At 57.2% G+C, this 57,671-nt stretch carries 48 protein-coding genes and 1 pseudogene (2 of these 49 running past the window's edge); 38 read left to right on the top strand and 11 right to left on the bottom strand.

What is annotated here, in order from left to right:
* The 24 genes from pheA to A462_RS07655 all read left to right on the top strand — a co-directional run.
* Window positions 1-949 carry the 3' portion of a prephenate dehydratase gene (pheA, locus tag A462_RS07760; RefSeq protein ID WP_003218812.1) on the top strand. Its footprint begins 146 nt before the window's first position, so 949 of the gene's 1,095 nt are visible here — the last part of the coding sequence; the start codon falls outside the window, past its left edge; its stop codon occupies window positions 947-949.
* A 9-nt stretch (window positions 950-958) separates the two neighbouring features.
* Window positions 959-2,071, top strand: a complete 1,113-nt coding sequence (gene hisC / locus A462_RS07755; RefSeq protein WP_008437685.1) for a histidinol-phosphate transaminase — start codon at window positions 959-961, stop codon at window positions 2,069-2,071.
* A gap of 28 nt (window positions 2,072-2,099) precedes the next feature.
* The gene (locus tag A462_RS07750) at window positions 2,100-4,310 is read left to right on the top strand and encodes a bifunctional prephenate dehydrogenase/3-phosphoshikimate 1-carboxyvinyltransferase (RefSeq protein ID WP_008437686.1); all 2,211 of its coding nucleotides are present in this window, start codon (window positions 2,100-2,102) and stop codon (window positions 4,308-4,310) included.
* Window positions 4,307-4,996 carry a (d)CMP kinase gene (gene cmk, locus A462_RS07745; protein WP_003172653.1) on the top strand — a complete coding sequence of 230 codons (690 nt, stop codon included), beginning with the start codon at window positions 4,307-4,309 and terminating at the stop codon, window positions 4,994-4,996. The genes A462_RS07750 and cmk overlap by 4 nt, the downstream gene beginning before the upstream one ends.
* Before the next feature lie 119 nt (window positions 4,997-5,115).
* Window positions 5,116-6,810, top strand: a complete 1,695-nt coding sequence (rpsA, locus tag A462_RS07740) for a 30S ribosomal protein S1 (RefSeq protein ID WP_003218806.1) — start codon at window positions 5,116-5,118, stop codon at window positions 6,808-6,810.
* A 339-nt stretch (window positions 6,811-7,149) separates the two neighbouring features.
* Window positions 7,150-7,446 (top strand): integration host factor subunit beta, encoded by a 297-nt coding sequence (gene ihfB, locus A462_RS07735; RefSeq protein WP_008437689.1) that lies wholly within the window; start codon window positions 7,150-7,152, stop codon window positions 7,444-7,446.
* A gap of 24 nt (window positions 7,447-7,470) precedes the next feature.
* Window positions 7,471-7,716, top strand: a complete 246-nt coding sequence (locus A462_RS07730; RefSeq protein ID WP_008437692.1) for a lipopolysaccharide assembly protein LapA domain-containing protein — start codon at window positions 7,471-7,473, stop codon at window positions 7,714-7,716.
* Between the two features lie 387 nt (window positions 7,717-8,103).
* Complete coding sequence (locus A462_RS07725) at window positions 8,104-9,474, top strand: Wzz/FepE/Etk N-terminal domain-containing protein (protein ID WP_174717776.1); 1,371 nt, start codon at window positions 8,104-8,106, stop codon at window positions 9,472-9,474.
* Between the two features lie 785 nt (window positions 9,475-10,259).
* Window positions 10,260-11,390, top strand: a complete 1,131-nt coding sequence (wecB, locus tag A462_RS07720) for a non-hydrolyzing UDP-N-acetylglucosamine 2-epimerase (protein WP_008437695.1) — start codon at window positions 10,260-10,262, stop codon at window positions 11,388-11,390.
* A gap of 9 nt (window positions 11,391-11,399) precedes the next feature.
* Window positions 11,400-12,665 (top strand): UDP-N-acetyl-D-mannosamine dehydrogenase, encoded by a 1,266-nt coding sequence (wecC, locus tag A462_RS07715; RefSeq protein ID WP_008437696.1) that lies wholly within the window; start codon window positions 11,400-11,402, stop codon window positions 12,663-12,665.
* Window positions 12,662-14,110, top strand: coding sequence for a mannose-1-phosphate guanylyltransferase/mannose-6-phosphate isomerase (locus A462_RS07710; RefSeq protein WP_008437697.1), 1,449 nt, complete (start codon window positions 12,662-12,664; stop codon window positions 14,108-14,110). Before wecC ends, A462_RS07710 begins: the two co-directional genes overlap by 4 nt.
* 26 nt (window positions 14,111-14,136) lie before the next feature.
* On the top strand, window positions 14,137-15,174 hold the full coding sequence (gmd, locus tag A462_RS07705; RefSeq protein WP_008437698.1) for a GDP-mannose 4,6-dehydratase: 1,038 nt from the start codon (window positions 14,137-14,139) through the stop codon (window positions 15,172-15,174).
* Window positions 15,158-16,072, top strand: coding sequence for a GDP-mannose 4,6-dehydratase (locus A462_RS07700; RefSeq protein WP_008437699.1), 915 nt, complete (start codon window positions 15,158-15,160; stop codon window positions 16,070-16,072). Before gmd ends, A462_RS07700 begins: the two co-directional genes overlap by 17 nt.
* Before the next feature lie 81 nt (window positions 16,073-16,153).
* Window positions 16,154-17,134 (top strand): glycosyltransferase, encoded by a 981-nt coding sequence (locus A462_RS34960; RefSeq protein WP_238544257.1) that lies wholly within the window; start codon window positions 16,154-16,156, stop codon window positions 17,132-17,134.
* 47 nt (window positions 17,135-17,181) lie between these two features.
* Window positions 17,182-18,429, top strand: a complete 1,248-nt coding sequence (locus tag A462_RS07695; protein ID WP_008437701.1) for a lipopolysaccharide biosynthesis protein — start codon at window positions 17,182-17,184, stop codon at window positions 18,427-18,429.
* Window positions 18,430-18,437: 8 nt separating this feature from the next.
* Window positions 18,438-19,757 (top strand): oligosaccharide repeat unit polymerase, encoded by a 1,320-nt coding sequence (locus tag A462_RS07690; protein ID WP_238544258.1) that lies wholly within the window; start codon window positions 18,438-18,440, stop codon window positions 19,755-19,757.
* A 10-nt stretch (window positions 19,758-19,767) separates the two neighbouring features.
* Window positions 19,768-21,696 (top strand): asparagine synthase (glutamine-hydrolyzing), encoded by a 1,929-nt coding sequence (gene asnB / locus A462_RS07685; RefSeq protein ID WP_008437710.1) that lies wholly within the window; start codon window positions 19,768-19,770, stop codon window positions 21,694-21,696.
* Between the two features lie 99 nt (window positions 21,697-21,795).
* A complete protein-coding gene (locus tag A462_RS07680; protein WP_032899671.1) occupies window positions 21,796-23,940 on the top strand; it encodes a bi-domain-containing oxidoreductase in 2,145 nt (714 codons plus the stop codon).
* A 281-nt stretch (window positions 23,941-24,221) separates the two neighbouring features.
* Window positions 24,222-25,766, top strand: coding sequence for a heparinase II/III family protein (locus tag A462_RS07675; protein ID WP_238544259.1), 1,545 nt, complete (start codon window positions 24,222-24,224; stop codon window positions 25,764-25,766).
* A gap of 2 nt (window positions 25,767-25,768) precedes the next feature.
* A complete protein-coding gene (locus tag A462_RS07670; RefSeq protein ID WP_008437716.1) occupies window positions 25,769-26,986 on the top strand; it encodes a glycosyltransferase family 4 protein in 1,218 nt (405 codons plus the stop codon).
* A complete protein-coding gene (locus A462_RS0132670; RefSeq protein WP_032899673.1) occupies window positions 26,983-27,579 on the top strand; it encodes a sugar transferase in 597 nt (198 codons plus the stop codon). Before A462_RS07670 ends, A462_RS0132670 begins: the two co-directional genes overlap by 4 nt.
* Window positions 27,580-27,703: 124 nt before the next feature.
* Window positions 27,704-28,882 carry a DegT/DnrJ/EryC1/StrS family aminotransferase gene (locus A462_RS07665; protein WP_008437721.1) on the top strand — a complete coding sequence of 393 codons (1,179 nt, stop codon included), beginning with the start codon at window positions 27,704-27,706 and terminating at the stop codon, window positions 28,880-28,882.
* Window positions 28,883-29,046: 164 nt separating this feature from the next.
* The gene (locus A462_RS07660; RefSeq protein ID WP_008437723.1) at window positions 29,047-31,041 is read left to right on the top strand and encodes a polysaccharide biosynthesis protein; all 1,995 of its coding nucleotides are present in this window, start codon (window positions 29,047-29,049) and stop codon (window positions 31,039-31,041) included.
* 111 nt (window positions 31,042-31,152) lie between these two features.
* A complete protein-coding gene (locus A462_RS07655; RefSeq protein WP_008437725.1) occupies window positions 31,153-31,485 on the top strand; it encodes a ComEA family DNA-binding protein in 333 nt (110 codons plus the stop codon).
* A 28-nt stretch (window positions 31,486-31,513) separates the two neighbouring features.
* Here the strand turns inward: A462_RS07655 and A462_RS07650 are convergent, their stop codons facing one another.
* The 3 genes from A462_RS07650 to eat all read right to left on the bottom strand — a co-directional run bounded on the left by A462_RS07650 (window position 31,514) and on the right by eat (window position 33,834).
* Window positions 31,514-32,092 (bottom strand): TetR/AcrR family transcriptional regulator, encoded by a 579-nt coding sequence (locus A462_RS07650; RefSeq protein ID WP_008437726.1) that lies wholly within the window; start codon window positions 32,090-32,092, stop codon window positions 31,514-31,516.
* A gap of 99 nt (window positions 32,093-32,191) precedes the next feature.
* Window positions 32,192-32,359: a DUF2897 family protein gene (locus A462_RS33735; protein ID WP_008437727.1), complete on the bottom strand. Its 168-nt coding sequence runs from the start codon at window positions 32,357-32,359 to the stop codon at window positions 32,192-32,194.
* Between the two features lie 110 nt (window positions 32,360-32,469).
* Window positions 32,470-33,834, bottom strand: a complete 1,365-nt coding sequence (gene eat / locus A462_RS07645; RefSeq protein ID WP_003218757.1) for an ethanolamine permease — start codon at window positions 33,832-33,834, stop codon at window positions 32,470-32,472.
* Between the two features lie 344 nt (window positions 33,835-34,178).
* On the opposite strand from eat, the gene kdpF reads away from it, so the two are divergent.
* The 6 genes from kdpF to A462_RS07620 all read left to right on the top strand — a co-directional run bounded on the left by kdpF (window position 34,179) and on the right by A462_RS07620 (window position 42,183).
* Window positions 34,179-34,268, top strand: a complete 90-nt coding sequence (gene kdpF, locus A462_RS0132675) for a K(+)-transporting ATPase subunit F (protein WP_003218754.1) — start codon at window positions 34,179-34,181, stop codon at window positions 34,266-34,268.
* Between the two features lie 9 nt (window positions 34,269-34,277).
* On the top strand, window positions 34,278-35,972 hold the full coding sequence (kdpA, locus tag A462_RS07640) for a potassium-transporting ATPase subunit KdpA (protein WP_003218753.1): 1,695 nt from the start codon (window positions 34,278-34,280) through the stop codon (window positions 35,970-35,972).
* A 12-nt stretch (window positions 35,973-35,984) separates the two neighbouring features.
* Window positions 35,985-38,042: a potassium-transporting ATPase subunit KdpB gene (gene kdpB, locus A462_RS07635; RefSeq protein ID WP_003218752.1), complete on the top strand. Its 2,058-nt coding sequence runs from the start codon at window positions 35,985-35,987 to the stop codon at window positions 38,040-38,042.
* A 67-nt stretch (window positions 38,043-38,109) separates the two neighbouring features.
* Window positions 38,110-38,655: a potassium-transporting ATPase subunit KdpC gene (gene kdpC, locus A462_RS07630; protein WP_008437728.1), complete on the top strand. Its 546-nt coding sequence runs from the start codon at window positions 38,110-38,112 to the stop codon at window positions 38,653-38,655.
* A gap of 143 nt (window positions 38,656-38,798) precedes the next feature.
* Window positions 38,799-41,450: a sensor histidine kinase gene (locus A462_RS07625; RefSeq protein ID WP_008437729.1), complete on the top strand. Its 2,652-nt coding sequence runs from the start codon at window positions 38,799-38,801 to the stop codon at window positions 41,448-41,450.
* Between the two features lie 37 nt (window positions 41,451-41,487).
* Entirely contained in the window at window positions 41,488-42,183 is a 696-nt protein-coding gene (locus tag A462_RS07620) for a response regulator (RefSeq protein WP_003218747.1), read from the top strand.
* Between the two features lie 43 nt (window positions 42,184-42,226).
* Here the strand turns inward: A462_RS07620 and A462_RS07615 are convergent, their stop codons facing one another.
* Window positions 42,227-43,264, bottom strand: coding sequence for a patatin-like phospholipase family protein (locus tag A462_RS07615; protein ID WP_008437733.1), 1,038 nt, complete (start codon window positions 43,262-43,264; stop codon window positions 42,227-42,229).
* Window positions 43,265-43,481: 217 nt separating this feature from the next.
* On the opposite strand from A462_RS07615, the gene A462_RS07610 reads away from it, so the two are divergent.
* The 3 genes from A462_RS07610 to A462_RS07600 all read left to right on the top strand — a co-directional run bounded on the left by A462_RS07610 (window position 43,482) and on the right by A462_RS07600 (window position 45,504).
* Window positions 43,482-43,760, top strand: a complete 279-nt coding sequence (locus A462_RS07610) for a hypothetical protein (RefSeq protein ID WP_003218744.1) — start codon at window positions 43,482-43,484, stop codon at window positions 43,758-43,760.
* 80 nt (window positions 43,761-43,840) lie between these two features.
* Entirely contained in the window at window positions 43,841-44,605 is a 765-nt protein-coding gene (locus A462_RS07605; protein ID WP_008437736.1) for a CHAD domain-containing protein, read from the top strand.
* Window positions 44,606-44,706: 101 nt separating this feature from the next.
* A complete protein-coding gene (locus A462_RS07600) occupies window positions 44,707-45,504 on the top strand; it encodes an acyl-CoA thioesterase (RefSeq protein ID WP_008437738.1) in 798 nt (265 codons plus the stop codon).
* A gap of 19 nt (window positions 45,505-45,523) precedes the next feature.
* Here A462_RS07600 and A462_RS07595 read toward each other — a convergent pair.
* The 3 genes and pseudogenes from A462_RS07595 to A462_RS07585 form a co-directional block, all read right to left on the bottom strand.
* Window positions 45,524-45,781, bottom strand: a pseudogene (locus A462_RS07595) (terminase); the annotation flags it as partial.
* A 108-nt stretch (window positions 45,782-45,889) separates the two neighbouring features.
* Window positions 45,890-47,371: a methyl-accepting chemotaxis protein gene (locus tag A462_RS07590; protein ID WP_008437743.1), complete on the bottom strand. Its 1,482-nt coding sequence runs from the start codon at window positions 47,369-47,371 to the stop codon at window positions 45,890-45,892.
* A 96-nt stretch (window positions 47,372-47,467) separates the two neighbouring features.
* The gene (locus A462_RS07585; protein ID WP_008437745.1) at window positions 47,468-48,274 is read right to left on the bottom strand and encodes a TatD family hydrolase; all 807 of its coding nucleotides are present in this window, start codon (window positions 48,272-48,274) and stop codon (window positions 47,468-47,470) included.
* A gap of 238 nt (window positions 48,275-48,512) precedes the next feature.
* On the opposite strand from A462_RS07585, the gene A462_RS07580 reads away from it, so the two are divergent.
* The 3 genes from A462_RS07580 to A462_RS07570 all read left to right on the top strand — a co-directional run bounded on the left by A462_RS07580 (window position 48,513) and on the right by A462_RS07570 (window position 51,037).
* On the top strand, window positions 48,513-49,934 hold the full coding sequence (locus tag A462_RS07580; RefSeq protein WP_003218738.1) for a transglycosylase SLT domain-containing protein: 1,422 nt from the start codon (window positions 48,513-48,515) through the stop codon (window positions 49,932-49,934).
* Between the two features lie 104 nt (window positions 49,935-50,038).
* Entirely contained in the window at window positions 50,039-50,473 is a 435-nt protein-coding gene (locus A462_RS07575; RefSeq protein ID WP_003218737.1) for a DoxX family protein, read from the top strand.
* Window positions 50,474-50,728: 255 nt separating this feature from the next.
* Complete coding sequence (locus tag A462_RS07570) at window positions 50,729-51,037, top strand: hypothetical protein (RefSeq protein ID WP_003218736.1); 309 nt, start codon at window positions 50,729-50,731, stop codon at window positions 51,035-51,037.
* Window positions 51,038-51,041: 4 nt separating this feature from the next.
* Here the strand turns inward: A462_RS07570 and A462_RS07565 are convergent, their stop codons facing one another.
* From A462_RS07565 to A462_RS0132680, 3 genes are read right to left on the bottom strand one after another with little or no spacing between them, the layout of a single operon-like run.
* Entirely contained in the window at window positions 51,042-52,847 is a 1,806-nt protein-coding gene (locus A462_RS07565; RefSeq protein WP_008437748.1) for a Gldg family protein, read from the bottom strand.
* 15 nt (window positions 52,848-52,862) lie between these two features.
* The gene (locus tag A462_RS07560) at window positions 52,863-53,588 is read right to left on the bottom strand and encodes an ABC transporter permease (protein ID WP_008437749.1); all 726 of its coding nucleotides are present in this window, start codon (window positions 53,586-53,588) and stop codon (window positions 52,863-52,865) included.
* Window positions 53,585-54,511, bottom strand: a complete 927-nt coding sequence (locus A462_RS0132680; RefSeq protein ID WP_008437750.1) for an ABC transporter ATP-binding protein — start codon at window positions 54,509-54,511, stop codon at window positions 53,585-53,587. The genes A462_RS07560 and A462_RS0132680 overlap by 4 nt, the downstream gene beginning before the upstream one ends.
* Before the next feature lie 304 nt (window positions 54,512-54,815).
* Here A462_RS0132680 and A462_RS07555 point away from each other — a divergent pair, with 304 nt between their 5' ends.
* Both A462_RS07555 and greB read left to right on the top strand, forming a co-directional pair.
* A complete protein-coding gene (locus A462_RS07555; protein WP_008437751.1) occupies window positions 54,816-56,045 on the top strand; it encodes a hypothetical protein in 1,230 nt (409 codons plus the stop codon).
* A 152-nt stretch (window positions 56,046-56,197) separates the two neighbouring features.
* Window positions 56,198-56,671: a transcription elongation factor GreB gene (gene greB, locus A462_RS07550; RefSeq protein ID WP_008437752.1), complete on the top strand. Its 474-nt coding sequence runs from the start codon at window positions 56,198-56,200 to the stop codon at window positions 56,669-56,671.
* A 46-nt stretch (window positions 56,672-56,717) separates the two neighbouring features.
* Here greB and A462_RS07545 read toward each other — a convergent pair whose 3' ends face one another.
* Window positions 56,718-57,671 carry the 3' end of an ABC transporter permease gene (locus A462_RS07545; RefSeq protein ID WP_008437753.1) on the bottom strand. The gene runs 1,557 nt beyond the window's last position, so 954 of the gene's 2,511 nt are visible here — the last part of the coding sequence; its start codon lies beyond the right edge, outside the window; it ends in the stop codon at window positions 56,718-56,720.

Here is a 57,671-nt window from a genome sequence, read left to right on the forward strand (position 1 = left end):
ATTCTACCGTCCGGAGCGTGAAGCCCAGGTGCTCAAGCGCGTGATGGAACGCAACAAGGGCCCGTTGGGCAACGAAGAGATGGCGCGGTTGTTCCGTGAAATCATGTCGTCGTGCCTGGCACTGGAGCAGCCGCTGAAAGTGGCTTACCTGGGCCCGGAAGGCACCTTCACTCAAGCCGCGGCCATGAAGCACTTCGGTCACGCGGTGATCAGCAAGCCGATGGCTGCGATCGACGAAGTGTTCCGTGAAGTGGCCGCCGGGGCGGTGAATTTTGGCGTGGTGCCGGTGGAAAACTCCACCGAAGGTGCCGTCAACCACACCCTCGACAGTTTTCTTGAGCACGACATGGTGATCTGCGGCGAAGTCGAGCTGCGTATTCACCACCACTTGCTGGTGGGCGAAAACACCAAGACCGACAGCATCAGCCGCATCTACTCCCACGCCCAGTCCCTGGCCCAGTGCCGCAAGTGGCTGGACGCGCACTACCCGAATGTGGAGCGCGTGGCGGTGTCCAGCAACGCCGAAGCGGCGAAGCGGGTCAAGGGTGAGTGGAACTCGGCGGCGATTGCCGGCGACATGGCTGCCGGCCTGTATGGGCTGACGCGCCTGGCCGAGAAAATCGAGGATCGCCCGGATAACTCGACGCGCTTCCTGATGATCGGCAGCCAGGAAGTGCCGCCGACCGGCGACGACAAGACATCGATCATCGTCTCCATGAGCAACAAGCCCGGCGCGCTGCATGAGCTGCTGGTGCCGTTCCACGATAACGGGATTGACCTGACGCGAATCGAGACTCGTCCTTCGCGCAGCGGTAAATGGACTTATGTGTTCTTTATCGACTTCGTCGGCCATCACCGCGACCCTCTGGTCAAGGGTGTGCTCGAGAAAATCAGTCAGGAAGCCGTGGCACTCAAGGTGCTGGGCTCCTACCCGAAAGCGGTTTTGTGAGGCTTTAACATGAGTGGCAACTTCCTCGCCCTGGCGCAGCCGGGCGTGCAACAACTGTCGCCTTACGTTCCGGGCAAGCCTGTGGACGAGTTGGCGCGCGAGTTGAATCTGGATCCGTCGAAGATCGTAAAGCTGGCCAGTAACGAAAACCCGATGGGCCCAAGCCCCAAGGTGCTGGCCGCGATTCGTGAGGCGCTGGCCGAGCTGACCCGTTATCCCGATGGTAACGGCTTTGAGCTCAAGTCCCTGCTGGCGAAAAACTGCCGCGTTGATATCAACCAGGTGACCCTGGGTAACGGCTCCAACGATATTCTGGAGCTGGTCGGCCGCGCCTATCTGGCGCCGGGCTTGAACGCGGTGTTCAGCGAGCATGCATTTGCGGTCTATCCGATCGTCACTCAGGCCGTTGGCGCCGAGGCGCGTGTGATTCCTGCGAGAGACTGGGGTCATGACCTGCCAGCCATGCTGGCGGCCATCGATGACAATACTCGTGTCGTGTTTATCGCCAACCCGAACAACCCGACCGGCACCTGGTTCAGCGCCGAGGTGCTGGATAACTTCCTGCAGGACGTGCCGGAGCATGTACTGGTGGTGCTGGACGAGGCATACATCGAGTACGCCGAAGGCAGCGACTTGCCGGACGGCCTGGACTTCCTCGCGGCTTATCCGAACCTGCTGGTCTCGCGCACCTTCTCCAAGGCTTATGGCCTGGCGTCGCTGCGGGTCGGTTACGGCTTGTCCACTGCGGTGGTGGCCGATGTGTTGAACCGTGTGCGCCAGCCATTCAACGTCAACAGCCTCGCGCTGGCGGCGGCTTGCGCTGCGGTGCAGGACACCGAGTACCTGGAAGAAGGCCGTCGCCTCAACGAAAGCGGCATGCTGCAATTGCAGGAAGGCTTCCGTGAGCTGGGCCTGGGCTGGATTCCGTCCAAGGGCAACTTCATCTGCGTCGACCTCGGTCAAGTGGCGGCTCCTGTGTTCCAGGGCTTGCTGCGCGAGGGTGTGATCGTGCGTCCGGTGGCCAATTACGGCATGCCGAACCACCTGCGCATCACCATCGGTCTGCCTGCTGAAAACAGCCGCTTCCTCGAAGCGCTGGCCAAGGTTCTGGCTCGTGGTTGATGTCACTGCATTGCAACCTGCTGTACCTATGATCGGTCGCCTGGTGGTGGTCGGTTTGGGATTGATCGGCGGCTCCTTTGCGAAGGGCCTGCGGGAAAGCGGCCTGTGTGGCGAAGTGGTCGGTGTGGACCTGGACCCGCAATCGCGCAAGTTGGCGGTGGAGTTGGGTGTGGTGGACCGTTGCGAGGCTGACCTCGCTGTAGCCTGCCAGGGCGCGGATGTCATTCAGCTGGCGGTGCCGATCCTGGCCATGGAGAAGTTGCTGGCGCTGTTGGCCGGCATGGATCTGGGCCAGGCAATCCTGACCGATGTCGGTAGTGCCAAGGGCAATGTGGTACGTGCGGCGCGGCTGGCCTTTGGTGGCATGCCTGCACGGTTTGTGCCCGGGCATCCGATTGCCGGGTCCGAGCAGAGCGGGGTGGAGGCGTCCAATGCGCAGCTGTTCCGTCGCCATAAAGTGATTCTGACACCACTGGATGAAACCGATCCTGCGGCACTGGCCGTGGTGGATCGGCTCTGGCGCGAGCTGGGGGCGGATGTCGAGCATATGCAGGTCGAGCGCCACGATGAAGTGCTGGCAGCGACCAGCCATCTGCCGCATTTGCTCGCATTTGGCCTGGTGGATTCGCTGGCCAAGCGCAACGAGAACCTCGAGATTTTCCGCTACGCCGCCGGTGGTTTCCGCGACTTTACCCGGATCGCCGGTAGTGATCCGGTGATGTGGCACGACATCTTCCTTGCCAACCGCGATGCGGTGTTGCGCACCCTGGACACGTTCCGCAGCGACCTCGACGCCTTGCGCGACGCGGTCGATGCTGGCGACGGGCACCAGTTGTTGGGCGTGTTCACCCGTGCGCGGGTGGCACGGGAGCATTTCAGCAAGATTCTGGCGCGTCGGGCCTATATGGATGCTGCAGTAAACGCGGATGACCTGGTGTTTCTCGCCAGTCCCGGTGGCCGCTTGAGCGGGCAGATCCGCGTGCCTGGGGATAAGTCGATCTCCCATCGCTCGATCATGCTCGGTTCTCTGGCGGACGGTGTCACTGAGGTCGAAGGTTTTCTGGAGGGTGAGGACGCCCTGGCGACCTTGCAGGCGTTCCGCGACATGGGCGTGGTGATTGAAGGCCCGCACCATGGGCGCGTCACCATCCACGGGGTTGGCCTGCATGGCTTGAAGCCGGCGCCAGGTCCGATCTATCTGGGTAACTCCGGCACCTCCATGCGGTTGTTGTCCGGTTTGCTGGCGGCCCAGCGCTTCGACAGTGTGTTGACGGGGGACGCCTCGCTGTCCAAGCGCCCGATGAATCGCGTGGCCAAGCCATTGCGCGCAATGGGCGCGGTGATCGAGACCGGGCCGGAAGGGCGCCCGCCGCTGACCATTCGTGGCGGCCAGGCACTCAAGGGGCTGACCTACGCATTGCCGATGGCCAGCGCTCAGGTCAAGTCCTGCCTGTTGTTGGCCGGGTTGTATGCCGAGGGTAAAACCTCGATTACCGAACCGGCGCCGACCCGCGACCATACCGAGCGGATGTTGCGCGGTTTTGGGTATCCGGTGGACGTGGCGGGCGCTACGGCTGCGGTCGAGTCGGGCCATGCGTTGACCGCGACCCATATTGAGGTGCCTGGGGATATTTCCTCCTCGGCGTTCTTTCTGGTGGCGGCTTCAATCGCCGAAGGCTCCGAGCTGTTGCTTGAACATGTGGGTATCAATCCGACCCGTACCGGCGTGATCGATATCCTGCGACTGATGGGCGCGGACATCACCCTGGAAAACCAACGGGAAGTGGGTGGTGAGCCGGTCGCTGATTTGCGTGTTCGTGCGGCGCCGTTGAAGGGGATCGAGATTCCTGAAGCCCTGGTCCCGCTGGCTATCGATGAGTTCCCGGTGTTGTTCGTGGCTGCGGCGTGCGCCGAAGGCCGGACGGTATTGCGTGGGGCAGAGGAGCTGCGGGTCAAGGAGTCCGACCGGATCCAGGTCATGGCCGACGGTCTGCTTGCGCTGGGCGTGAAGTGTGAACCGACACCTGATGGGATTATTATCGATGGTGGCGTGATCGGCGGTGGTGAAGTCCACGCCCATGGCGATCACCGGATTGCCATGGCCTTCAGCGTGGCTTCCCTGCGAGCGGCTGCGCCGATTCGTATCCATGACTGTGCCAACGTGGCTACGTCTTTTCCGAATTTTCTTACACTGTGTGCCCAAGTCGGCATCCGTGTTGCCCAAGAGGCTCAATTGTGAATATCAAAGCACCGGTGATTACCATCGACGGGCCAAGTGGCTCGGGCAAGGGCACGATCGCCGGCATCCTGGCCAAGCGCCTGGGCTGGTGCCTGCTGGATTCCGGGGCGCTATACCGCTTGCTGGCCTTTGCCGCCCGCAACCATGGTGTCGACCTGACCAACGAAGAATCGCTGAAGCTGCTGGCTGCGCATCTTGACGTGCAGTTCGTCGGGGCGACCGAAGGTCATCCCCAGCGCATCATCCTGGAAGGGGACGATGTGACCGACGACCTGCGTAACGAGCAGGTCGGCTCCTGGGCTTCCCAGGTCGCCGCATTGCCGGCGGTGCGCGATGCTTTGCTGCAGCGCCAGCGGGCTTTCCAGGAACCGCCGGGTCTGGTGGCCGATGGCCGCGACATGGGCACGGTGGTCTTCCCCGAGGCGCCGCTGAAGATTTTCCTCACGGCCAGCGCCGAGGAGCGGGCCCGTCGCCGTTACTTGCAGTTGAAGGGCAAAGTCGATGGTGTTAGTCTGTCGAGTCTGCTAGATGAGATCCGTGCACGCGATGAGCGTGATACCCAGCGTGCGGTAGCCCCGCTCAAGCCGGCGGCTGACGCCATACAGCTGGATTCCACGGAGTTGTCCATCGAGCAGGTGCTGGAACGCATCTTGAGTGAGATCGCCATTCGCGATATCGCCGGGTGACCAAGAAGGCCGCAGGGGACCAGTCATAGTCCTGTGGTGCTTCTTTTAATTGAAACTGACCCACACCGTCTGGGGTGTGGAGATGGGCGTATTCTTCGCCCTTATCAACAGGAATTAAAATGAGCGAAAGCTTTGCGGAACTCTTTGAAGAAAGCCTAAAAACCCTGAACCTTCAGGCAGGCTCCATCATCACCGGTGTTATCGTTGATATCGATTACCAAGCTCGCTGGGTAACCGTTCACGCTGGTCTGAAGTCTGAAGCTCTGATCCCGCTGGAACAGTTCTACAACGATGCTGGTGACCTGACTATCAATGTCGGTGACGAAGTTCACGTTGCTCTGGACTCGGTTGAAGACGGTTTCGGTGAAACCAAGCTGTCCCGTGAAAAAGCCAAGCGCGCTGAATGCTGGATTGTTCTCGAAGCAGCCTTCGCAGCTGAAGAAGTGGTCAAGGGCGTTATCAACGGTAAGGTTAAAGGCGGCTTCACTGTCGACGTTAACGGCATCCGTGCGTTCCTGCCAGGTTCTTTGGTCGACGTTCGTCCTGTGCGCGACACCACGCACCTGGAAGGCAAGGAACTCGAATTCAAGGTCATCAAGCTCGACCAGAAGCGCAACAACGTTGTCGTTTCCCGTCGCAGCGTCCTGGAAGCAGAGAACTCCGCCGAGCGTGAAGCTCTGCTGGAATCCCTGCAGGAAGGCCAACAAGTCAAAGGTATCGTCAAAAACCTCACCGATTACGGCGCATTCGTCGATCTGGGTGGCGTCGACGGCCTGCTGCACATTACCGACATGGCTTGGAAGCGTATCAAGCATCCATCGGAAATCGTCAACGTTGGCGACGAGATCGATGTCAAGGTTCTGAAGTACGATCGTGAGCGCAACCGTGTTTCCCTGGGCTTGAAGCAGCTGGGCGAAGATCCATGGGTCGCTATCAAGGCTCGTTACCCAGAAAGCACTCGCGTCACCGCGCGTGTTACCAACCTGACCGACTACGGCTGCTTTGCAGAGCTGGAAGAAGGCGTGGAAGGCCTGGTACACGTTTCCGAAATGGACTGGACCAACAAGAACATCCATCCTTCGAAAGTCGTACAAGTCGGCGACGAAGTGGAAGTTATGGTTCTGGACATCGACGAAGAGCGTCGTCGTATCTCCCTCGGCATCAAGCAGTGCAAATCTAACCCATGGGAAGATTTCTCTGGCCAGTTCAACAAGGGCGATAAAATCTCCGGCACCATCAAGTCGATCACCGATTTCGGTATCTTCATTGGTCTGGACGGCGGCATCGACGGTCTGGTTCACCTGTCCGACATCTCCTGGAACGAAGTTGGCGAAGAAGCTGTTCGTCGTTTCAAGAAGGGCGACGAGCTGGACACCGTTATCCTGTCGGTTGACCCAGAGCGCGAGCGCATCTCCCTGGGTATCAAGCAACTGGAAAGCGATCCGTTCTCCGAGTACGTTCAAGAGAACGACAAAGGCGCAATCGTTAAAGGCATCGTGAAGGAAGTTGACGCTAAAGGCGCCATCATCACTCTGGCCGACGATATCGAAGCGACTCTGAAAGCCTCCGAAATCAGCCGTGACCGCGTTGAAGACGCGCGCAACGTTCTGAAAGAAGGCGAAGAAGTAGAAGCCAAGATCATCAGCGTTGACCGCAAGAGCCGCGTAATCCAGCTCTCCATCAAGTCGAAAGACGATGCTGAAGAGAAAGAAGCCATCCAGAGCCTGCGCGACAAGCCAGCTACCTCTGAGCCTTCTGCTGGTCCTACCACTCTGGGCGACCTGCTGCGTGCACAAATGGAAAAGCAGAACTAAGTTCTGTCAGACCATAGAAAAAGGGCGACTTCGGTCGCCCTTTTTTGTGCCTGGGATTTAGTGTTGTGCGCAACGTCGCCTTGGTGTTCTGCAGGTGGAGCGCTGTGGTCACGCTGGCAGCGCATTGGCTCCTGTAGGCTCTATCTGGCAGTGATCGCCGTGGAGTGGCTTCAGTGAAGCTGAGCGGCGGCTAGTGGCCGTGCGGCGCAATGCCAACTCTCATCGAGTTACGCCCCAACTCTTTGAATATAAGTCAATACTTGGGCTGTTCAAATTCCTCCGGTCATGCTAAAACCTTCGAAGCGCTTTTCCTAGCTGCTTGAAAAAGAAGGGAAAAATATGACGAAGTCGGAGTTGATCGAACGAATTGTCACCCATCAAGGGCTGCTCTCATCCAAGGATGTGGAGCTGGCCATCAAGACCATGCTTGAGCAGATGTCCCAATGTCTGGCTACCGGCGATCGGATTGAAATTCGTGGGTTTGGTAGCTTCTCGCTGCACTATCGTGCGCCTCGTGTGGGTCGCAACCCAAAAACCGGGCAGTCCGTCAGCCTTGACGGCAAGTTCGTGCCTCATTTCAAGCCGGGCAAGGAATTGCGCGATCGGGTGAACGAAGACGAAGAAGAAAGCGTCTGAGTGTTTTTGGGGTAGGAGAAGGTTATGCGTGGGGTTAAGCGCGTTGTTCTGGTGCTGGCTATGCTAATTGTCGTGCTGGCAGTGTTGGGGTTCGTGCTGGAAAACCAGCAGGGCGCGTCTCTTTCATTCCTGGGCTGGGTGACCGGGCAGATGCCGGTGTCGGTGTTTGTGGTCGTGGCCTTGATAATTGGAATGCTGCTGGGACCGCTGTTTAGTGTCATCGTTGGGTGGGGCCGACGTCAAAAGTCCATGCCCGCAAGGCGTGGGTAGAGCTTCCATGGTTATTGTGTCACTCGCGAGCCGTTCGTCGGATTTTTCTGGTGCGGTGCGCATCGGTTACGTCGAGTGATCGGTATGTGGTAAGTCCGGCGATACCACTGACTATTGTTTCGCGGCTACGAAATTTGCTTTTCTGCCCTTTTCGGACGGCCTATATAAGGGTTGTCCCTATCTGTGTAGGAAGACTCCTACAGATATGTCAAGACTTGTAATATGTCAGTGAGATGGCAAAATGGAATCTGTTCTCGATAACAGGCATTTTGTGCGCTAAAGTCCGGCAGCGACGCTGGGTTTTTTCGGCCATATAACTAAAATAAAAATACACAATCTTGTCTGCATAACGAGCCCGCAGTTTCTCTTTGAAGGCAGGTTTTTGTTGTGAGTAGTAGCTTCCGTGCTCCCCCGGTTCGATCGTCCGACGAAATTGATTTTGTGCGACTTTTCGCGTCTGTCTGGCAACAAAAAAAACTTCTGCTTTTCGTCACTCTCGGGGCGGGATTGATTGCGGCGTCCTACGCATTTTTAGCTGCCCCTGTATATAAGGTCAGCACGGTTTTGCGGCCTGCGGCGATTAATGATTTGGATGCGCTAAATCGATCAGAGATATATCAGCTTCCTCCGGCTGACGCGCTCCTCAAAGTGGGCGCAGCGCTCGACTCTTATGATACGCGCCTGAGCTATTTCAAGAAAAACCAGAAGCTTTTCGAGAAATTTGTTCGTCCTGGGCAGACTCTGGAGCAGAGTTTTCAGGAGTTCAATCATGACTCTATTCGTTTGATTCTTCCTGATGCAGATAAGAAAAACTCGCTGAGTTCTTACATCAAGCTCGAGATGATGTATCCGAAAGGCGTCGACGGCGTCTCTATTCTTAATGGCTTTGTCGACTACGCTATCGAAAGTGAGCGCGAACGCGTCACGGCTGATTTGAATGTGATCGTTAAAAACCGTTTGAGGGAGCTTAAAGGCAAGCTCGATTCGGCTCGCTCAAACTACGATATTGAAAAAGAAGCCAAAATAGCGTCATTGCGAGAAGCTGACTCGTTGAAACGCGCGCAATTGCAGGATGAGTTGAAGGCGCTGCGTTCTCAGTTGAAAACCTTGCGTAGCGACCGTATTGCTCAGCTGAATGAGGCTATAGGGATTGCCCGTTCCCTGGGCATTCAAAAGCCGGCTACGCCTTCTTCACTTGGTGAATCGGCCGTGACGAACGCTGGTAGCGTGATGCGTACGGAGGTGAACAACCAGCAGATCCCACTTTATTTTATGGGGGTAGATGCGCTTAAGGCTGAGCTTGCTGCATTGCAGTCACGCAAGTCGGATGATTTTACCGAGTCGCGCATCGCTCAAATCGCCAAGGAACTTCAGTTGCTCGCATCCAACCGAGAGATTGAGGTCCTGGATGCTCGAAAAAATGAAGATATCTTTCTTGCGGGCGTTCAACCGTTGAGAACAGAGATTTTCCGTTTGAGTAGCCTGAATATCGACCTGGCGAAGCTGCGGCTGGTGAGTATTGACCAGCAGGCCCTTGAGCCGTTGGTTCCGTCGAGTCCGAATCGTCCATTGATCATTTTTCTTGGCCTGCTCCTGGGGGCGATTGTCGCGATTGGTATTGCGTTGGTCAGGCAGGGGTTACGTGCTGTTCGCGACAATGCAGAACGCGATGGGCACGAGCCGGCAGGCTCACTTCTCCATTCGGTCGCTCAGTTGGATCGGCAACAAGAGCCTGGCAATAAGTTAAACCGAAAATAACTCCAAGGCCGTGAAGCTTTTGGCTTCACGCGTTTTCCCCTCGGGGCCGTATTTCTTGCTTTCATACGGAACCTGCATTACGTGCTTGCGCAACTGTGAACCGCCGAGGGGCATTCCTGGGTGGTTTCTCGGCTATCAAAAGTTACTAAGCTTTGCGTCGAGTCTTCATGGCGTTTCGGCATTTGATCTTTGTTTACTTGTGCGGGCGTCAAGCGTCCTGCACAGGTTTGTATTGTTGGTTTAATAGTTGATGGTGCACCGCCTAATACGGTTTGATGTGGATTTTTATGTGCGGTCTCCAGGTTAATGGCTTATGGCTAGTATTGGTTCGGAATTTGATAAGGGCGTCCCGTTCGGCCAGGTCGGTCGTGCAGAGTGCGCTGGCGATTAGTAACGAGCTGCATGGCACAGTCGGGCGTGGGCCCAATTGCGATCTCGGATAGGTCGGGTTCCTGTGGGGCAATAACCAAAAGCCCAATTTCAATGAGAGGTTGCGACGCACCATTGCGGTGAAGCGACTCACCGCAATGGTGCGGTAAAACGTTGTCCTGTCCTGAACTGAGTGGGGGATGATGGGGTCTCATGGGGCGTGTGGTTGAGCCAGCCAGGCGTTATGTTGGCACGCTTGTTGATGATATGCTGCGCTGCAAAGCAGAGGCGGTTGCAGTTGGAGCGGCGAAAACTCGCTTGCGCGTAATCGGTAGGTCAGGCAGGGGCATGGCAGCGTTGCTGGTTTCCAGACTGATTCTCTGACTAAATAATGATATGGAATCGTTGGTAATCTAATGACTTTAAAGATCTTGAGTGTTTTCGGTACGCGACCGGAAGCTATAAAAATGGCTCCATTAGCTTTAGCGTTGAATGCAGATGAGCGTTTTGAGGCCAAAATCTGCGTCACGGGTCAACACCGTGAAATGCTGGATCAAGTGTTAGAGTTATTTAAACTTGAACCTGACTTTGATCTTAATATCATGAAGTCGGGTCAAGACCTTACCGACGTGACAACTGGTATTCTTCAGGGAATGAAAGAGGTCTTCCGGACTTATCGGCCGGATATTGTCTTGGTGCATGGTGATACCGCTACGACCTTTGCAACTACATTGGCGGCGTACTATCAGCAAATTCCTGTGGCTCATATCGAAGCTGGGCTTCGCACCGGAAATTTATATTCTCCCTGGCCGGAAGAGGCCAATCGAAAGTTGACGGGAGCACTCGCGCTTCTTCACTTCGCTCCTACTGAACGATCGCAACAGAATTTACTGCGTGAAGGGGTGTCACCTGACGCGATTCATGTGACTGGGAATACTGTAATCGACGCTCTGCTTGAGGTCGTACAGAAGCTCGAGACCAATGACCAGTTAAAACAGAAGTTCTCCGAGCAGTTCGCATTTTTACCTGCTCAACGCCGCGTCATCCTTGTGACAGGGCATCGGCGTGAAAGCTTCGGCGATGGATTCGAAAGGATCTGCAGTTCGTTGGCTTCGATTGCCCATGAGTTTGATGATGTGGAGATCGTGTACCCCGTTCATTTGAATCCAAATGTCCGTGAACCGGTCAACCGTTTGTTGGCTGGTATAAAAAATATTCACCTCATCGAACCATTGGATTATCTACCTTTTGTCTATTTGATGAATCGGTCGTACTTGATTCTGACGGACTCCGGTGGTGTGCAGGAAGAGGCACCTTCTTTGGGCAAGCCCGTGCTGGTCATGCGGGACACTACCGAGCGGCCTGAGGCGATTGAGGCGGGTACCGTTAGATTGGTCGGTACAGAGAAGGACAAGATAGTTCACCACTTGCGTGAGCTTTTACTTGATCAGAAGGCTTACGAGGAGATGAGCGTTGCTCATAATCCTTATGGTGACGGTCACGCCTGCATGCGTATTGTTAATGCTCTAGCCACTTTCAAAAATTAAGGTTTGGTCATGGATTTTTCCACTATTTCTGTAATTGGTTTGGGCTATATCGGTTTGCCAACCGCAGCCGTTTTTGCTGCGCGAAAGTTAAAGGTCATTGGTGTCGACGTTAATCAAAAGGCCGTCGATACGATCAACGGCGGACAGATTCATATCGTTGAGCCTGATTTGGACATAGTCGTGCACGCGGCCGTGACCGAGGGGTATCTGCGCGCCAGTACACGACCTGAGCCGGCGGACGCCTTCTTGATTGCGGTGCCCACTCCTTTCAAGGATGGTCATGCTCCGGACCTTTCTTACATTGAGTCCGCAAGCAAATCCATTGCGCCAGTATTGAAAAAGGGTGATCTGGTCATCCTCGAGTCCACTTCTCCCGTGGGTGCGACTGAAAAGATGTCGGCATGGCTGGCTGAAGCACGCCCTGACCTGACGTTCCCGCAGACCCATGGCGAGGCGTCGGACATTCGCGTGGCTCACTGCCCTGAGCGCGTGCTTCCCGGTCACGTGTTGCGCGAGTTGGTACAGAATGATCGCGTCATCGGCGGGATGACACCCAAGTGCTCAGAAGCCGCCACACGTCTGTACAAATTGTTTGTAGAGGGCGAGTGCATTATCACCAACGCCCGAACAGCAGAAATGTGCAAGTTGACCGAGAACAGCTTTCGCGATGTGAATATTGCCTTCGCGAACGAATTGTCGATGATATGCGATAAGTTCGATGTCGATGTGTGGGAGCTTATCAAGCTCGCCAACCGGCACCCTCGCGTCAATATCCTCCAACCAGGACCTGGCGTGGGTGGGCATTGCATCGCCGTCGACCCTTGGTTCATCGTTAGTCAGGCTGAAGGCCAGGCGAAACTGATCCAAACTGCACGCGAAGTCAATGACTCAAAACCGTCGTGGGTTATGGAGAAAGTTGATGCTGCTGTGGCCGATCATCTGTCGAGTCACCCCGGGAAGTCGGAAAAAGACATTGTTATCGCGTGCTTCGGCCTGGCATTCAAACCTGATATTGACGACCTGCGGGAAAGTCCATCTCTGGAAATTACGAAAAATATCTCAAGCCGGCACGCCGGGAAGGTTATTGTCGTAGAACCTAATATTGATTCTCTGCCTGCGACGTTGCCGAACGCTGAGTTGTGCACAATAGAAGAAGCGTTTGAGCGCGCGGATGTCTTGTTGTTACTGGTGGATCACAAGCCATTCAAAAGTGTTTCTTCTTCACTTCTCGAGGGTCGCCGGATTGTTGATACCCGGGGAATCTGGCTTGTATGAAAATTCTTCCGGTTATTATGTCTGGAGGCTCGGGAACGAGACTCTGGCCGCTTAGCAGAACTCTTTACCCGAAGCAGTTTCTGGCAATTTCGGGGCGGGAGACGTTGTTTCAGCAGGCGATTGCCCGACTGTTGAAGATTGACGGTCAAGGCTCGGATTTATTGGCTCCATGCATCGTTGCCAACGATGAGCATCGTTTCCTGTGTCTCGACCAGATCCGGGAAATGAACGTTTCTAAAGCTGTTGTCATTCTTGAACCGGTAGGACGCAATACGGCCCCTGCGCTTACGTTGGCGGCGCTTTATGCGCGCGATGAGGTGGGAGAGGAGATTGACCCGGTTCTGGTCGTTGTCCCGGCCGACCAGATGATTCTCGATATTCAAGCTTTTACTGACACGGTCAGTAAAGCGGTCGATGTTGCGAAAGACGGCAGCATTGTGATCTTGGGGATTACGCCTGATCGCCCTGAGACGGGTTATGGTTATATCCACTCGGCAGATCCCTCTACCGTCAAGAGGGTGGATGCGTTTGTTGAAAAGCCTGAGCGGACAACCGCAGAAAAATACCTGGAAGATGGAAGCTATTTCTGGAATAGCGGTATTTTTGTGCTGCGCGCGTCAGTCTGGTTGAAAGCACTGGGCGCGTTCAGAAGTGACATCTTCGATGCCACTGAGGCCGCGTGGAAGGGCCGAGTTGAAGATAATGGGTTTATTCGACCACAACTTGACGCGTTTTCCCTGATACCGCCTGAGTCGATTGACTATGCCGTGATCGAGCATTGCGCGAAAACGCCTTCAGCTGGCCTGACGTTGAAAATGCTCACGATGGATGCCGGTTGGTCTGACCTTGGAGCATGGGATGCTGTTTGGCGTTCGAGTGAAAAGGACGAAAAACAAAACGCTACCCATGGCGACGTAATAATAGACTCCAGCTCCAATACATTGGTTTACGCCTCTCACCGTTTGGTAACGGCCGTGGGGCTTGAAAATATTGTTATCGTCGAGACGCCTGATGCCGTATTGGTTGCGGATAAAGATCGTAGCCAGGGTGTGAAGGCTATTGTCGAAGCGTTGAATATCAAGGCCAGGCCAGAATCAAAGCTTCATCGTCGTGTTCATCGCCCATGGGGCTGGTACGACAGCATAGATTCGGGCTCGCGCTTTCAGGTGAAGCGGATATTGGTGAAGCCGAAAGCAACCTTGAGTTTGCAGAAGCATTACCATCGGGCGGAGCATTGGATTGTTGTGTCTGGCACCGCTGAAGTCACCTGTGAAGATCGTGTTTTTCAGCTGAACGAAAACCAGAGTACTTATATCCCTATTGGCCATGTTCATCGCCTTTCCAATCCTGGCACCATTCCTCTTGAGATCATAGAGGTGCAGTCGGGAACGTACTTGGGTGAGGATGATATTGTTCGATTTGACGATACCTATGGACGTGTTTAAGGCTTAAATTTTTAGGAGTTGTACAGATGCAGAAGCATGCGCTGGTTACTGGTGTTACAGGTCAGGATGGGGCTTACCTTGTCGAACTGCTGCTGTCCAAGGGTTATAAGGTCTATGGCGCCTATCGCCGCACAAGTTCTGTAAGTTTCTGGCGATTAGAGGAACTTGGTGTTTTTGGGCATGATGATCTTCATCTTGTCGAATTTGATTTGACTGATCTCTCCGGAACTATTCGTTTAATTCAGAATTGCGCCCCGGACGAGGTTTATAACCTGGCGGCTCAAAGCTTCGTAGGCGTTTCCTTCGATCAGCCAATTACAACCGCGCAGATTACCGGAGTCGGTGCGCTTAATTTGCTCGAAGCGATCCGAATAGTAAATCCGAAGATTCGTTTCTATCAAGCTTCGACATCTGAAATGTTCGGGCTGGTACAGGCTGTTCCTCAATCTGAAAGCACGCCTTTCTACCCACGCAGCCCTTACGGTGTTGCGAAGTTGTTTGCGCATTGGACAACCATCAACTATCGCGAATCATATGATATTTTTGCCACCAGCGGCATTCTGTTCAATCATGAGTCTCCGCTGCGAGGAAAAGAGTTTGTTACTCGTAAAATTACCGATGCTGTCGCCAGTATCGAAATGGGCGAGCAGCAAGTGCTGGAACTCGGAAACATGGATGCCAAGCGCGACTGGGGTTTCGCTAAAGAGTATGTAGATGGCATGCACCGGATGTTGCAGATCGACACACCGGAAACATTTGTGCTTGCTACCAACCGCACTGAAACCGTTCGTGATTTTGTTGCCATGAGCTTCAAGGCCGTAGGGGTTGATATCGATTGGTCTGGAAGTGGCGAGAACGAATTCGGCGTTGACCGTCGTACCGGCATCACCCGGGTAAAAGTTAACCCACGCTTCTATCGACCCGCGGAAGTCGAGTTGTTGATTGGCGACGCTTCGTTTGCAAAAGAGCGGTTAGGCTGGAAACCAGAAACGACGCTGGAGCAACTGTGCCAGCTGATGGTTGAAGCTGACTTGAGAAGGGTTCGCAATGGCACTTCAAAGTAAAGATCGGACAGTACTGATTACAGGGCTCTCGGGTTTTACTGGAAAGCATTTGGCGCAAAGCCTCACCAAGGCCGGCTGGCGGGTTGCCGGCCTTGGTGGGGAGCGCCTGGCCTGTGAGTTTGACCACTTGGATGCGGACCTGAATGACACGGCGCGACTCAGTGGTTGGATAAAGCAGGTTCAGCCCACCCATGTTATTCACTTGGCCGCGCTGGCGCATGTCACCAGCAGCGATGCCTTGTCATATTACCGAGTCAATGTATTGGGTACAGAAAGCCTTCTTAATGCGATTAAGGAGGCTGAGGTGGTCGTTGAAAAAATCATCATTGCGAGCAGTGCAAACATTTACGGGAACGCTATTTCATCGCCCATTTCAGAAAGCAGTGAACCGCAGCCCGTTAATCATTACGCACTGAGCAAGCTGACGATGGAGGCCCTCGTTCGCAAGTGGTTCTCTCGTATGCCTATATTGGTGGTACGGCCATTCAATTACACTGGACCCGGCCAGTCGGAGTCATTCGTTTTCTCCAAGATCGTGGGCGCATTTGCCCGTGGAGAAAAGGAACTCAGATTGGGCAATCTGGATGTATCCCGCGACTTGTCTGATGTCGGTTTTGTGGTGGAGGCCTATTCAAGGCTGTTGACGTCCAATCAACGTGGTGAGTTTATAAATATCTGCTCGGGGCGCAGCATTTCCTTACTGAGCGTGATTGATGAAATGGAACAGATTGCAGGTTATCGGCCAACGATAACAGTTGATCCTGCCTTTGTCAGGGAAGATGAAGTTAAAGAGCTTTATGGTAGTCCGGCCAAGCTCTTTGATGTGGTAGGCGAAATTAATGTGCCTAGTTTGCACGATACATTGTTGTCAATGTATCAGCAGAAGGCACGTGTTTAATACGGTTGGCAAGTAACGGGTTGGTGCACTGTGCGTATATGTTTTTTTGCTAATATGTCCGCTCACGCTAATTGGCGCGAGATGTTTGATAAAGTTGAGTTTTATCGGGTTGATATTCGAATTCTCAAGGAGCTCGGACACGAAGTCGTTCTGTCTGGGACGCCGGGCACTCTAGATTGGAAGGCTGATCTCTATTTTTGCTGGTGGTGGGGGCATTCACCATTTCCGTTGCTCGCCGGAAAGCTACGTCGTCGTCCGGTGATCGTAACTGGCGCTTTTGACTACTCCACCTGCCGGAAGGAAATTCCGGGTCTTTGCTATCTGGATCGCCCGTTATGGCAGAAGGCGGTACTGCGCACCTCGTTGTTATTAGCCGATCGAAACTTGTTTATCTCACGCTCTGAGTGTGAAGAGGTTACATCTAACCTGCCGGTTAGGAACCCGGTGTACGCGACGCTGGCGATTGATACGGATTACTATTCTCCTGGCGAGCTTTCAGCGGTCGAATCGGATTATTTTTTTACAGTGACCTGGACAAGTCGTACAAACGCCATTCGTAAGGGACTCATTCCGACGATAGAAGCGTTCGCAAAAGTTTCGTCTCATTCAAGTCATCTTCGACTTGTCGTTGCTGGTAAGCACGGCGATTACCTGCAGGAACTAAAAGATTTGGCGCAGCGCCTGGGTGTAGCAGACAAGGTGGAGTTTGTCGGGATGATTTCCGATGAGGAGAAATTGCATCATTACAGGAATTGCCTAGCTTATGTTCAACCGACACTCTATGAAGGTTTTGGACATGCGATCGGCGAAGCGCTGGCGTGTGGCGCGCGGGTAATCACCTCGCCACGGGGCGCGGTGCCGGAAGTCGCAGGCGACTTCGCTTACTGGGTTCAGCCAGATAGCCAGGAGGAAATTGCAGCGGCCATGGCGGCAGTTGTGGCGACACCGGTTTGTGCTGAAGACGCCAAAGCCAGGCATCAGTGGATTTCCTCGAATTATTCCATCGCGGCCCGTCGTGTGGCGCTTAAGAGTGTTCTGGATTCCTTATCACCGGTGAAATAAATGAGAGCGTCGTTGAGAATATTTATAAAGGTTGATGGCGGTACCGTGTGTTGAATCGTCTGATCGGCATGTTTGAGAACTCAAAGCTTTTGCAGCTTATTGTTATTACGGCCTGTATTCAGGGTGGCGTAATAATAAGTCAGTTTTTAATCACGCCTTGGGTTGATCCTTCAGTGGTCGGTACGGTGCGCTCGCTGGAAACAATTATCGCACTGGTGGTACTTGCGGGCAGTTTGGGCATGCAGAGTATCGCTATCCGCGACACCGCGGCGAGCAATGGTGTTTTTCACCAAAGTGAAGTGCTTCGCCAGGTTTTTTTGTTAGTTGCGATGGCTTCAGGTGTAGTGATCTCAGGGGTATATATAGCGCATGAGTTTTTATTCACTTCAGTGATCAGTTCATATGTTTTTAATGCCTGTGGCCTGGTCCTGCTAACTAATCTGCTTCGTGTGACTACGGGATTTGCCCAAGGTGCGAAGGCAATGCGCGAAATCTATTTCGTGCTGATGCTGGTTACGTCCATTGGCGTTATTATGCATGTTGTATTGACGAAACTGTTTGGCATCAAAGGGTGGATGGTCGCTCGTTACATTGGAGAGTTTTCCTGTCTTGCTGCGATATGGTGGAAGCTACGAGCTCATATTGTGCTGGCGTTGGATTTTCGTTGTGTGAATCGCAGCGCATTGGTGGCTAGCGCCAAGTCCGGGGCGATTAACAATGCAGGTCTATTTGTTCGTTTGTTAGTGGACAGTTTGCCTGTTTTGATGTTGACCGCCTATCATGTAAAAGCTGATGAAATTGGATTTTTTGGTATTGCCATATTGAGTCTCATACTTGGTTTACTTCCGTTGGCAATAATTGCGCAAAGGGCGTTGCCGGACTTGGTAGAAGTAATCAATAATAAAAGTGAGCTCCGCGACAGGTATCACGCACTTTCCAAAAGCATGTTGAAGATTTCGTCTACGGTTGCACTGTTGCTAATTTCAGTCTCTACAGTGTGGGCGTTGTTTGTTGGTGGTGCTTATAAGCAGACCGCGATCTATGTAATTGTGCTGGCATTGACCCTGCCCTTGAAGGCCGTTGCACTTACGAGCGGTACGCTACTGGTCGCGTTGCGTATTTTTGGTTTGAGCCTCAAAACCAATATCGTCGAAGGCTTGTTTGTTTTTTTGATTCTATACGTAGGTATCCCCATTTTGGGTGCTTGGTCTGGAGTTCTGGGATATTTCGTTGGTGCTGCGTTATCCTCAGTACTTCTCCTGGTTGCGGTGAGAGCCCGCCTCGCTGAATTATGATCCAAGAGGTGAAAACGTTGGAAAATAAATATACAGAGCAAGAGGGCTTGTTACCCAAACCAGGGAAAGGGGTTTTCGATTGTTTTAGTTTTGGTTTTTTCTTTCTGGTTATATGGTTCGCAGGTGTCATCGTCCCTCTGTATCCATTTATCATGGGGTTTGACGGGTTTACTCAATATTGGGAGTATCCTTTTTTCGACAAGGACAGCTCTATAGGTTATGCAGTTTTACTGTATGCCGGGACGTTGATTTTCGTTTTGATGGGGTGCTGGCTGGGGCGAAAAACTTATCTTAGTTTTCCCGGTAGAACTCGCAACATCGTAAGCTCAAGGATTTTTTTTCAAAGGGCAGTTATATTTACCTTGGTGGCGTTGCTAGGATTTTTAACTATTCTTTTTATTCTGGGGGGGATATCCGGTTTGCTTCAGGGCGCCAGTGATCGGATAAGGGCGTTTGCAGGGTTAAACGGCCTGTTTCTTCTGGAAAACCTGATGCTTTCTGTCTCGCTTGCCTGGTTCATACGTTTGACGCGTAGTGGAAAAAAATCACGTGCCGAGCGTTTTTGTTTCTGGCTGTACTTTTTGGGCGGGTTATTTATTTGTGCGCTTCAAGGGCAGAAGTCAACAATCTTCATTATCATATTGTCGTTGATTATAGTCCGGCACTATCGTGTCAAGCGTGTCAACCTCGTAAAAGGTGCTGTGCTCGGCGCAGTAATGTTTGTTTCTCTGATGGCTTACCACTTGTTTAAGCAAGAGTATCTCGCAACAGGTAAGTTTTATTTTGTCGACGAAAATCAAGGTGTCTTTTTATCGTTTGTTCATTTTTTAGCGATACAGTTCACGGGTAATTTGATGCAGTTGCAAACAATGACCGTGCTCATAGACGCTATGCCACAGAAGCTAGAGTGGCAAAACGGTTCAATGCTGCTGATGGTCGTATTGATCTTGTTACCTTCGGGACTTTTTCCTGACAAGCCGCTCACCACTGCCGGCGTATTTACAAGTGCTTTTTGGCCAGATAAATGGCTCACGGAAGGAACGACATTGCCGCCGGGTATATTTGGCGAGATTTATATGAATTTTGGCACCTTAGGCGTATTGTTCGGCGGCTTTTTTATCGGGCTTATAGGTGGGCGGCTTTATGGCGCAGTCGTCTATAACCCTAAAAGTGATAGAGCATTGGGTATCTATGCATTGGCAGTCGCATCCATGCTTCATTTTTTTCGTGGGGAACTGGCTTCGGTCGTTCTTCTCATGGCGTCTATATCGCTTCCTTTTTTATTCTTGAGCTCAAAGCGCGAAGAGCCAGTCAATAACCCAATCTAGAGAAACTGATATGTGCGGAATTTTGGGCTACATTCACAACGGAACGCGGGAATCTATTGACTTCTCTTCAGCGCTTTCGTTTATTCGACGTCGTGGGCCTGATGATCAAGGCGTCTGGGCCGATACCGACGTTGGTGTATGGTTGGGCCAGGTGCGCCTTTCCATTCTCGATACCACTTCCGCCGGTCACCAACCCATGGTCTCTGCCGATGGGCGAGTGGTCATGGTGTTTAACGGTGAAATCTATAACTTTCGGGAGTTAAGGGCTCATCTCGAAGCGGCGGGGGATCATTTTTCCAGCCAGTCCGACTCCGAAGTATTGCTCGCACTGTTCTGTCGTTATGGGATTGAGTGTTTAAACCGTTTGAACGGGATTTTCGCGGTCGTATTCTGGGAACGCGACACCGAAACGCTTTGGGTGGCTCGAGATCAGATGGGCGTCAAACCCCTCTATATCCATTCCAGTGATGGTTGTTTTGCATTTTCAAGTGAAATGAAGGGCTTGATCCGAGGCGGCTTCAGTAAAACTGAAATCGACCCGCAAGCCGTACTCGCGCACCTTGGTTTTCTCTGGTCGCCGGGTGATCGGACGATCGTGCGGGATATCAAAAAGGTTTTACCTGGCCAAGCGTTATGCGTCCGTAATGGGCGTATCGAGAAGAGCTGGTTTTACTACGAACTGCCGATTTCCGAGAAACCCCTGACAAAAACGGTTGCTGATGTCGCTGTTGATGTCGCCGATGCCGTCAGGACTGCCGTCCAGCGTCAGTTGGTGTCCGACGTACCCTTGGGCTCATTCTTGTCAGGCGGCTTGGACTCCAGTGCCATCGTCGCGTTTGCAGCGCAGGAAATGCGTGATAAGGGGCGGTTGCAGTGCTTCAGTATCCGAGTAGACAACGGCTCCACTGCGAACGAGGGGTTCGCCGATGACCTTCCGTACGCACAGCGCGTTGCCAAGCATCTGGATGTCGACCTGCATGTCGTAGGCGTCGGCGATGAGATGATGGATCGTCTGCCTGAAATGGTTTATCTGCTCGATGAACCTACGCCGGATCCGGCGGCGCTGAATGCGTTGTTCATCTCGGAACTGGCAAGCCAGAACGGCATCAAGGTTCTGCTGTCGGGTGCCGGGGGAGATGATATTTTTACGGGCTATCGTCGTCATTTCGCGTTGGCGCAAGAGCGTTGGTGGGGCGGAATGCCTCGACCGCTGCGTTCGGTTTTGGCCAGCAGTTCAAACCTGCTTCCTGCATCCTCTCCGCTGTCTCGTCGTCTCGGGAAGGCTTTTCGCTATGCGGACTTGCCTGCTGATGATCGCTTGATCAGTTATTTCCTCTGGCTTGAACCTGAACAGGCGTATGGCCTGTTGGCGCCAGACTTGCGACGCCAGCTGGCGGCCGATGATCTGTTTGCGCCGATGCGAGAAACACTTTCGCGGCTGCCTTCGGATGCCACGCCCCTTGATAAAATGCTCACCCTGGAGTGCAAGCATTTTCTCACCGATCACAATCTCAACTACACCGACAAGATGGGTATGGCGACGGGCGTTGAAGTGCGTGTGCCGCTGCTGGATCTTGACCTGGTCCGCCTGGCTGGCTCACTGCCATCGGATATCAAGCAAAAAGGCCGGGAAGGGAAATGGATTTTCAAGAAGGCCATGGAACCCTATCTGCCTCACGACGTCATCTACCGGCCCAAGACGGGCTTCGGTGTACCGCTTCGCAACTGGTTGCAAGGACGCCTGAAGCCTTTGGTCGATGAGGTGCTTTCTCCTGCATCCCTGCTGAAAAGGGGGATATTCGATCCCAAGGCGGTGGCGCATCTGATCGAAGCAGATCGTTCAGGCCGGATAGACGCTGCTTATACGTTGTTCGGCATCGTTTGCATGGAACTCTGGTGCAAACAGTATCTGGACGGCGATTTCGCCCTCGACGGTTGAGTGGGCGGCGACGCCACGGCCTTATCCGATGGTAGGATACATAGCTCTATACAAGTTTCTCAGTGATGAGTGAATTTTTAACTTTATTGGTGTGAATGCATGAAGCAGGTTGTTCAGAACATGGCTAGCGGTGAGACGTCATTGGTTAATGCACCCGCTCCCGCCGTTCGTAGTGGCACGCTAAAGATCCATACAACCAATACGCTGATTTCTGCCGGCACGGAACGCATGCTGGTAGGGTTTGGCCGTGCCAACTGGTTGGAAAAAGCTCGCCAGCAACCTGACAAGGTCCGCATGGTTCTGCAAAAGGTCCAGACCGATGGCTTGGCGACAACGGTGGAAGCCGTTCGCTCGAAGCTTGCGCAGCCGTTGCCGCTTGGATACTGCAACGTGGGTGTTGTGGGTGCCGTGGGCAATGATGTGTCCGGGTTCAAGCCGGGCGACCGTGTGGTTTCCAATGGTCCTCATGCCGATATCGTTGTTGTTCCCAAGAATCTGTGTGCCTTGATTCCGGACTCGGTCAGCGACGAAGCCGCTTCGTTTACCGTGCTTGCCAGCATCGGCTTGCAGGGCATTCGTCTGGCTCAGCCGACATTGGGTGAAACCTTTGTAGTCACCGGCGTAGGCCTGATCGGACTGATGACGGTCCAGCTCCTGCGGGCTCAAGGCTGCCGGGTACTTGCCGTTGACTTCGATGAGCAAAAGCTGGCATTGGCTCGCAGTTATGGCGCCGAAACCTGCAACCCCGGCAAGGGCGAAGATGTTGTTTCGGCGGGAATGACATTCAGCCGCGGAAGAGGGGTGGACGGCGTCATCATTACGGCGTCGACCAAGTCGTCCGACCCGGTCACCCAGGCGGCACACATGTGCCGTAAGCGTGGGCGCATTGTTCTGGTAGGGGTAACCGGGCTTGAGTTGAGTCGAGCCGACTTCTATGAGAAGGAACTGACATTCCAGGTTTCATGTTCTTACGGGCCCGGGCGCTACGATCCGAGTTACGAAGATCAAGGCAACGACTTCCCGATAGGTTTCGTTCGCTGGACTGAGCAGCGCAACTTCGAAGCCGTCCTGGACATGCTCGCCAGCGGCCAATTGGAGGTCAACTCGTTGATCTCCCATCGGGTTGCATTCGAAGACGCCGCGGATGCCTATCAGACGCTTACGACGGATAATTCGGCGCTGGGCATCATTCTTCAGTACACCTCGGAAGAGACCGAGCGAAACATCAAGGAAGTGGTGCTGGCACCTGGTGCGGTAGCCAGTTTCGACCCGGTCAAACCCGTGGTGGGCTTCATCGGTGCAGGAAACTATGCATCAAGAATGCTGATACCGGCATTCAAGGCCGCAGGGGCTCAGTTCCATACGATTGTGACTGCCGGTGGCATCAACGGTGTAATACACGGCAGCAAGGCCGGATTTGCACAAGCCTCGACTGATATCAGTGCGATGCTTGGCGAGAGCACGATCAACACTGTTGCAATTGTCACCCGGCACGACAGCCATGCCCGTTTTGTCGCGCAAGCGCTGGAGGCGGGTAAACATGTGTTCGTCGAAAAGCCATTGGCAATTGAAGCCCAGGATCTGGCAACGGTTGAAGAGGCCTATCGAAAGGCTGTCGAACAAGGGCTCAAGCCACATTTGATGGTGGGGTTCAATCGACGCTTTTCGCCGCAGGTGCAAAAGATGAAGGCGTTGCTCTCGGCTGTAAAAGAGCCCAAGTCTTTCATCATGACGATGAATGCCGGAGCGATTCCCGCAAATCACTGGACCCAGGACCCGTCAGTCGGCGGTGGGCGCATTATTGGCGAAGCGTGTCATTTCATCGACCTGATGCGTTTTCTCGCGGGCAGCAAAATTGTTTCGATCCAGGCCCGCAGAATGGGCGATACGCCTGCTGTTGCCATTACGGAAGATAAAGCGGCGATCACCCTGGGGTTTGAGGATGGCTCTTTCGGCACCATCCTCTATCTGGCCAATGGCGCTTCAAGCTTTCCAAAAGAGCGAGTTGAAGTTTTCGCTGCCGGACGCGTCCTGCAACTGGATAACTTCCGCAAGTTGAAGGGTTTCGGCTGGCCGGGCTTCAGCAAGCTGAATCTCTGGAAACAGAACAAGGGGCAAAGCGAGTGCGCTGCAGCTTTCCTGGCAGCGGTGCAAAACGGGGCGGTCACGCCGATCACTTCCGATGAGATTTTCGAAGTGGCGCGCGTGAGCATTGAAGTTGCCCGGATTCTGCGCGAGCAATGAGCCTTCTTCTTGTTAAAGCCAAAACTGCGATAGCTCTCGGTTTTGGCAATCTGGCGCGTGCATTGACGTATCGGCTCGGGGTCAAGACTGGCTTGAACCCGGTCCGACGCCTTCGGGCTGAAATTCCTCAAGGCCCGTTTTTTGCGGAAAGTGCGAGGCAGGCCGGCTCGTTGCCATGTGCGTCCCAATGGGATTCCCAGGTCCGGTATTTCGGGTTCTGGGAGTGCCCGGTATCGGACGCACCCCCTGACTGGCATTTGAATCCGCTGAATGGAGTTCGAGTGCCTGATCCCGGCCGGGAATGGTGGCGGATTCCTGATTTTGATGCCGCTGTCGGTGATATCAAGAATATCTGGGAAGCTTCGCGATTTGACTGGACGTTGGTCTTTGCCCAGAAGTCCTGTGTTGGCGGGTCTTCAGGGACGGCGCAGTTAAACGGTTGGTTGACGGATTGGTGTGTCAACAATCCTCCCTATTGCGGTCCGAACTGGAAGTGCGGTCAGGAGGCGTCCATTCGTGTCCTGCACCTGGCGATGAGTTCGGTCATTGTCGAACAGTTTGCCAGCCCGTTGCCGGGGCTTGTGGATCTGGTCCGACTGCACCTCAAGCGTATCGAGCCGACGCTGAGCTATGCGATGGCTCAGGACAATAACCACGGGACTTCCGAGGCGGCTGCACTTTTTGTCGGCGGCAGTTGGTTGACCTCAAGCGGTTGCCCCGAGGGCGAACGCTGGCAGCGATTGGGGCGCAAATGGCTCGAAAACCGGGCCGCTCGGCTGATCGAGCAAGATGGCAGTTTCAGCCAGTACTCCGTCAATTATCATCGGGTGATGCTCGACACATTTTCCATGGTTGAAATCTGGAGAAACAAGCTGGGGCTCCCGGCGTTCTCCGCCACGTTCCAACTCAGGGCTCGCACAGCCGCGCATTGGTTATTTTCGTTGGTCGACGAGCACACTGGAGATGCTCCGAACATTGGCGCAAATGATGGTGCCCGGCTGCTGCCACTGACGGATACGGACTATCGCGACTTCAGGCCTTCGGTCCAGTTGTCCATGGCGTTGTTTGCCGGAAAGAGAGCCTATGAGGCGGCAGGTGAATGGGATTTGCCACTGCAATGGCTGCTGCTGCCCGTCCCATCGGCGGTAGCGGAGCGTCCAGGTAGCCAACTGTTTGATCAGGGTGGTTATGCATTGTTACGGCGTGAACGAACCTTCGCTGTATTGCGCTACCCGCGCTTCCGGTTTCGCCCCAGCCAGGCCGATGCCCTGCATGTGGATCTATGGCGTGCAGGCATTAACCTTCTCCGGGATGCCGGTACCTTCAGCTACAACACCTCTGCCCAGTGGCTGAGTTATTTTCCGGGTACCGCCAGCCACAACACCCTTCAATTTGATGGGCGAGACCAGATGCCGAGGCTCAGCCGGTTTCTGTTCGGGGAGTGGTTGCGTACGCGCCAGGTCGAAAGCCTGGTTGAGCAGGCTGGAACAAGCGCCTGCGGCGCCACGTATATCGACGGTAACGGCGTCCGTCATAAGCGGCATGTGAGCCTGAGCGACACCGGCATGCTGGTCAGGGATGAATTTAGCGGATTCAAGGATCGTGCAGTTCTACGCTGGCGTTTGCAGCCGGGGGACTGGCGGCTTGAGGGCGACGTCCTGACCAACGGCTCCCATCGATTGTCGGTTGCAGGCAGCATGCCTATCGTGCGACGAGCGCTCGTCCAGGGTTGGGAGTCTCGTTACTACTTACAAAAAACTGAAGTGCCGGTGCTTGAGGTTGAGGTGACTTCGGCGGGCGTTTTGACTACGGAGTATCACTGGTAGACATGAAAGTCCTTTATTTTCATCAGCATTTTTCTACTCCGAAAGGAACAATCGGAATCCGGTCCTATGAGATGGCCCGTCGTCTGGTTGCGAGAGGGCACCAGGTAACCATGGTCTGTGGCAGCTATGGTGGCGGCGAAACGGGGCTGGAGAGCCCTTTCGTTGGTGGAAAACGCAAAGGTACCGTCGACGGTATCGAGATCATCGAATTTGACCTGGCGTACTCCAACAGCGATGGCCTGTTCGTTCGAGCGCTCAGCTTTTTAAAGTTTGCGGTGCGCAGTATCGGGATTGCGCTAACCGAGCGCTACGACCTGGTTTTCGCGACCACCACGCCATTGACAGCCGGTATCCCCGGGATATTCGCCCGGTGGTTTCGTAATAAGCCTTTTGTATTTGAGGTCCGGGATCTCTGGCCCGAACTGCCGAAAGCGATGGGCGTCATTCGTAATCCATTGATCCTTGCCGCCATGTCTTTTCTTGAGTGGGCGAGTTATCGCTCGGCTCACCGACTCATCGGGTTGTCGCCAGGTATTGTGGATGGCATTGCGCACCGCGGTGTGACGCGTGATCGAATCGAAATGATCCCAAACGGTTGTGACCTTGATATTTTCAACACGCCTGCTGAGCCATGGTTGCCGGCAGGAGTGGATAAAAGCCATCTGGTAGCGGTCTTCGCGGGTACTCATGGAGTGGCCAACAAGCTGGACGCGGTGCTCGATGCGGCTCGAGAGCTTAAACTGCGAAAGCGCGATGATATCCGGCTGGTTTTGATCGGGCAGGGCAAGCTCAAGCCCGCGCTTCAGAAGCGTGCAGCGGAAGAACAGCTGGACAATGTGATATTTCATGCCCCGGTGAACAAGGCCCGGTTGTCCGGTTTGATGGCCAGCGCGGACCTGGGGCTGCAGATATTGGCAAACGTACCGGCCTTTTACTACGGAACGTCGCCTAACAAGTTTTTCGACTATATCGCGTCAGGGTTGCCTGTTTTAAATAACTACCCGGGCTGGCTCGCCGAGATGATTTCCACCGAGAACTGCGGTTTTGTCGTACCTGCAGATGATGCTGCGCTTTTCGCAGATGCTTTGATACAGGCGGCAGATGACCGTGACGAGCTGCGGGCGAAGGGCGCACGAGGCAGAGAATTGGCGGTCAGAGAGTTTGACCGGCGTAAATTGGCTGACCGGTTTGTAGATTGGCTGGAGGGTGGTGTTAGATGATCAAGCGTGGATTTGATTTATTTGCGTCGTTGCTTGGACTAATTCTGCTTTCGCCGGTCATAGCAATTATTGCCTGGAACATTCGCAAGAAGTTGGGCTCTCCCGTCTTGTTTCGCCAGGTACGACCAGGTCGGAACGGCAAGCCTTTCGAAATGATCAAGTTCCGTACGATGCGAGATGCTCATGATGCAAATGGTGAGCCTTTACCGGACTCCCAGCGCATGACAGCCTTTGGCAGCTTTCTGCGCTCCAGTAGCCTGGATGAATTGCCTGAATTGTGGAATGTGGTCAAGGGCGATATGAGCCTGGTAGGTCCACGACCGTTACTGATGGAATACTTGCCTCTCTACAGCGTCGAGCAATATCGTCGTCATGAGGTTCGCCCTGGCGTCAGCGGTTGGGCGCAGATCAACGGTCGGAACGCAATTGAATGGGAAGAAAAGTTCAAGCTGGATACCTGGTACGTCGACAATCAGTCTTTTTGGCTGGATATGAAGGTGATTTTCCTGACAATCAAGAAAGTTCTGGTGCGTGACGGTATCAGTGCCGAAGGCGAAGCTACCGCGCCGAAGTTCACAGGTTCCAAGCCATGAGCCGCGTTGCCTGGACGGTTCTTGAAATATAGGCGCCTCGCGAACAGCGGATTGAGCGAATTGCAACGGGGCTCGTAGTGACGAGTCTTTCATATTTTCGAATGAAAACTGACGGGTACTGGTTGTGTTGAATTCACCATTTTCTCCTTGGCCTTCTTTTACTGAAGAGGAAGCTGACGCCGTACGTGATGTGATTCTGTCCAATAAGGTCAACTACTGGACTGGTACACAGGGGCGTGAGTTTGAGAAGGAGTTCGCTGCATGGGCGGGCACCGAATACGCCATCGGCCTGGCTAACGGAACGGTTGCCCTAGACCTTGCCTTGAAGGCGTTGGGTATCGGTGCTGGCGATGAAGTGATTGTCACCTCACGCACGTTTCTTGCTTCCGTCTCGAGCATTGTGAATGCCGGGGCTGTTCCGGTTTTTGCCGATGTGGATCGCGATTCGCAAAACTTCAACGCGCAGACTATCCGCGCTGTACTGACTCCTCGCACCCGGGCCGTAATCTGTGTGCATTTGGCTGGCTGGCCTTGCGATATGGATCCGATCATGGCCCTGGCCGAGGAATTCGACCTTAAAGTGATCGAAGATTGTGCCCAGGCCCATGGCGCCCGTTACAAGGGGCGCCCGGTGGGGTCAATTGGCCATATCTCTGCCTGGTCCTTTTGTCAGGACAAGATCATGACCACAGGTGGCGAGGGCGGAATGGTCACAACCAACGATCGTAAGTTGTGGTCGGACATGTGGTCGTTCAAGGATCATGGCAAAAGCTGGGAAGCTGTCTACGAACGTAACCATCCTCCTGGTTTTCGCTGGTTGCATGAAAGCTTCGGTACGAACTGGAGAATGCTCGAGGTTCAGGCCGTCATCGGTCGGATTCAGCTCAAGCGCATGACCGACTGGCAGGCCAGCCGGCTGGCGAATGCCGGGCAGATATGGGAGTGCGCCAGCCAACTCAAAGGCTTGCGTGTGCCAATCATGCCTGAGGGCAGTGTTCACGCGGCGTATAAGTGCTACGTGTTTGTCGAGCCTCAGGCTCTCAAGGCCGGATGGGATCGTGATCGTATTCTGGCGGAGATTTCGGCACGAGACGTTCCGGTATTTTCCGGTTCCTGCTCCGAGGTCTATCTGGAGAAGGCGTTTGACAATACTGGCTGGCGTCCGGCGAGCCGGTTGCCGGTAGCACGGGAGCTCGGCGAAACAAGTGTAATGTTTCTCGTGCACCCGACGTTGACGCAGCATGAGATCGACAAGACATGCTCGGTGCTCAAGGCCGTTATGCAGTTGGCTACCGAAGAGTAATCAGTTAGACAGTCAGGAATGCCCGTCTTTGTTTGCAACGCAGAAGGATTTGAGCTGCGGGCCAGTCAAATGGAGTTTTCCATCATCATGGTATGAGGTCCCTTGGAATCATCCATGGTGGTGGCGGATGTACTTTAGGAGTAACAGAGGTGTTTCAAGGCGTTATGGATAAGTTGAGAACCTTATTACTGGGTTTAACGCGGCGGCAGAAACGTGCCTTCCAGGTAGTGACCGACGTTTTTCTTGTCTGGTTTGCCCTTTGGATGGCCTTTGTCGTTCGTTTGGGGATTGATGAGCTGATCAATCCTTTCACTGAATACCTATGGCTATTCCTGAGCGCCACGGTCATCGCTATTCCGCTGTTTGTACGGTTTGGTATGTACCGTGCAGTCATGCGCTATTTTGGAAACGATGCGCTGATCGCAATTATCAAGGCCGTCAGCCTGTCATCGTTGATTCTCGCGCTGGTGGTTTACTGGAGCGGCAACCATCAGTTGTTTGTTCCACGCTCGGTCATCTTCAATTACTGGTGGTTGAGCATGGTCATGATCGGGGGGCTACGCCTCGCGATGCGCCAGTATTTCCTGGGAGACTGGTTCGCGGCTGCGCAACATGTTCCTTTTACCAATCGAGATGATGGACTGCCGAAGGTGGCCATCTATGGTGCGGGGGCAGCCGGTAATCAATTGGTTGCTGCATTGCGCATGGGGAGGCTGTTGCGTCCTGTCGCCTTTATTGATGATGACAGCAGCATTGCCGATCGTGTGATTTCAGGCTTGCATGTCTATAAGCCAAAGCATATCCAGCAGATGGTTGACGTCACCGGTGCCCAGCAGATTCTTCTCGCCATTCCGTCTGCCAATCGTGGGCGCCGCCGGGAGATATTGACCTTCCTGGAGGGGTTCGCACTCCATGTGCAAAGCGTGCCCGGTTTTATGGATTTGGCCAGCGGGCGAGTGAAAGTCGATGATATCCAGGAAGTTGATATTGCTGACTTGTTGGGCCGTGACTCTGTCCCTCCTCAGGACGAGCTGCTTGAACATTGCATCAAGGAGCAGTCGGTTCTTATAACCGGGGCGGGCGGTTCAATCGGGTCTGAGCTTTGCCGGCAGATTCTCACGCTGCAACCCACGACACTGCTGTTGTATGAGCATAGCGAGTTCAATCTCTACAGCATCCTGCAAGAGCTTGAGCAGCGAATCGTGCGTGAGTCGCTTTCAGTTAAGTTATTGCCAATCCTGGGGTCTGTGCGCAATCAGGAAAAGCTCTTTGACGTCATGAAAACCTGGCGCGTGAACACGGTCTACCATGCGGCGGCTTACAAGCATGTACCGATGGTCGAGCATAATATTGCTGAAGGCGTGCTGAATAATGTGATGGGCACGCTGAGCGCCGCGCAAGCCTCTTTACGCGCCAATGTGGCGAACTTCGTGCTGATTTCTACTGATAAGGCAGTGCGTCCCACCAATGTAATGGGAAGCACCAAGCGTCTCGCAGAAATGACACTGCAGGCGCTCAGCAGTGAAATTGCTCCAGTGCTTTTCGGTGAGACTTCGAATGTTTCCCGTGTGAACAAGACCCGCTTTACCATGGTGCGGTTCGGCAATGTGCTGGGCTCATCAGGATCAGTGATCCCGTTGTTCCACAAGCAAATCAAATCCGGTGGCCCGCTGACGGTTACGCACCCCAAGATTACCCGGTATTTCATGAGCATCCCTGAAGCCGCTCAATTGGTTATCCAGGCGGGCTCCATGGGGCTGGGCGGTGACGTATTTGTTCTGGATATGGGCGAGCCGGTGAAAATCGTCGAGCTGGCCGAGAAGATGGTGCACCTTTCCGGCTTGAGTATTCGCTCTGATAAAAATCTTCAAGGTGACATCTCCATTGAGTTTACGGGGCTGCGTCCCGGCGAAAAACTTTATGAGGAACTGTTGATCGGCGACAACGTAGTCACGACGCCGCACCCGATGATTATGAGTGCCAATGAAGACTACTTGCCCTGGGAGGTGTTGAAGGGCCGATTAACGGAGCTGCTCAGCGCCGTGGAACAGGATGACTACACGCGTGTGCGTCAGTTGCTGCGCGAAACGGTCAGCGGCTATTCCCCGGACGGTGAAATCGTCGACTGGATCTACCAGCAGCGTCGTCTTGAGCCCTGAGCTCACACCCTGTAACTCACCCATTTTTGACTCTCCCCAAACATCGCCTAAGTTTGAAAAGCAGCTTCGGAAAAGCTGCTTTTCCCTTATCGATGTCATGGAGTGTCACCTATGCGTAAAGCTTATTTCTCATCCTTTGTCTTTGCCTTTCTTGCCAGCCTCTCCCTAGCCACTACTGCCGCACCTTCCACCAAACCCGAAACGCCAACCTCCATTTCCACACAAATGACCAAGGTCGACCACACCACCAAGGTCAGCCTCAACTCCGCAGACGCCGAAACCCTGCGCCGGGACCTCTTCGGCATTGGCGCAGCCAAAGCCAAGGCCATCGTCGCTTACCGCGAAACCAACGGGCCCTTCACTGCGATAGATGAGTTGCTGGAAGTAAAAGGTATCGGCAAGGCATTGCTGGAGAAGAACCGCGACAGGCTTGAGGTCAATTGAACATCTGAAAAGCAGGCGAGGAGGCCGGTCATTGACCGGCTTTCTTCTGGCCGCAGAACCCCGCTTTCAAGCTCCCCCGCACCACATCAAGAATCCGCGTGGCCAATTCGGCGCTCTCCACACTTCTTGCCAACACCAACGCTCCCACCAGCGTCGACATCAGCACAAGGCCCTGTTCGCGGGCATTCGGGCTATCAAGGGCCGCTTCGACCTGCTTGAGCCGGGCGTTAAGCACCTCATCCGTCGTCCTGCTGTTCTGCCCGCGCAACCCCAGCTCGGAAGACATCGTGGGCAGCGGGCACCCCTCATGAGGTGATGTCTGATGCCATTGCGACAGGTAGCTATCAATGAACGCGTCCAACGGTCGCTGTTGGCTGAACAGCTTTTTGCAATGTTCATCCAGTTGAGCTGCGGCCTCTTGCAACGCCTTTTCCACCAACTCGTCCTTTGACCTGAAGTGCGCGTAAAACCCGCCATGCGTCAGGTTCAGCGACTTCATCAGCGGCTGCAGGCCGGTCGCACCAATGCCGTCGCGGCGAAAGCGTACCGAGGCCTCCTTGATGATGCGCTGGTGGGTTTGAGCTTTGTGGTCTTGTGAATAGCGCATGGGAAGGCCTCCGAAACATCAGGCCATATTAACCAAGCTTCGCTGGGCATACGCGGGTGTTTACAAAATTGTGCGGCTCAACGGGGAGCCGCTTCAGTCTCAGCGATCCTGCGCATCCTTGGCGTCCGCTTGGGCATTGCGTTCTGCCACGCGCTTACGTTGTTCATCAGTCAATTCAACCTTGTTGGCGCTGTCTCGCAGCATCAACAAACCACCGACGATCGAACCGATCGCGACCACTAAAATCAACCAGGCATACCACGGCATAGGGCTCTCCTTGAGGCAGCAAACCGTGGGGAAATTTCCCACGGTAATGACTGCTTTGAGTAACGGGCTTTCTTAGTAGTTCATTGTAGGCCCGTTCTGCCCCGGTAGCCTTACAGCCCGGTCAACATAGCGTCCGCCGGTGCATCGGCGCGGTCTTGCGCGGTCAGTTGGAAGTACACAAAACCCACCACCATGAAGCCCAGGAAGATCAGCCCGATCAGCGCGTTGAACCACGCCATCGCCACCAGGCAGACCACGGCCAGTACCAGCGCAATCCCCGGCACGATTGGATAGCCCGGGGCGCGGAAGGTCCGCTCCAGCAGCGGTTCGGTCTTGCGCAGTTTGAACAGGCTGAGCATGCTCATGATGTACATGACGATGGCACCGAACACCGCCATGGTGATCATCGCGGCGGTCAGGGTCATGCCGCCCAGGTTGATCAGCCCGTCGCTGTAGATGGCGGCGATGCCGACGATGCCGCCGGCGATGATTGCCCGGTGCGGCGTCTGGAAGCGCGACAGTTTGGCGAGGAAGGAGGGCAGGTAGCCCGCGCGCGCCAGGGCGAAGAATTGGCGGGAGTAACCCAGGATGATCCCGTGGAAGCTGGCCACCAGGCCGAACAGGCCGATCCACACCAGCATGTGCAGCCAGCCCGAGCTGTCGCCGACCACGGTTTTCATCGCCTGGGGCAGCGGGTCGTTGATGTTCGACAGGGTGCGCCAGTCACCCACGCCACCGGCAAAGAACATCACGCCCATGGCCAGAATCACCAGGGTGAGGATGCCGCTGATGTAGGCCTTTGGAATAGTGCGCTTGGGATCTTTCGCCTCTTCGGCCGCCATGGCGGCGCCTTCGATGGCGAGGAAGAACCAGATGGCAAAGGGTATGGCCGCAAACATTCCGGCGATCGCCGGTGCGCCGAAGGTGTCGGAGCCGGCCCAGCCGTTGAGGGCGAAGTTGCTGAAGCTGAAGGCGGGAGCGACCACGCCCATGAACACCAGCAACTCGGCCACGGCAAGCACGCAGACCACCAATTCAAAGGTGGCGGCGAGCTTCACCCCGAGGATGTTCAGGCCCATGAACACAATGTAGGCGCCGACGGCCGCATGTTTCGGATCGAGGGCCGGAAACTGCACGTTCAGGTACGCGCCGATGGCCAGGGCGATCGCGGGCGGGGCGAAGACGAACTCGATCAGCGTCGCCAGCCCGGCAATCAAGCCACCTTTCTCGCCAAACGCCCGGCGGCTGTAGGCAAACGGGCCGCCAGCGTGAGGAATCGCGGTGGTCAGCTCGGTGAAACTGAATATAAAGCAGGTGTACATGGCGGCGACCATTAACGAGGTCACCAGGAAGCCCAATGTTCCCGCCACGCCCCAGCCATAACTCCAGCCGAAATACTCTCCGGAAATCACCAGCCCGACTGCGATGCCCCACAAATGCAGAGTGCCCAAGGTGGGTTTGAGTTGTGTGTTCATCGTGTAGCTCTCCCTGAACGGTTTGGAATGTTTCAGGGCATTGCAGCGGACATGCCATTTGCCAATGCGGTGTCGTAAAGGCGCCGAACTGTCGCCAAGGGAACGGTTTGGCGTTTGAATCATTTCAAGCGCTGCACCAGATAAGGGCGTTGGTGTCTGGTCTGACGCTATCGCGGGCAAGCCCGGCTCCCACATTTGAAGTGCATACCCCCCGTAAACCCCGCATAAACCCACTCTTTACGCCGTCTTTACGCCCCACCCATACCGTCGCTCTCGTTCCTTTACGCCACTCCTGCGGACAATCCTCCTACACGCGGCAGTCGCCGCACGACGGAGAAACTTCCATGAGCGTTCTGGACGGGGTGTCACTGCTGTTGGCTGTGGCGCTGTTCATTTATCTGCTGGTTGCGCTGTTACGCGCGGATCGGAACTAGGAGCAGGCTATGCACAGTTATGACTATTGGCTGATCATCGCCTTCTTTGCCTTGGTGCTGATTCCGGCACCGGCCCTGGGGCGGTTCTACTACAAGGTAATGGAAGGGCAGCGAACCTGGCTCACGCCGGTGTTCGGCCCGGTCGAGCGCGTGTGCTATCGCCTTTCGGGTGTCGATGCGGACCAGGAACAGAGCTGGCAGAAATACGCGCTGGCGTTGCTGGCGTTCAACCTTGCCGGTTTCGTGCTGCTGTTCGCGATCCTGCTGTTCCAGGAATACCTGCCGCTGAACCCGCAGAAATTGCCGGGTCAGGAATGGACCCTGGCGTTCAACACCGCCATCAGTTTCATGACCAACACCAACTGGCAGAACTACAGCGGTGAAGCGTCCCTGAGCTACCTCAGTCAGATGGTCGGCCTCACCGTGCAGAACTTCGTCAGTGCCGCCACCGGCCTCGCCGTACTGGTCGCGTTGTGCCGTGGCATCGGTCGCAAATCCACCAAGACTTTGGGCAACTTCTGGGTCGACATGACTCGCGCCACGCTCTACGGCCTGTTGCCGTTGTGCCTGGTGTTCGCGTTGTTCCTGGTCTGGCAGGGCGTGCCACAAACCTTCGCTCACTATGTGAACGCGGTCACCATGCAGGGCGTTGACCAGGTCATCCCACTGGGCCCGGCTGCCAGCCAGATTGCGATCAAGCAACTGGGCACCAACGGTGGTGGCTTCTTCGGCGTCAACTCGGCGCATCCGTTCGAAGACCCGACTGCCTGGGCCAACCTGTTTGAGCTGGGCGCGATCATCCTGATTCCGGTGGCGCTGGTGTTCACCTTTGGCCACTACGTGAAAGACCTGCGTCAGAGCCGGGCGATCCTCGGTTGCATGCTGGCCCTGTTCATCATCGGCGGTGCTACCGCGATGTGGGCCGAGTACCAACCCAACCCGGCGCTGAACAACCCGGCGGTTGAGCAGGCGGCACCGCAGGAAGGTAAAGAAGCGCGCTTCGGCACCACTGGCACCGTGTTGTGGTCGGTGGCGACCACCGCCGCGTCCAACGGTTCGGTCAACGGTATGCAAGACAGCCTCAACCCCCTGAGCGGGATGGTGTCGCTGGTCAACATGATGGTCGGCGAAGTGATCTTCGGCGGCGTCGGCGCCGGCATGTACGGCATGTTGCTCAACGTGTTGATTGCGGTGTTCCTCGCCGGTTTGATGATTGGCCGTACACCGGAATACCTCGGCAAGAAACTCCAGGCCAAGGAAGTGCAGTTGCTGGTCGTGACCTTGCTGGTGATGCCGGTCGGCACCCTGGTACTCGGTGCCATCGCCGCCAGCCTGCCTGGCCCGGCCGGTGCCATCAGTAACCCTGGCCCCCACGGTTTCAGCCAGTTGCTGTACGCCTACACCTCGGCCAGTGCCAACAACGGTTCGGCGTTCGGCGGCTTCAGTGCCAACACCGCGTTCCACAACCTGATGTTGAGCCTGTCGATGTTGCTTGGTCGCTTCGGTTACATCCTCCCGGTACTGGCCCTGGCCGGCAGCCTGGCAATGAAGAAGACCGCACCGATTGGCCAGAACAGCTTCCCGACCCACGGCCCGCTGTTCGTGACCCTGTTGACCGTGACCATTTTGCTGGTGGGCGGCCTGACCTTCCTGCCGACGCTGGCACTTGGGCCTATCGCTGAACATCTGAGCATGGGCTTCTAAGGGGATATGAAAATGAATATGCCTGCAAAAAACGCGGCTCCCGTGAAAACCCAGGAGCCAGCCAAGACCGCAATGTCGGCCCTGTGGCGCCCGGCGCTGGTCCAGGCGTTCGTCAAGCTGGACCCGCGCCAGCTGCAACGCTCGCCGGTGATGCTGGTGGTCGAGCTGACCGCGATCCTCACCACCATCCTGTGCTTTGTGCCGGAGGTGGCCGTACCGACCTACGTCTCCGTGCAAATCGCCGTGTGGCTGTGGTTCACCGTGCTGTTTGCCAACTTCGCCGAAGCCTTGGCTGAAGGCCGCGGCAAGGCCCGCGCCGACAGCCTCAAGGCCGGCAGCGAGGGCCTCAGCGCCCGCCGCAAGGAAGCCGACGGCAGCTTCAAGGTCGTGCCGGCCACCAGCCTGCGCAAAGGTGATGTGGTACGCGTGGTCGCCGGGGAAATGATCCCGGGTGACGGCGAAGTCATCGAAGGGATTGCCGCGGTCAACGAAGCGGCAATCACCGGTGAATCGGCCCCGGTTATCCGTGAATCCGGCGGCGACCGCTCGGCCGTCACCGGCAACACCCGCCTGGTCTCGGACTGGTTGATGATTCGCATCACCGCCAACCCGGGCGAGTCGACCCTGGACCGCATGATCGCCCTGGTGGAAGGCGCCAAGCGCCAGAAAACCCCCAACGAAATCGCGCTGGACATCCTGCTGATCGGCCTGACGCTGATCTTCCTGCTGGTGGTGGTGACCCTGCAGCCGTTCGCCCACTTCGCCAATGGCAACCTGCCGCTGGTGTTCCTGGTGGCGCTGCTGGTCACGCTGATTCCGACCACCATCGGCGGCCTGTTGTCGGCCATTGGTATTGCCGGCATGGACCGCCTGGTGCGCCTCAACGTGATCGCCAAGTCCGGTCGCGCGGTGGAAGCGGCGGGGGACGTGCACGTGCTGTTGCTGGACAAGACCGGCACCATCACCTTCGGTAACCGTCGTTGCACCAACGTGATCGCCGCGCCGGGTGTCAGCGGCAAGGAACTGGCCGAGGGCGCGCTGCTGGCATCCCTGGCGGACGACACGGCCGAAGGTAAGTCAATCGTCGAATACCTGCGCGGCCAGCACCCGCAAGCCGAGCCGTCGACGGATGAGCTGACCTCGGTACCGTTCAGCGCGGAAACCCGCTTGTCCGGCGTCGACTACCAGGGCCGTGTGTTCCGTAAGGGTGCCGTGGATTCGCTGCTGGCGTTCATTGGCCTGCAACGCCGCGACCTGCAACCGGCGCTGTCGCGGGAAATCGACAAGATCGCCCAGAGCGGCGGCACACCATTGCTGGTGTGTGCCGACGGCAAATTGCTCGGCGCGATTCACCTCAAGGACGTGGTCAAGCCCGGCATCCGCGAACGGTTTGCCGAGCTGCGCAAGCTGGGGATCCGCACCGTGATGGTGACTGGCGACAACCCGCTGACCGCCGCCGCGATTGCTGCTGAAGCCGGTGTGGATGACGTGCTCGCCGAAGCCACCCCAGAGAAAAAACTCGCGCGCATTCGTCACGAACAGAACGATGGTCGCCTGGTTGCGATGTGCGGCGACGGCGCCAACGACGCCCCGGCGCTGGCCCAGGCTGACGTCGGCATGGCAATGAACGACGGCACTCAGGCCGCCCGTGAAGCGGCCAACATGGTCGACCTCGACAGCGACCCGACCAAGCTGCTGGACGTGGTGCAGATCGGCAAGGAATTGCTGGTGACCCGTGGTGCGCTGACCACCTTTTCCATCGCCAACGACGTGGCCAAGTACTTCGCGATCCTGCCGGCGCTGTTCGCCTCGATCTACCCGCAACTGGGTGTGCTCAACGTGATGCACCTGCAAAGCCCGCAGAGCGCGATCCTCTCGGCCATCGTGTTCAACGCGCTGATCATCGTGGTGCTGATCCCGCTGGCGCTGCGCGGTGTGCGTGTACAGGCGGCGAGTGCGGCGGCGTTGCTGCGTCGCAACCTGCTGATCTACGGCCTGGGCGGGATCGTGGTGCCGTTCGTGGGCATCAAGGCGATCGACATGCTGTTGACCGCGCTGCACCTGGTTTGACTCGATGCCCGCAGGTACCGGCAAACCGGTGCCTGCAGGTTGCAATGACCGAATTGAGGAATTTGAAATGTCCAACATTATCCGCCCGGCCCTGAGCCTGCTGGTGTTGATGAGCTTGATCACCGGCGTGGCCTATCCCCTGGTTGTCACCGGTGTGGCGCAAGTCGCGTTCCCTGACCAGGCCAACGGCAGCCTGGTGCACGATGCCAGCGGCAAGGTTCGCGGTTCGAGCCTGATTGCCCAGGATTTCACCGGTGACGGCTGGTTCCACCCACGGCCATCTGCCGGTGCGTTTGCTACGGTTTCCAGCAGCGCCAGCAACCTCGGCCCAAGCAACCCCGCACTGGCCACTCGTGTATTTGACGATGCCAAGAAACTGCTGGTGCCAGACCAGGGACCGGTGCCGATGGCATTGCTGACTACCTCCGGCAGCGGTCTTGATCCACACTTGCCACCGCAGGCAATTGCCTATCAACTGGCCCGGGTAGCCGCCGCACGTAATCTGCCGGTGGCGACCCTGCAGCGCTTGATGGACGAGCACATCGAAAGCCCGCTGGTGGGGCCGCCGGTGGTGAACGTGCTGGCGTTGAACATGGCCTTGGAAAAACTGTAAGCCGTGGCGCCGCTTTCGCGAGCAAGCCCGCTCCCACATTCGACTGAGTTTCACCTTTGGAATGCGGTCAAATGTGGGAGCGGGCTTGCTCGCGAAGGCGGACTCAAGAAACCCACATCAACACCTGAAGGAAGACCGCCCGCATGAGCGACTCCGGCCGCGCCGATGCCCTGTTAGCCGATCTACCCCGGGACGGCCGTGGCCGGCTCAAAGTCTTCCTCGGCGCCGCCCCGGGCGTGGGCAAGACCTACGCCATGCTCCAGGCTGCCCACACCCAACTGCGCCAGGGTGTGCGGCTGATCGCCGGCGTAGTGGAAACCCACGGTCGCGCCGAGACCGAAGCCTTGCTCAGCGGCTTGCCACAACAGCCGCTGCTGCGTTCCGAATACCGCGGCGTGATGCTGGAGGAAATGGACCTCGACGGCCTGCTCGCCGCCAAGCCCAAACTGGTGCTGGTGGACGAACTGGCCCACAGCAACGCCCCCGGCAGCCGCCACGAAAAACGCTGGCAAGACATTCAGGAATTGCTCTCGGCGGGCATCAACGTCTTCACCACGGTCAACGTCCAGCACCTGGAAAGCCTCAACGACCAGGTGCGCGGCATTACCGGCGTGCAAGTGCGCGAGACCTTGCCCGACTGGGTCTTGCAGGAAGCCGATGAACTGCTGCTGATCGACCTGCCATCCCGGGAACTGCTGGAGCGCCTGCGGGACGGCAAGGTCTACGTGCCGGAACAGGCCCGTGCTGCCATCGATGCCTTCTTCACCCAGACCAACCTCATGGCCCTTCGCGAGCTGGCGATGCAAACCGCCGCGGCCCATGTCGACGATGACCTGGCCCAGGGTTATCGCCAATTGGGCCAGGCCGCACCGGCTGTGCGTGGCCGCTTGCTGGTGGGCGTGGACGGCGATGCCCAGGCCGAACGCCTGGTGCGTCATGCCAGCCGCGTAGCCCAGCGTCGGCATTTGCCGTGGAGCCTGGTGCATGTGGATAACGGCCGGGTGCGGGATGAACAATCGCGCCTGCGTCTGCAAAACGCCCAGCAACTGGCCGAGCGTCTTGGCGGTGAAGTGGTGTTGCTGCGAGCGGGGGAGGTGGCCAAGACCCTGATCCAGCACGCCGCCGAGCGTCGCGCCAGCTTGATTCTGGTGGGGCAGTCCCGGCCGCGCTGGCGGCGCAATCTGTTTGGTGGCGGCTTGGCGGCACGCCTGCTGCGCAATGCACGGGGCCTGGAAATCAACGTCCTCGACAGCGACGAAGTTCCGGCCCCTCCGCGCCTGCCGGATGTGCGTGGGCTGGTGTGGTTTGACTATGCCCTGGCGGTGGTGGCGACCGTGATCGCGGCCGCAGTCGCATGGGGTGTCGCCAGTGCCTTGCCGTTGCCGAATATCTCGCTGGTGTTCCTCGCCGCCGTATTGCTGGTGGCGGTGCGCAGTAGCCTGGGGCCGGCGTTGGCGTGTGCGGCGCTGTCATTCCTGAGCTACGACTTCCTGTTCATCCCGCCGAATTTCTCCTTCGCGATCCAGCGTGAAGAAGACGTGCTGACGCTGTTGTTCTTCCTGCTGATGGCGGCGCTCACCGGTAATCTCGCTGCACGCCAGCGCCGGCAGTTGCAGGCGCTGCGCGATACCCAGGAAGAAACCACCGAGCTGCTCGACCTGTCCCGCAAACTCACCGCCGCCACCGATCGCCAGGCAGTGATCAGTGCCGCCGCGCATCATCTGGAAGGCTGGAGCGACCTGCAATTGTGCCTGCTCAACCGCGACGGGCAGGGCGACTGGAAGGTCGAGACCGGAGGCCCGATCACCTTTACCGAAGCCGAACGCGCCGCCGCCGACTGGGCCTGGCAGCACGATCAGCCGGCCGGCATGGGCACCGGCACCTTGCCGTTCGGGCGCTGGTGGTGGTGGCCGTTGTCCAGCGAAGAAGGCCCGTTGGGTCTGCTGGGGGTCAGCCCGAAGGCCGGGCTTGAACTGAGCGGCCAGCGCCGTCGCCTGCTCACGGCCTTGAGCCAGCCATTGGCCCAGGCCCTGGCCCGTGCACAACTCGGCCAGGAGCTGGAAGCCGCGCGCCTGCACGGCGAAACCGAGCAATTGCGCAGCGCCTTGCTGGCTTCGGTGTCTCACGATTTGCGCACACCGCTGACCTCCATGCGTGGCAGCATCGACAGCCTGCTGGCCCTCGGCGAGGCGATTCCCCTGGAAGATCGCCGGGAGCTGCTGGAAGGCACTCGCGATGAGGCTGAGCGCCTGGATCGCTACATCCAGAACCTGCTGGACATGACTCGTCTGGGCCACGGCGCGCTGAAGCTGGCGCGGGACTGGGTGTCACCCGGCGATATCGTCGGCAGCTCCCTGGGCCGCTTGCGTGCGGTATTGGCGCCGCTGCAGGTGATCACCGACGTGCCGCCCGAGCTGCCGCTGCTCTACGTGCATGCCGCGTTGATCGAGCAAGCACTGGTCAACGTACTGGAAAATGCCGCACGCTTCTCGCCGCCACAAGGCCGGCTGAAACTCAGCGCGGGCGTGCAGGATAACCAGTTGTTTTTTGCTGTTGCCGATGAGGGACCGGGGATTCCCGAGGAGGAGCGGGCGAAGATTTTCGATATGTTCTACACCGCCGCCAGGGGGGATCGCGGCGGGCAGGGCACCGGGCTCGGCCTGGCGATCTGCCAGGGCATGGTCGGCGCCCACGGCGGGCATATCAGCGTGGCCGACGGCATTGACGGCCGTGGCACTTGCATCACTTTATTCCTGCCATTGCAGGCCCAGCCTGGCCTGGAAAGCGAACCTTGAGCTACCCTCTTTTCTTCACGGATTTTGATTGGACACCATGAGCCAGACTGCGACGATTTTGGTCATTGACGACGAACCGCAGATCCGCAAGTTCTTGCGTATCAGCCTGGCCTCCCAGGGCTACAAAGTGATCGAGGCCGGCACCGGCAACGAAGGCCTGGCGCAGGCCGCCTTGAGTAAACCGGACCTGCTGGTGCTTGACCTCGGCCTGCCGGACATGGACGGCCAGCAGGTGCTGCGCGAGTTTCGTGAGTGGTCCACGGTACCGGTACTGGTGTTGTCGGTGCGAGCCAGTGAAGTGCAAAAAGTCGAGGCGCTGGACAACGGCGCGAATGACTATGTGACCAAGCCATTTGGCATCCAGGAGTTTCTTGCACGGGTGCGGGCGTTGTTGCGCCAGGCGCCGGCGGGGGAGGCCCAGGAAGCGGCACTACGTTTTGGCCCGCTGACGGTAGACCTGGCTTATCGGCGGGTGCTGCTGGACGGTGTCGAAGTGGCGCTGACCCGCAAGGAATACGCGGTACTGGCGCAACTGGCGCGGCATCCCGGGCGGGTGATCACCCAGCAGCAACTGCTCAAGGATATCTGGGGCCCGACCCATACCGAAGACAGCCATTACCTGCGGATTGTGGTGGGGCATCTGCGCCAGAAACTGGCGGATGATCCGACCCAACCACGGTTTATCGTGACTGAGGCCGGTGTTGGGTATCGGCTATTGAACACCGAAGCCTGAAGCGTTAGCTCACCTGTGGCGAGGGAGCCCTGCTTATCAAACCTCAGTGTTGCTCGCTCTCGTAACGATCCAGCGTATCGCTCGCGATCTCCCGCCCCAGCGCGATCAACTCCGGCGCTTTGTAAAACTCGAAAAACCGGCACACGCGCTTCGGCACGTTGATCAGAATATCCGGCGGATACCCGGCGATCTTGTACTGCGCCAATGACGTCTGCATTACCTCGAAGCTCTGGTTGATCAGATCCAGCAGCGATGCAGGCCCCACGTTATCGATGATGAACGAGCCGGTCGCCGACTTTGGCGCCCCGGCCTTTTCCGGTGCCGCCGCCGGTTGTTGCGCCTCGGGTTCGGCAGAGTCCAGCCACGGGTTGATGTCGGCAGCCTGGGCCAGCAGCGCTTCCTGTTCCAGCATCAACAACTGCTCGGCCTGCTTGCGCCGAAACGGCAAGTGCGAACCCAGTGAACGCACCAGGTTGTCGAAGCGGCTCCTGAACGCCGGCGGACGCTGGATCACCGGAAGCTTGTAGTGCTTCTGGTTGGTGGAGTTGAGGTTGACCGCAATGATCAGGTCGCAGTGGCTCGACACCACCGGCACGATCGGCAGAGGGTTCAGCAAGCCGCCGTCCACCAGCATGCGATTGCCCTGCATCACCGGGGTGAACAGGCTGGGAATCGCCGCCGAGGCCCGCATGGCCTGGTGCAGGCAGCCTTCCTGGAACCAGATTTCCTGCTGGTTGGTCAGGTCCGTGGCCACGGCGGTGTAGGGAATGCGCAGGTCTTCGATATTGATCTCGCCGACGATCTTGCGGATCTGCCCGAACACCTTCTCGCCACGGATCGCCCCCAGGCGAAAGCTCACGTCTACCAGGCGCAGTACGTCCAGGTAGTCGAGGCTTTCGATCCAGTTTCGGTACTCGTCCAGCTTACCCGCAGCATAGATCCCACCCACCACCGCACCCATGGAACAGCCGGCGATGCAGGCGATGTCATAGCCGCGTTTTTCGATTTCCTCGATCACGCCGATATGGGCGTAGCCCCGGGCGCCGCCGGAGCCCAGCACCAATGCAACACGTTTCTTCATGACCTGATCCTTCGCAAAACAGGTGACCACAATGCACCCATCGAGGGGCGCGCTTCAATCATCACTGTCACAACCGATTATTTTCGCGAGCGGGCCACCACGCTCGGGTATGCTCTGGCAATCGGGACTGCGGATTCAGGCAGTCGGATAAGGCACTTTTCGGTGTAGGCAACGTCTACACCTGTGACTGTTTTTTCTTTTCTTGAGGTGTCATTTGATGAAAGCCTGGATGTGTGTGCCTGTGATCGTGTTGGCCCTGGCCGGTTGTGCCGGGAAAACCGCTTATCGCGACAGCTGCGGCACGCAACTGGATGCTGCGTGGCACGAGCTGGACCTGGCCAAGGCCGAAGGTTTCGCCGGCACCGTGAGTTACTCCAAGGCTCTGTCGTTGTTGACTGGCGCCAAGACCCAGCAGCAGTTCGAAGCCTTCGAAGGCTGCTCGACCAAGGCCGAGAAAGCCCGCTTCTATATTCGTGAGTCGCGCGCCGGGCGCTAACCCCGCGTAGCAGTTGTCGAGTGCAACGAGGTTGCGTCGGCGGCCTCAAGCCCTAAGGTTTAATCATTGAGGAGGAAAGGATGTCAGCCTTGGTCGATCAGCTAGTCGCTCAGGTCATCGGCCTGGAAGTTGGGTTACTGAGCTGCCAGGCGCGCCTCGCCGCCGTCACGGACGACGAGGCCCTGCATGATCTGCGCACCACGGTGCGGCGCTTGCGCAGCCTGTTGCGGCCATTGCGCGGGTTGCCCGGTGTCGAGCAGCTCGAGGCGGCCGCCAGTGCCGTCGGCCAACTGACCACGCCATTTCGCGACCGCGAAGTGCTGGCGGCGTACCTCCACCAACACGGCCATCATGAGGCGGCCGAGCGGCGTATCCGGCAGCAGCCGGCCACCTACCGCTCGGTTGCACAAGGGCCTGAGCTGGCGCAACTGCTGTTGATCCTCGAAGCATTCCCCCGCTTTATCCGCGCCTCCCAACGGCAGAAATTGCTCAAGGGCCTGCGCGCGCGCATTGAAAAACGCCTGGCCAAGCAATGGAAGAAGCTCGGCGAAGCGCTGCACGACCCCAACCACGACCGTCATCGCCTGCGCCTGTTGATCAAGCGCGTGCGTTATGCGGCCGAGGCTTATCCCGAGCTGAACAAGCTACCGCCCAAAGCCACATCGCGTCTCAAGGCGGCCCAGGGCGCCCTGGGTGATTGGCACGATTGCTGGCAATGGCTGGCGCAAGCCGGGCACGAGCCCGATTTGCAGGCGTGCGTGCCTGGTTGGCACCGCACCATGGCCGAGGCGGAAGGGCAGGCGGATCGGGTTTTGGATAAGTTGAACGCCGACTGCTTCGCTTGACCCTGCGACCTATCTGTCCGGGATTTTGGCCGGAATAGGCGCTGCATGGTGTAGGCCGGCTGGTTAAGATCCCTCAACTCCTTTTTCAAGTTGAGACCGCCATGCGCTTTAGTGATTTGCTCGACGCTGCCCGCAGCCACCCGTTGGACGTTTCGATCCCGGCCGAATGGGCCCAGGGCCGCGCCAGCTTTGGCGGGCTGGTTGCGGCGTTGGAGTACGAGGCCTTGCGGGCGAAAGTCCCTGCGGATCGCCCGTTGCGCTCACTGGCGATCACCTTTGTGGGGCCGGTGGCGCCGGATGTGCCGGCCCGCTACGAGGTCGAAGTGTTGCGCGAAGGCAAGGCCGTCAGCCAAGTGCTGGGACGTGTGGTGCAGAACGGTGAAACGATGACCCTGGTGCAGGCCAGTTTTGGCGCATCACGGCCTTCGCAGATTGACGTCGCCGCCGAACCGGCGCCCACCTTCAAACATTGGGATGAATGCCAGGAGTTGCCCTACATCAAAGGCGTGACGCCGGAGTTCATGCGCCACCTGGCGATGCGCTGGAGCGTCGGTGGCCTGCCGTTCACCGGCAATACATCCCGGGAGATGGGCGGCTGGGTGCGCTTGCGTGGCGATGTAAAGGAAGAGCCGCTGACCGAAGCGCACATCCTCGCGCTGGTGGATGCGTGGCCACCGTCGGTGTTGCCGCACCTGAAACAACCGGCGGCCGGCAGCACACTGACCTGGACCATCGAGTTTGTCCAACCGCTGCAAAACCTGAGCACCCTGGACTGGTGCCAATACCTGGTCCACATCGAGCACGCCCGCGATGGCTATGGCCATGCGGCTGCGCAGTTGTGGAGCCCCGACGGCCAGTTGATCGCTATCAGCCGCCAGTCGGTGGTGGTGTTCGCCTGAGTCCTCAGACCAGCAAGTGTTGATCGCCGGAGGCGTCGCTGCCGCGTGCCTCCAGGCGGCGACCGTGATGCTGCAATCCAAGGGCTGCCAGAATGCCGACGATACCGATGGCGGCACTCGCCAGGTTCTCGCTGAACACGCCCGATGCCATCAACAGAAAACCGATGACCAGGAGTGGCAGCGCAATCAGCTGCAACACTTGATTGGTCCCGTGCTGGTGATTTTGCGGGTGGGTGCGCCATTGCCAGGCGGGGATATTTGGATGACGTTTGCCCATGATCGTGATTCCTCTGTCCGTTGAAACATCTTGAGCAGAGTTTAGGTCGGGCAGGGTGGGGCCGCGAATCAAGGATGGCTATGGGGGCCATAGCCACCCCTTCAGGGGTTAAAGCCGCAACTGGCCGATGGCCTTGCTCAGTTCCCCGGCCAGGGTCGCCAGCTCATTGCTGGTGGTCGCCGAGTCTACCGTCTGCTGCACGGTGTTTTCGGTGACGTCCCGAATGCTCACCACCGCCCGATTCATTTCCTCGGCCACATGGCTTTGCTGCTCGGCAGCCACGGCAATCTGCGTGTTGCTCTCGCGCATCTGCGCCACCGCGCCGGTGATCTCGGCGAGGGCAATCCCGGCTTCTTGAGCCTGTTGCACACAGTCGTCGGCCTTGAACGAGCTTTCCTGCATGAAATCCACCGCGTCCCGGGTGCCGGCTTGCAGGGCGGACACCATGCGGGTGATTTCATCGGTGGAGCTTTGCACCCGCTTGGCCAGGTTGCGCACTTCGTCGGCGACCACGGCAAAACCCCGGCCCATTTCGCCGGCGCGGGCGGCTTCGATGGCGGCGTTGAGGGCCAGCAGGTTGGTCTGTTCGGCGATGCTGTGAATCACCCCGACCACGCCATTGATTTTCTGGCTGTCCTCGGCCAGCTTCTGGATCATTTCGGCGGTCTGCTGCACGCCGGTGGACAGCCCGGCAATCGAGCGCTGTACCCGGCTGACCACTTCCTGGCCGCTGCCGGCGAGAGTATCGGCCGTCTGTGACAGGTCGCGGGTGGCGCCGGCGTGCTGGGCGATGTGGTAGACGGTGGCGGTCATCTCGTTGATCGCCGTGGCGGCCTGGTCGGTTTCGCTTTGCTGGCCGAGCATGCCGTGCTGCACCTCGTTCATGCTGCTGGCCAGGCGTGCGGCGCCGTCGTCCAGTTGCCTGGCGGTGCGCGCAACCGTGTTGACCACCCGTTGATAACCCGCCTGCATCGCGTTGAAGGCGCTGGCCATCTGCCCGACTTCATCCTTGCAGGCCAGGGGGACGCGGGCCGAGAGGTCGCCGGTTTTCTCGACGTGCAGCATCACGTCTTTCAAGGTGTTGAGCTGGCTGAGGAGAAAGCGGATCAGCAGCTGTGAAGCGCCGAGCATGGCCAGCATCAGAATCATCACCGCTACGGCGTAGTTGGCGAAGCGTTCTTCGAACACTTGGCTCAAGCTGGGCCCGTAGGCCAGCACGGCGACCTGTTGACCGTCGGCACGGCTGATTACTTCGGCGCCCATCAGCGGGTTTTCGCCGAGCAGTGGCATGTGATTGAAATCCACCCAGCCACTGGCGTTGGCCAGGGCTGACAGATCTTCGTCGCCCAGTTGTGGGACTTTGCCCCTGGCAAACGTCAGCCAGTACTCGCCCTTGGGCAGTGGCTGGCCGGCGGGCCAGGCACCGAGCAAGCGCCCCTGGGCTTGCGCCGACGCCTGTGAGGCCTGGCTGCGGGCCTGTTGTTCAAGCTGCACGGCGTACAACACCAGCAGCAGGGTGGTGATGAAGGCGACCGCGTTCACGGCCCAGAATTTGTACTTCAGCGAGATGTTGCTAAGCCAGGCACCCATGGAAGGTTTTCTCTGATAGCGGAAACAGCATTGGCAAGGTGCCATTATTGTGCCGCTATCGGAATGCCGGGTTTTGATATGGGTCAATGCGCCGCGTCAATCCGGCACAGGCAATCCAAAAAAGGCGCGGGCACAGGCGGTGCTGTGTTGCGCCAGGTCTTCCACGGTTTCTTCGCGGTGCAACGCGACCTCCCGTAGGACTTCCGGTAAATAGGCGGGTTCGTTGCGACCGTTTTTCGGCTTGGGCCGCAGGGTGCGAGGCAGCAGGTAGGGCGCGTCGCTTTCCAGCATCAGACGGCCCCGGGGGATTTCCCTGACCAGCGGATGCAGGTGCGTCCCACGGCGCTCGTCACAGATCCAGCCGGTGATACCGATATGCAGGTCCAGGTCGAGGTAGCTGAACAGCGCCCGCTGCTCGCCGGTGAAGCAGTGCACCACGGCGGCCGACAGGTGATCGCGGTAGTCCCGCAGGATTTCCAGCAGGCGCTGGTTGGCGTCACGTTCGTGGAGGAATACCGGGAGCTTCAACTCCACGGCCAGGGCCAGGTGTTCTTCGAGGACTTTTTCCTGCTGGGAGCGCGGTGAGAAATCCCGGTTGAAATCCAGCCCGCATTCACCCACCGCACGCACGCGACTTTCCTTGAGCAGGCCGCGCAGGCGCCTGGCGCTTTCGGCGTTCCAGTCACTGGCAGAGTGGGGGTGAATGCCGGCGGTGGCGAACAGGCGTTGGCCACTTTCGTCCAGTTGCTGGCACAGCTCCAGGGCCTGTTCGCTGCCGTCGACACTGGTACCGGTGAGCACCAATTGGCTCACCCCGGCGGCGTAGGCACGGTCGAGAACGGCCTGGTGCTTTTCGTCGAAACTTGGGTTGGTCAGGTTGACGCCGATATCAATGAGTTGCATGGTGCTACCTCCGCCTGCGGTCGGAAAGCATATCAGAGCTGTAGATTTATAAGAAAAGCCAAGAACTACAACGAGTTAAAGCTGTCTTTGAAAGTCGCAAGTAACACCGTGTTTGGTTTGTCGCCATCTGCCGTGCCACCCTTGCGCCCAAAGCCTGCGCTCATGGCGCTCTGTTTCTGTCCCCCAACGCCTCGTTTTTCGCGAAGCAATGGGCAGTATTCTTTCTTCCGGAGAGCGGATGATCCGACCCTCGGCGTTGCTTGTGTTGTGCCTGACGTTACTGCTGCCCATGGCGGCGGTTGCGCGTCTGGACGGGCCGCTGGAAGTGACCCGGCCCGGCAAGGTCCGCGACCTTGCGGAAATCCGCAGCAGCCGCACCTTGCGGGTATTGGTCAACCAGAGCCGCAACAGTTCCGGCGAAGTCCAGGGCCAGGCCATCGGTGTTGAATACCATCGCCTGCGCGCTTTCGAGCAATACCTCAACGGTCACGCCCGTGACGGCGAGGAAATCAACCTCAAGATTATTCCCAAGGCCAAGGATCAGCTGATTGGCGCATTGGCCCGTGGCGAGGGCGACCTGGTGGCACCCGGCGAATTGCTGGATGTGAAGGCCGCCCACAAGATTGCCACCAGCGACCCGATCGCCAGCGACGTGCCGTTATGGCTGGTGGGGCTGAAGGGCGAGCGGCGGTTTACCCGGCTGGAGCAACTGTCCGGGCGCACGCTGGCCTTGACCACGGGCAGTGCCGCGTCGGATGCGATCAGCCAGGTCAACCAGAAGCTGGCGCTGCACAAATTGCCGCCGGTGAAGGTGGAATGGGTGGATCCGAGCCTCGCGGTAGAGGACGTGCTGGAGATGGTACAGGCCGGGATTTTCCACCTGACCATTGTCGAGCGGCCGATTGCCGAACGCTGGGCGAAGATCCTGCCCAAGCTGCGTTTCGACCGGCAAGTGACCATCAGCGAGCCGGGCGAAGAGTATTGGTTTGTGCGCCAGGATGCCTCGATGCTGCGGGCCAGTATTGATCGCTTCCTCAAGACCTACCGCACGCCGTCCGATCAGGATGTGGCGTTCCAGCGCATCTACCGCCGCCTCTACCAGGTACGTTATCCACTGGCTCGCGTCGACCGCCAGCGCCTGGAAAAACTGCGCCCGGTGCTGCAAAAGCATGCCCGCGAGCAGGGCATGGACTGGCTGAACCTGGCCGCGCTGGCGTTCAAGGAGTCTGCCCTGGACCCTGGCGCTCGCAGCAGCGGCGGCCCCACCGGGCTGATGCAGATCACGCCATCGGCGGCGCAGCGGGTCGGGGTGAACAACATCGAAAGCCTGGACAGCAATGTGCAGGCGGGCGCGCGGTACCTGGCGATGATCCGGCGCAAGTTCTTCTCAAGCCCCAAGCTCAACGAGCGCGAGCGCATGGCGTTTGTGCTGGCGGCCTACAACATGGGGCCCGAGCGGGTCCAGGGAATGCGTGCCGAGGCGCGGCGGCGGGGGCTTAACCCAAACCAATGGTTTTTCCAGGTCGAGCGCATTGCCATGGAGCAGGTGGGAATGAGCGGCGTCAGCTATGTTAATAGCGTGAACAAGTATTACCTGGCGTTTGATCGTGAGCGGGAGTCGTTGGAGCCGGCAGCGCCACGGGTTGCCTCACGCAAATAATCTATTAATTCGATAATTATGAGCCGCTTTATCGGCTTTTATCATTGTTTAAACTGATTAATATAGCGGCCAACCCAACCCCTACCTTGAAAAGGATTATCAGCATGAGCCCATTGATCACCCGCATCCTCTCCACCCGCGCCGGCTACGGCCTGACTGTCCTGCGGATTTTTGTCGGGATCATCTTCGCCGCCCACGGTTCGCAAAAACTCTTTGGCTGGTTTGGCGGCGGCGGCCTGGCGGGCACTGCCCAGTGGATGGAAAGTATCGGCCTGGCCCCAGGTACCCTGATGGCGGTGCTGTCCGGTGGTACCGAGTTCTTCGCCGGGCTGGCGCTGATCATTGGCTTGCTGGCACGGCCGGCGGCACTCGGCCTGTCGATCATTTCCCTGGTGGCGATTTTCTCGGTGCATATCCATAACGGTTTGTTCATGGCCAACAACGGCTACGAGTTCGCCCTGGCGCTGCTGGGCGGTACGCTGGCCGTGTTGTTGGAAGGTGCGGGCAAATTGTCCGCAGACCGCGCCATCACTCACTGATACCGCGACCCCCCCTTAAAAGGCCCGCCCAGTGCGGGCCTTTTCGTTGCTCGGGATTCTTGACACCGCCCTACAGGCTTCTCTAGGATGTTGCCCATGCGCCGATTTAAACAGCTAATTGCGGGGCGCCACGGGTGACTGATCACAGTCCCGACAGAAGCCAGAGCCATGGGCCAGCTTCGAAATTCCGCTAAAGCGCTGGTTCGGTGTTGCCTCTCACCTGCCCGCAGACTTTTGAGGCAGAGACACGACACAATGAATGCACTACGCCCCCTCATACGCCTGGCCCCGATCACCGCGGACCTGACCCAACGCAATCCTAAAATCCTCTTGGGCGGCAAGCATCAGCCGACGTTGCTGCGCTATCTGGATGGCTGGCCGCGCCGCACGGGGCGGCCTTCGGCCTTTCTGATCCAGTTTGTCGAAGACGGCGACTCCCTTGCGCGCTTTGCGTCCAACAGCTTCGACCTGGCCGTCATTCAGGCACCCAGTGCCAGCGACGCGGGCGAAGTGATACGCCAACTGACCCGCATTGCCCGGCAAGGGCTGATCGCCCGGCGTTGAGCCCTCAGTAGAATGCTGCTGAAGGCAGGTGCCGGTGACGGCGACGCAACAGGAAAATACCCCCCGCAATCAGGCACAGTATCAGCGGTACAGGCACGATATTGAGCAGCTTCACTTTGCGTTCCAGGGCGTGAACCTCGGCGTATGACTGGACCTTCAGCGCGTGAATTTCCATGGGGATTCGCAAGCGCTCCTTGTTGAGCGCTTGCAGCAGTGTGTTGGAGGTTGCAGCCTGAGGGCCCGGGGAAATTGTCGGGGGGTTGAGCAGTTGCCATTCCTTTTCCGTTTGTTCCAGGCGTTGCGCCAGTTCGGCGGACTTCTCACCGTAGGCCAGTGCCGCGTCTTCGCGCATTGCCTGCAGCACCTGCAGTGATCGAGCACCGCCTGCGCGGGGGCGAATGTTCATCAGTGCATCGGGCGCCGCCAGGTTGTCCAGGGTGTTCAATACAAACATCGCGTTATCTGACAACGCGCCACCCGCCGCGCGATGCTTCTGGAGCATTCCAGACACACGATCGCTGAGCAGGTCAGTGTCGGCGACCACGACCACATGGATGTTCGCAGCCTTTTGCAAGCCGGTGTTACGCCCACTGATGCCGTCAGGAAAGGCGGAATAGGCGGGCCCTTCGACGCGGGCGGCGATCACTTGTTGTTGAGCGCGAGTGGCTGTTTCATTGATCAGTGAATTGAGCTGCGCTGGCAGGGCGAAGCGCTCTGCCTCAAACAGCGCGGCGTGCGCGGAGCTTTGCAGCAACGGGGTGAAGGTCATGCGGCTTCTCTTGGCTGGGGCCAGGGCGCCGCTGCTCAAGACGTTGACGTTGTGAAGTTTCCAGGCGCTGATGTCATCCTGTGCCATCGCCTGGCGGGGCAAGGTCAGTGCCGCGGGATGGCGCACAGGCGGCTGGCCTGTGGTCAGGATCACCGAAGTGGCATAGTCGCGATCGGCAATCACCTTGTTCGCGGGCATCTGGATGCCCCAGGCGGACAGCAATGCTTCCAGCTTGGGGTTTTCCGGGGCCGTGACGCTGGTGTCCAGCCCGACAAGCGGGTCGATAAACATCATCAACTTGCCTGCGCCCAATACAAACTGGTCTATTGCGTAGAGGGTTTGGTCAGGCAGGTTGCCGGGATGAATCACCATCAGGGTTTTGACGTGTTCAGGAATTTGCGCGATACCCGGCTCCAGGCTCACCACGTTGAACTGGCGACGGATCTCCTGCAACACCTGCCAGGGAGGCGTATTAACGCCGTTGCGTTCATCTCGCTCACCGTTTATTGGCAGCCGGGAGATCAAGCCCACAATGGGTTGCTCGGGGTGGATCACCTTATGAATCAAATGGCTGATTTCATACTCCAGCAGTGACTCCCGGTCCGGGCTGAATGACGGGATGCTATGGGGCGCATGGCCCGCGCTGGTACCCACCAGGCCGAAGAATCCGTGTTGTTCGTCAAGTCCCAGTAACCTGGCTTTGTATTCATCTTCAGAAAAAGGGGTGGGGTCGATGAGGTGCAGGTTGATTTTGCCCTTTGCCGCTTTTTCATATTCCTTGAGCAACAGCTCTACCCGTTTAGCGTAGCTTTCAACGGCGTTGGCTTTGTGTGCACGGTTGCTTGAATTGAAGAAGTACAGATCCACCGGTGTTTCCAGTGAACCGAGCATAGCCTGTACAGGATCGGAAAGTGTATGGATGTTCTGTTCCGAAAAATCCAGCCGTGGATTTGGAAGTTTCAGTGCCCAGACCAGGTTAAAAGCGAGAAACAGTAACAGCAGCGTGATAATTGTGAGGCTGGCACTTAGTCGCGTTTTCATCGTGATGTGTCCTTCTCAACCGTTTCTTACATTCAGGACAATGACCGTCGCGCCAAGAAAGGCGATGATCATACTGATGAAGTACAAACTGTCTTGAAGAGCCAGTACCCCTTGGTCAATGGCGGCAAAACGCGCAGACGGGCTCAGGGAAAGAAGGCGGTCAATCAGCCATACCGGAACTTGATGTTCAATTGCATCAAGAATGGATGACAGGCCACTGGCGGTCAGCAGCAAGCACAGGGTTACGGTGAATATAATCGCGCGATGGTGTGTCAGTGCGCAGATAAAACAGCCCACGGATAGATAACATCCGGCCAATACCCAACTTCCCAGGTATTGTGACGCAATGACTGTATTGTCCGGATTGCCAAAATAGTTGACGGTGATAACTATCGGGAAGGTCAACAGCAGGGCCACGCCAGAAACAATCCAGGCCGCCAGGAACTTTCCGACCACTATCTCGAAACGTGTGACGGGCAGGGTTTTCAGCAACTCCATGGAACCGGTGGTGGGCTCGTCGGCCCAAAGCCGAGTGCATAGAACAGGTGTCAACAGTAAGTAGAGCCAGGGGTGCAACTGGAAGAAGCCCTGCAAGTCGGCACTGCCGACTTCCAGTAACCGGGTTGCATGGAAGCCAAATACAGCAGCGGCGGTCAGGAAAACCGCAGTGCTCAGGTAAGTGAGGGGTGCCGAAAGATAACTGACCAGTTGACGCTTGAATATGACCGGGAGAAGTTTCAAATCGATGCCTCCTGGCTCATATGGTGCACAACGTCATCCAGGCGCCCGGCTTCCAGGTTCAGGGCATTGAGCTTCCAGCGGCGCTGGGTGACCAGTGCATTGATGTGGGGGTAGATGATTTGCCCCGGCAGGGCGAGTACGGTCACTGTGCCGGGAGTCTCGCGGTCTTCCTCGATGCCGGCGACCCCGGGCAATACCGCCAGGGCCAACAGGTCCAGCGGTGTATCGGCTGCAAGGGTGACCGCCTGGTGATGACGGGAGCTGCGCTGCAGTTCGGGCACCGACGTGTCTGCCACCAATCGACCGTCGGCTATCACCAGTGCGCGGGTACAAATACCGGTCAGTTCTTCCGGCGCACGGGACGCGACAATGATCGTCATCTCGTCGCTGAGCGACTTGATGAGCATTCTGACTTTGTGTTTCTGGTCGGCACTCAGACCTTCTGTTGGCTCGTCGAGCAACAGCAGGCCGGGGTCATGCAGGATTGCCTGGGCGATGGCTACCTTGCGTTTCAACCCGTCCGTGAGGGTTTCCACCGGGCTTTTGAGTATCCGCCACAACTCAAGCCGTGCAACTGCCCGGTCAATCATCTTGCGTTTTTCCGCGCCGCGGAATCCACGTATTTCGGCAATGAAACCGAGAAAGGCCTTTACACTCATTGCACCATGGCTCAAGAGTCGCTCTGGCTGGTAGCCGGTGACTTTCTTTGCCTGGAATGCGTTCAGGGCGATATCGTTACCGAATATTTTTATATGGCCTGAAGAGGGTGTAGTCGAGCCTGAGATCATTTTGATAATAGTTGTTTTTCCCGCACCATCATTTCCAAACAGCCCGATGCATTCCTGGGGTTGAGCGTTGAATGAGAAGTCATGAATAATGTTTTTTCCGCCCATGGTTTTTGTCAGGCTCGTTATCTCTATCATTATGCTTTTCTACTGAATGGATATGGCAAGGCTGGATTAACCTGGGTGAACAGCAGGTTGTGAATGTTCGAAATTCAATGCTTGAAATCTTTTTATGTTGAAGCTTTTCCGACGTCGCACTGTTAAAAAATGGTACGTTCAATAAACGCTCTTGGAAATGCTGAGGGGGCTGAATAAGATAAGTCCTACATGCCAGACTATGACTCGCTGAAACAATTGTTTTGCTTTTGATGATTTAATTACAGTCGTTGTTTATTTGGTGTTTATTTAAAGTTTATGCCAATTTGAAATGGAGCCTGATGTCATGCTGCTTCTACGTACCCTTGTTCTTGAACAGTCCGGGCATGATGCACCGGTCAATGGTGCACTGCTTTGTGGTTTTGCGGTGGCGCAGATCTCTTCAAACTTTCTTGCCTACAGTCTGGATGAAGAAACAGAGCCCGGTAGTTCACGGGTGTACATCGCAGCGTTGCGCAAAAAGTCCGAACGTTACTTTCTGGGGGCGATAGACTCCAAGGAAGACCTGCAAATAGCGACCCATGTCTTCAAGCAAATCCTGACGCTCGCGGCTGCTCCCGGGGCAAAATCTGCAAGCAGCGGCGAAACTCAGATTCCCTTTCATTTTGTTGATTTGAAAGGCTGCAAATTGCCCCCGGCCAGGCCTGAAGATCATCACTCGTTGACGATCAAGAAATCCCTGGTGATGAAGGTGATTACCCTGGGAACGTCGGCGCCCGGTTTGCCCGCCATTGAAAGCAATACGTTGATCGTGCCGTCGATTCGTTTCTCCTCAAGAATGGTGTCTGCTCCCAGGTCCCCCGATCCTTCAGAGCCTGCGCGGTCATTGCCCGAGCCGGTGACGCAGGCGCCCGAGGCTGAGCTCGAGATATCCGAGCCGCTCGTTGAGGCGCCACTACAGGCACCGATCGAGGCGCCTGCTGTCGCTGCGCCAGTGCCGGCGCCCATAGTCCAACAACCTGAACCGGTCCCCCAGGCGCCGCCGCCCATGCCTGCCCGGAATGAGTCAGCCTCGTTGTTTGAAGTGGACGATACGCTGGCCAATCTTTCCCGATTGTCACAGGAGCTGACGCAGCAAAAGCTCAGCGTGCTCAAGCAGGAAGAAGCGCTTGATCAGTTGCGTCTCGAACTGCGCCAGGAAAGGGCTGACCTTGAGCAGGAGAGTCAGCGGAGTGCCGACAGGATTGCCGAAAAGGAAACGTCCCTGGAACAGTTGGCCCGCACGCTGGCCCTCCGGGAGGAGCATCTGGCTGGCAGCTCGGCGCTGAACCAGACAGAGCAGCGTCGAATGGACGAGCGTGCGCGCTACCTGGAGAGCCAGGAAGCCCAGTTGCATGACCGTGACCTTGCGGTGCGTCTCAAGGAGCAACAGCTGACGGCTGCGCTGTTCCAGTTGCCTGTCCTGCGGGACAACCTGAGGGTTACGCTTCAATCCCTGGATGAGTCACTTGCATGGCTTGGCGAGAACGGGCGCGGCCAGCCTGAATGCGGCCCGACCCAGACGGAGGCTGACTGATACGCGTCGTTGCCGGAATCCGCCGGTGGGTCTGGCTACTTTCCCGAGTTCATTTATCATCGACCCCCACAGCCGACATCGGGCGTTAAATGCGTTGTGCCTGATGCGGCAGCGGGTCTGAAAAATGCAAACTTCCAGGGGATGTAGAGCTTTTGAGCACCAAGCTGATTACCAAAGAAGGTCATGAGGCCCTGAAAAAGGAGCTTGATTACCTGTGGCGAGAAAAGCGCCCTGATACCACCCGCAAAGTGACGTGGGCGGCCTCCCTGGGGGACAGGAGCGAAAACGCCGACTACCAGTACAACAAGAAGCTGCTGCGGGAAATTGATCGTCGGGTGCGTTATTTACGCAAGCGCCTGGAAGACATGCGCGTGGTCGAGTACATGCCCGAGCAGGAAGGGAAGGTGTTTTTCGGCGCCTGGGTGGAGATTGAAAACGAACAGGGCGAGACCAAGCGGTTTCGCATCGTGGGGTACGACGAGATCTATGAGCGTATGGACTACATCTCCATCGACTCACCCATGGCCCGGGCACTGTTGCGCAAGGAAGTGGATGACGAGGCGCTCGTGCAGACCCCGAGTGGCGAAGTGTGCTGGTGGATCACCGCTATCGAATATGTGAAGTGACAACGGATGGCCCGTACGCATGAACGCGTGCGGGCCATTTGCGTTTTCAGCCCTCGCGCAGCACCGTCAACGGGCTGGCATTCAGTGCGCGGCGGGTGCCGAACACGCCGGCACCGCCGATCAGCACGGCGCCGATCACCGGCAGCAGCAATAGCCACGGATGCGGGTGCCAGGTCAGGTCGAACGCGTAGCGGTACAGCACCAGTGTCACCAGTTCAGTGCCCAGCGCTGCCAACAGCCCGCTGACTGCGCCCAACAACCCGAACTCGATACGCCGGGCCTTGACCAGCAACTTGCGCTCAGCCCCCAGCGCCCGCAGCAGGGCGCCCTGGCGAATCCGCTCATCGAGGGTTGCCTGGAGCCCGGAGAACAACACGGCCATCCCCGCTGCCAGGACAAACAACAGCACGTACTCCACCGCCAGGGTGACCTGGGCCAGGATGCTGCGCAGTTGTTCCAGCAGTGCCTCCACCTGCAGGATGGTCACCGCCGGGAAGGCCCGGGACAGGTCGACGATCTGTTGGTCATGGCCGGGTGCGAGGTAGAAGCTGGTCAGGTAGGTGGCCGGCAGGTCCTTCAGGGTGCCGGGCTGGAAGATCATGAAGAAGTTGGGCTGGAAGTTGTCCCAGTTGATTTCCCGCAGGCTGGTGACCCGCGCTTCGCGGTTTTCCCCGCCGACGGTAAACACCAGGTGATCGTTGAGCTTGAGTTTCAGGCTGTCGGCGACTTTGGCCTCCACCGAGACGCCTGGAATCTCGTCGGTCGGTTGCGCCGTCCACCAGGAGCCCGCCGTCAGCTTGTTGCCCGGTGGCAGGTCGGCGGCCCAGGTCAGGCTCAAGTCTCGCTGTACTGCACGATCGCCGCTGGAGTCCTTGCTGACAATCTCCTGCACTGGCGAGCCATTGATGCTGATCAGTCGTCCCGGTACCACCGGATACAACGGAGCCGATTGCGCCTGTAATTCCAGCAGGCGTGCGCCGAAGGTGTCTTTGTCGGCGGG

Source organism: Pseudomonas sp. Ag1 (genome assembly GCF_000278565.1).
Lineage (GTDB): Bacteria > Pseudomonadota > Gammaproteobacteria > Pseudomonadales > Pseudomonadaceae > Aquipseudomonas.

Coding starts and splice junctions, on each gene's coding strand:
- hisC (WP_008437685.1), top strand. CDS start 959: ATGAGTGGCAACTTCCTCGCCCTGGCGCAGCCGGGCGTGCAACAACTG.
- A462_RS07750 (WP_008437686.1), top strand. CDS start 2,100: ATGATCGGTCGCCTGGTGGTGGTCGGTTTGGGATTGATCGGCGGCTCC.
- rpsA (WP_003218806.1), top strand. CDS start 5,116: ATGAGCGAAAGCTTTGCGGAACTCTTTGAAGAAAGCCTAAAAACCCTG.
- ihfB (WP_008437689.1), top strand. CDS start 7,150: ATGACGAAGTCGGAGTTGATCGAACGAATTGTCACCCATCAAGGGCTG.
- A462_RS07730 (WP_008437692.1), top strand. CDS start 7,471: ATGCGTGGGGTTAAGCGCGTTGTTCTGGTGCTGGCTATGCTAATTGTC.
- wecB (WP_008437695.1), top strand. CDS start 10,260: ATGACTTTAAAGATCTTGAGTGTTTTCGGTACGCGACCGGAAGCTATA.
- wecC (WP_008437696.1), top strand. CDS start 11,400: ATGGATTTTTCCACTATTTCTGTAATTGGTTTGGGCTATATCGGTTTG.
- A462_RS07710 (WP_008437697.1), top strand. CDS start 12,662: ATGAAAATTCTTCCGGTTATTATGTCTGGAGGCTCGGGAACGAGACTC.
- gmd (WP_008437698.1), top strand. CDS start 14,137: ATGCAGAAGCATGCGCTGGTTACTGGTGTTACAGGTCAGGATGGGGCT.
- A462_RS07700 (WP_008437699.1), top strand. CDS start 15,158: ATGGCACTTCAAAGTAAAGATCGGACAGTACTGATTACAGGGCTCTCG.
- A462_RS34960 (WP_238544257.1), top strand. CDS start 16,154: ATGTTTGATAAAGTTGAGTTTTATCGGGTTGATATTCGAATTCTCAAG.
- asnB (WP_008437710.1), top strand. CDS start 19,768: ATGTGCGGAATTTTGGGCTACATTCACAACGGAACGCGGGAATCTATT.
- A462_RS07680 (WP_032899671.1), top strand. CDS start 21,796: ATGAAGCAGGTTGTTCAGAACATGGCTAGCGGTGAGACGTCATTGGTT.
- A462_RS07670 (WP_008437716.1), top strand. CDS start 25,769: ATGAAAGTCCTTTATTTTCATCAGCATTTTTCTACTCCGAAAGGAACA.
- A462_RS0132670 (WP_032899673.1), top strand. CDS start 26,983: ATGATCAAGCGTGGATTTGATTTATTTGCGTCGTTGCTTGGACTAATT.
- A462_RS07660 (WP_008437723.1), top strand. CDS start 29,047: ATGGATAAGTTGAGAACCTTATTACTGGGTTTAACGCGGCGGCAGAAA.
- A462_RS07655 (WP_008437725.1), top strand. CDS start 31,153: ATGCGTAAAGCTTATTTCTCATCCTTTGTCTTTGCCTTTCTTGCCAGC.
- A462_RS07650 (WP_008437726.1), bottom strand. CDS start 32,092: ATGCGCTATTCACAAGACCACAAAGCTCAAACCCACCAGCGCATCATC.
- A462_RS33735 (WP_008437727.1), bottom strand. CDS start 32,359: ATGCCGTGGTATGCCTGGTTGATTTTAGTGGTCGCGATCGGTTCGATC.
- eat (WP_003218757.1), bottom strand. CDS start 33,834: ATGAACACACAACTCAAACCCACCTTGGGCACTCTGCATTTGTGGGGC.
- kdpF (WP_003218754.1), top strand. CDS start 34,179: ATGAGCGTTCTGGACGGGGTGTCACTGCTGTTGGCTGTGGCGCTGTTC.
- kdpA (WP_003218753.1), top strand. CDS start 34,278: ATGCACAGTTATGACTATTGGCTGATCATCGCCTTCTTTGCCTTGGTG.
- kdpB (WP_003218752.1), top strand. CDS start 35,985: ATGAATATGCCTGCAAAAAACGCGGCTCCCGTGAAAACCCAGGAGCCA.
- kdpC (WP_008437728.1), top strand. CDS start 38,110: ATGTCCAACATTATCCGCCCGGCCCTGAGCCTGCTGGTGTTGATGAGC.
- A462_RS07625 (WP_008437729.1), top strand. CDS start 38,799: ATGAGCGACTCCGGCCGCGCCGATGCCCTGTTAGCCGATCTACCCCGG.
- A462_RS07620 (WP_003218747.1), top strand. CDS start 41,488: ATGAGCCAGACTGCGACGATTTTGGTCATTGACGACGAACCGCAGATC.
- A462_RS07615 (WP_008437733.1), bottom strand. CDS start 43,264: ATGAAGAAACGTGTTGCATTGGTGCTGGGCTCCGGCGGCGCCCGGGGC.
- A462_RS07610 (WP_003218744.1), top strand. CDS start 43,482: ATGAAAGCCTGGATGTGTGTGCCTGTGATCGTGTTGGCCCTGGCCGGT.
- A462_RS07605 (WP_008437736.1), top strand. CDS start 43,841: ATGTCAGCCTTGGTCGATCAGCTAGTCGCTCAGGTCATCGGCCTGGAA.
- A462_RS07600 (WP_008437738.1), top strand. CDS start 44,707: ATGCGCTTTAGTGATTTGCTCGACGCTGCCCGCAGCCACCCGTTGGAC.
- A462_RS07590 (WP_008437743.1), bottom strand. CDS start 47,371: ATGGGTGCCTGGCTTAGCAACATCTCGCTGAAGTACAAATTCTGGGCC.
- A462_RS07585 (WP_008437745.1), bottom strand. CDS start 48,274: ATGCAACTCATTGATATCGGCGTCAACCTGACCAACCCAAGTTTCGAC.
- A462_RS07580 (WP_003218738.1), top strand. CDS start 48,513: ATGATCCGACCCTCGGCGTTGCTTGTGTTGTGCCTGACGTTACTGCTG.
- A462_RS07575 (WP_003218737.1), top strand. CDS start 50,039: ATGAGCCCATTGATCACCCGCATCCTCTCCACCCGCGCCGGCTACGGC.
- A462_RS07570 (WP_003218736.1), top strand. CDS start 50,729: ATGAATGCACTACGCCCCCTCATACGCCTGGCCCCGATCACCGCGGAC.
- A462_RS07565 (WP_008437748.1), bottom strand. CDS start 52,847: ATGAAAACGCGACTAAGTGCCAGCCTCACAATTATCACGCTGCTGTTA.
- A462_RS0132680 (WP_008437750.1), bottom strand. CDS start 54,511: ATGATAGAGATAACGAGCCTGACAAAAACCATGGGCGGAAAAAACATT.
- A462_RS07555 (WP_008437751.1), top strand. CDS start 54,816: ATGCTGCTTCTACGTACCCTTGTTCTTGAACAGTCCGGGCATGATGCA.